The organism is Stenotrophomonas sp. STK17_22 (assembly GCF_051983905.1).
GTDB lineage: Bacteria > Pseudomonadota > Gammaproteobacteria > Xanthomonadales > Xanthomonadaceae > Stenotrophomonas > Stenotrophomonas maltophilia_A.
This window is the reverse complement of the sequence record NZ_CP197010.1, coordinates 1,007,341-1,065,011: the sequence shown is the minus strand read 5'-3', so window position 1 is coordinate 1,065,011 and position 57,671 is coordinate 1,007,341. Positions and strand designations below refer to the sequence as shown.

Here is a 57,671-nt window from a genome sequence, read left to right as displayed (position 1 = left end):
CACGTCCAGCCGGTAGGCCAGCTCGGGCGTCAGCGCGCCACCGCTGCCGAAGCCCAGGCGCGCGGTGTCCTCGCTGCCCACGGTTACGCTGATCTCGTTCTCGATCGCACCACGCGTGGGCTTCTTCGGCACGATGTTGATCACGCCGCCGATCGCACCGTCGCCATGGATGACCGAGGCCGGGCCGCGCAGCACTTCGATGCGCTCGATCGACCAGGTATCGAACGGGAAGGTGATACCCACGCCACCGTACTGGCGCAGCCCGTCGTACAGGCGCATCACCGAAGCGCCATCGGTGAAGCCGCGGCTGGACAGCGCACTCAGGCCGTTGCCCGGGTGCGGCATCGCACTGATCGCACCTGCCCGGCTGATCGCATCGTTGAGGTTGCTGTCGCCACGCTGCTCCAGTTGTTCGCGCGAAATCACCGTCAGGCTGGCCGGTGTCTGCAGCACGCTCAGGCCCAGCGCGGAACCGGCGTTGGCGGTGGACGACAGCTCACCGCTGCGGGTATCGACCACCCGCACGGTATCCAGCGTGGTCGGTGGTGCCGCATCGGCGGCAAGCAGGGGCGCGGCGTGCAGGAGCAATGCGCACAGGACAGGCAGCGTCGCCCGGCGCAGGTGCGCGGAGTTGGGGTTCGTTTTCATTTTTTTCACGGCATGCAAGGCCACCCCGCAATGGCAGGGCAGCAATCAGAAAGGGGCAAACACGCGCGTGCGGGCACCGGCCGTGGCCGGCAACCTCATGGAAAAATGTTCAATGCAACGCGCGTGCGGCTCAGGCGGCCATCATGGCTGGCGGCCCACGCGCTCCCAATGTGCCGCTGATCCGTTGCGGCAACGCCCGCACCGCACCGCGCAGCGCGCGGCACACCGGTGCCATCGGCGCCAACAGCAGCACTGCCGCCACCAGCAGCGTGATCAGCCGTGCAGCGATCAGGCAGTAATCGCAGTCCACGCCCATCTCATGATCGGCGTGTGGATCGGCAGGTGGCTTCTTTGCGGCCTCGCCGTGCGGCATCGCCATCGCGTGATGGTCGTGGTGCCCGTCCATCGCGTGCTGCACATGCTCTGCGTGCATCGCGTGGTCCATGGCGGCCACCGGTGCTGCAGCAGCCACGTGACCGTGCGCCAGCCAGCGGCTCACCAGCGGAGCGAGCAGCACCAGCAGCATGGCGAGCCATGCCAGGGCCTGGAACCGGCGGTGGAGGACAGATTGACGCACCCGGCCATTCTACGGACCCGCAGCCAACCTTGGACCCCGTTCAGGGTTTACCCCCTGCGACACGGTGACGCAGGGCTGTGCTGCCGGCCACAGCGATGGGCACGCCCTCCCTGCGCACGCCCACCACGCTGTGGATCCACGCCATGCGTGAATGCGCTTCGCGCATCAACTCACGTACTGCGCCTGCCCGTTCCCGAACGACCAGTTTTCCCGCTTCACTTCCACCAGGTTGATGAACACATCCTCGCGGCGGATACCCACCGCCGCGTGCAGGCCCTCGGCGATGCCGGCGTACAGCGCCTTCTTCTGCTCCAGCGTGCGCCCTTCGTTCCAGGTGATCTGGATGCAGATGAAATCGTCGGTGCGGTCCACGCCCAGGTAGCCGGGGTCATAGATCAACGTGCCCGGCTCATGTTGCTGGAAAATCTGGAAGCGATCGTTCTCCGGCACGCCCACCGCGCGCATGGCCTGGTAGATGGTTTCGCCGACGCGTTGCAGGTAGTCGGCGGATTTACCTTTGCGAAGATCAATGCGGGCGAGCGGCATGGTGGCACTCCAGAGTGGATGGGCACGGCGACGGGCTGAGACTACGCCTGCCCGGGGCGGCGGGACAGCGCAGGGATGGAACCCTCTGCTTCCATTCGTGGCACGGGCCCGCCCACGTGCGTAACGAAGGCGACCCGGACGAACAGTTGGGCGCCTTCCACACCGACGGGCTGATCGTGGCCGCGCGACAGCTGGTACGCGAGGCACATCATTGCCTCTCCGGCGACGACGCCTGACCGGCCCGGATTTGCGCCCGCTACAATCGAGCAGGGAGCGCAGGAGGCCGCAATGGACGTCGAACACCTGGAGTACTTCAAGGCCGCACTGGAAGGCCGCGCAAGCGTGGGCTGGAACGTCTGGTTCACCGCCAACCAGCAGGCGCTGGCACAACACCTGAGCCGTCCTGCACTGCTGCGCTTGAAGTTCAGCAAACTGGATGAAGCCGAACGCCTGCTGGCCGAGGCCGGCATCGTGCCCTGCAGCACAGCGGGCAAGCGCTACGAAATGTACTGCGCGCAGTTCTCGGCGGACGTGGTGGACGCGAACGGTCGCCCGCTACCGGCCATCTGGCGCGCGGCGCACGGCGGTGCCATCGGCCTGCTTGCCGATGGTGAGGAGGAGGCCGGCCAGGCGAAGCTGCTCGCGGAGTTCCGCCGCGTCCGCAAGCGCGGACTGCAGCAGGCCCATGAATGGTTGGCCGATCTGTGCTTTGAAGGCGAGATGGAACTGAGCGGCGGCAATGCCGATGTGGGCCGTAGCCTGCTGGCGGTGGTGGTGCGGGCCGGCAGCGGTCACGACCTGCTGGATGCAACCGCGATGATCGCGCGCGAGCTGCTGGAGGACCTCGGCTGAAACGGTGATCGCTTCGGCGGGCACTACGGAATCACAGGCAACAAAAAAGCCCCCATTGCTGGAGGCTTCTTTCGTTCTGCAACATGGTGGGCGGTACAGGGATCGAACCTGTGACCCTTGCCGTGTGAAGGCAATGCTCTACCGCTGAGCTAACCGCCCGGTGTGTTGCTGAGCCGCTCATTATAGGGGCTTTTCAGAGGCCGTCAACAGTTTTTCACATTCGTGTTCACAGGCGTTTCGGGGCATGCAACCGAGCATGCCCGGCGCTACCGCAATCACATCGTGTGGGTCGGCTTGTCCGAGCCGGTCAGGCCGGCCAGCAGGGTCTCGATCTTGTGGCGCACGCCCTCGCCTTCGGCACCGTCGGCCAGCTGCACGCCGATGCCGGCGGTGCGGTTACCCTGCGCGCCGGCCGGGGTCACCCAGATCACCTTGCCGGCCACCGGCAGGCGCTCGCTGGAATCGGGCAGGGTCAGCAACAGGAACACTTCGTCACCCAGGAAGTAGCGCTTGGGCGTGGGCACGAAGATGCCGCCGTTCTTCACGAATGGCATGTACGCGCTGTACAGCGCGGCTTTGTCCTTCACGGCCAGGGACAGGATGCCCTGGCGGGCGTTGCTGGCACTCATCGATTTCCCCTTGCGGCAGGCCGCTCGTTCACCTTGTTCCAGGCCAGCAGCAACTCGACCACGGCAAGGTCTGCACGCACCGTGGTGCGCAGCAGGTCGCGGGTGCGGTTGGCCGCATCGAACCAGGCTGCAAGCTTGTGCAATCGCTCCGGCGTGGTCAAGGCATCGGTGCTGGCCTGGGCCAGCGCCAGGTCGGCGGCGAAGCGCAGGCGCAGCGCCGCGTTGTCATCACCGCACCACTTCTGCGCCAGCTCCACCGCGCCGGTCTTGCCGGCGGCCAGCTGTTCCAGCTCGCGGCCCACTTCGCGGCGCAGGCTCAGGCCATCTTCGCGCAGCCAGTTGTCAGCCTGGCCGGGATGGCCGCGCGCTGCGTCCAGCGCTTCGCGCGCGGCCGCTTCGCTGTGGCCCTGCTGCTGCAGCCAGGCCAGCGCTTCGTGCTGCGGCGGCAACTTGAATTCCAGACGCTGGCAACGGCTGCGGATGGTCTGCGGCAGGCGCGCCGGGTCGCTGCTGATCAGCCACAGGTAGCGGCCGGGCTGCGGCTCTTCCAGCGTCTTCAGCAGCGCGTTGGCCGCCGAGCGGTTGATCGCATCGGCGGGGTCGACGATCACCACCTGCGCCACGCCGTACTGCGGGGTCAGCGCCAGCTTGTCGGTGATCTCGCGCATCTGCTCGATGACGATCTCGGTACGCAGCTTGTCGCCGCTCTTGTTCGGAATGAAGCTGACCAGCTGCAGGTCAGGATGGGTGCCGGCGGCGATCAGCTGGCGCGTGCGCGTGGCATGCGCGGCATCACCGCGCGCCAGCACGTGGTCGGCCAGCGCCAGTGCCACCTCGCGCTTGCCCAGCCCGGCCGGGCCGCAGATCAGCAGGCCATGACCAAGGCGGTCGGCATCGAGCGCTGCCACGGTCTGGTCGAACGCGCGCTGCTGCCACGGCGAGAACGTGCTCATGCGCCCTCCCCGTCCTGCAGCCAGCGCTCGACCTGCGCGACCACATCGGCCGCTACACGCGCCTGCACCTGGCCGGCGTCGATCAGCGCGAAGCGCTGCGGGTCCTGCTGCGCGCGGCTGCGGAACACTTCGCGCACGCGCTGGAAGAAATCATCCTGTTCGCTTTCGATGCGGTCCGGCCACAGATCGCGCCCGTTGGCGCGTGCGCGGCCTACTGCCACGTCCACGTCCAGCAGCAGGGTCAGGCCCGGCAGCAGGCCCACCGCGCGTCGTTCCAGATCGGCAATCCACTGCGGGTCGAGGCCGCGGCCACCGCCCTGGTAGGCATAGCTGGAATCGGTGAAGCGATCGCTCAGCACATAGGCGCCGCGCTGCAGTGCCGGCTGGATCACCTGGCGCACATGCTGCGCGCGTGCAGCGAACACCAGCAGCAGCTCGGCTTCGGCGCTGAGCGGTTCGGCGGCGATCTCGGCATCGGGTTTCAGCACCAGGCCACGGATGCGCTCGGCCAGCGGCGTACCGCCCGGCTCGCGGGTCAGTACCACCTCATGACCGTGGCTGCGCAGGCAGTCACGGATGGCATTGATGGCGGTGGTCTTGCCTGCGCCCTCGCCGCCTTCCAGGCTGACGAAACGCGGGTGGCGAAGCAGCGCGGGACTCATTGCGCCGGGGTCTCCTTGGTACGTTGCTGGCGCAGCTGCTGCAGGTAGCGGGCCACTGCGGCGTTGTGCTGGTCCAGGCTGGGCGAGAACACGTGCGCGCCACTGCCATCGCCCACGGCGACGAAGTACAGCGCGTCGCCCGCTGCGGGTTGCGCGGCCGCCATCAGCGCATCGCGGCTGGGCATGGCGATCGGGGTCGGGGTCAGGCCGGCGCGGGTATAGGTGTTGTAGGGCGTATCGGTGGTCAGGTCGCGGCGGCGGATGTTGCCGTCATACGCAGCACCGATGCCGTAGATCACGGTCGGGTCGGTCTGCAGGCGCATGCCGATCTTCAGGCGGCGCATGAACACGCCGGCAATCTGCGGACGCTCGCTGGCCAGCGCGGTTTCCTTCTCGATGATCGAGGCCATCGTCAGCAGTTCGTAGGGCGTGTTGATCGGCAGGTCCGGCGCACGGCTTTCCCAGGCTTCATCCAGTGCGTCCTGCATTGCAGCGTGAGCACGCTTGAGCACATCCAGATCGGTGTCGCCACGCTGGTAGACGTAGGTCTCCGGCAGGAAGCGGCCTTCCGGATGCTGGCCACCGAAGCCGAGGCGCTGCATCAACGCGGCGTCATCGAGGTTGTCGGTGGTGTGCAGCAGCGGCTCAGCGCGCTTGAGCGCGGCACGCAACTGGCGGATGTTCCAGCCCTCAATGATCGTGACGCGGTGCTGCAGCACCTTGCCGGCGCGCATGCGCAGCAGCAGATCACGCGGGGTCAGGTCGCTGCTGAGCGCGTACTCACCCACCTTCAGCTTGCCGGCCGCATCGAGCTGGCGCGCCAGCAGCTGCCACTGCGCGTCCTGGCCCTCGTCCACGCCGGCGTCGCGCAGCTTGCGCAGCACCGTGTTCATGCCGTCGCCACTGGCGATGACCACGCTCTCGGCGGACGGGGTGATCGGGGCGTCGGCGAACCGGGTCTGCTGGTAGAAGAACCACGCGCCCGCGCCGGCCACGACGGCGGCCAGCACCACCACCAGCGTTACCACGAACAGACACCCGCGCTTGGCTCCCGCCATGGACTACCTCTGAACTCGATTCCGTCGTGCAGGATACCGTGCCGGTGGATTGGGGTCATGACCGGGGGCATGCGCCTGTGCCGACCGACGGTCGGCACCCACCCGAACAATGGCACCCACCGGTACCGGTAGTGCCGGCCGCTGGCCGGCAATCGCGCGGATCATGGGTGCATGAGGTTGCCGGCCAGCGGCCGGCACTACCGGAATACGCCTATCCCTGCTGGCCGAGCGCGCGCAGCAGGCCGCGGGCCTTGGCGCGGGTCTCGTCCAGTTCCTTGTCCGGGTCCGAGTCGACCACGATGCCGGCGCCGGTGCGGAAGCTCACCTCGTGGCCATCCACTTCGGCGGTGCGGATCAGGATGTTCAGGTCCAGGTCGCCATCGCGGTTCAGCCAGCCGAACGCGCCGGTGTAGGCACCACGCGGCACCTGCTCCAGCTCGCTGATGATCTGCATGCAGCGCACCTTCGGGCAGCCGGTGATGGTGCCGCCGGGGAAGGTGGCGGCGATCACCTCGCCAGGGGTGACCTCCGGGCGCAGATGGCCGCTGACGTTGCTGACGATGTGATGCACGTGCGCGTAGCTCTCCACGGTCATCAGCTCATCGACCACCACGGTACCAGGCAGGCAGATGCGGCCCAGGTCGTTGCGCTCCAGGTCGATCAGCATCACGTGCTCGGCACGCTCCTTCGGGTGACCGACCAGCTCCTGGATGCGCGCAGCATCATCGTCCCCCTCGAAGCGCGGACGCGTGCCGGCAATCGGACGGGTCTGCGCGTGGCCGGCATGCACCGACACCAGCCGCTCCGGCGAGGAACTGACCACATGGCGGCCGTGCGCGCTGAACAGGCCGGCGAACGGTGCCGGGTTGGCACGGCGCAGCTGCGCGTACAGCGCCTGCGGGCTGACCGGTGCGGCAAACTGCGCGCCCCAGCGCCGCGACAGGTTCACCTGGAACACATCGCCGGCACGCAGGTATTCGATCACCCGGCGCACGGCGTCGGTGAAGCGCTGCGGCGCATCCTCGCCCACCGACTGCGGCGGCTGCCAGCCCTGCCCGGCTTCGGGCAGCACGGCCGAGGCCAGTGCCACCAGCGCATCCAGCAACGCCTGCTCACCGGCTTCGGCGATGACGAAGCTGGCCTCGTTGTGGTGGTCGTGCAGCACCGCGGCCGGGCAGCGCAGCGCCAGCGCGGTCGGGCGGCCGTCCTCGCGTGCGCGCGCCGGCAGCACCGGTTCTATCTGGCTGGCCACTTCGTAGTCCAGCATCAACGCCCAACCGCCGCGGAACGGCAGGCTGTGGCTGCCGTCATGCGGCAGGCGTTCGTGCTGCCAGGCGCGGTCCAGCACCTGCAGGAAGCTGCCGGCGTGTACCGCGTCGTGCTGGTCGCGCACCTGGCCATCGGCATCCAGCCGCAGGCTATCGCCCTGCGCGGCCAGCAGCAGGCTCCAGCGGCCCTGGGCGGTGCCCGAAGCGGTGGATTCCATCAGCAGCGGGAAGCGCGACGGGTCGTGCTGCTGCAGGGCCAGCAGATCGATCGGGTGCGGCAGCGGGTGGATCAGCGGTGCGTGGGTCATGGCAGCCAGTTCGGGGATTCAGATGCACGGAAGCCGCCTTGCGGCGGCCTCCTCGTGCGTAACGCACGTTCAGTCGAGCATGGCTCGACTCTACACAAGGGCGGAGTCGAGCAAGCTTGTATGTTCCTCCCGGCTCCTACGCGGTATGTAGGAGCCAGGGTGGAGGGACCGTCAAGCATGCATCTGCGGATACTAGCCGACAGACGAGTCGAGCGATCCCCATCCCGCACACGAACGTCGATAAAGGATCGTACGGCCCCCAAAGGGGATCGTCGATGTAGGCAAGCTAACGTCGGTGCGGTACCACCCCAGCCCCTTAAAGATAGCTGGGAGCCGTACAAATGTCTGATTCTCTCGATATTGGCGTGGACGTGGACTCCAAGGAGTTCGTACCGGCAGTGGCCGACCGCAAGGCCGGCGACAGGATCGCCAACACCCGGGCCGGCATAGCCCAGTGGCTCAACACCTTGCCCCAGCGATGCCGGATTGGCATGGAGGCGACGGGGCGGTACTACGAGTTGTTGGCTCGGATGGCTGGCCAGGCAGGCCACGTTGTCTATGTGATCAATCCACGTCTGATCAAGCACTACGGCCGGGCGACGGGCTCGCGTGGCAAGACGGACGCCATGGACGCCGAAGCGATCGCCCGGTACGTGAAGAAGGAGAACGATCGCCTGCGTGAATACGTACCGCGTACCGATGAGCAGCAGCAGATGCACGATTTGCTGCGCAAGCGGCAGACGCTGGTAAAGACACGCGCGCGGCTGGAGCAATCCTTCGGGGTAAGCAAAAGTGCCCCCGGGGAGCTGTCAGATCTGTTCTGCGCTCTGGCTGGGACGCTGTCCGAGCTGGAAAGCGAACTGCAGCGCTTGGGTCGCGATGGAGAGCATGGCACGCTCTACAAGCGCCTGTTGACCATCCCTGGTATCGGCCCCGCCGTCGCCGCTCACCTGATTTACTACATGACGCGCTGGCCGTTGGCCAACGCCAACGCGTGGATCGCCTGCACCGGCCTGGATCCCCGGCCTAACGAGTCTGGCGGCAGAACGGGACGGCGTCGGCTGTCCAAACAGGGCGCGCCAGTGCTGCGCCAGATGCTCTACATGGCCGCCATGGGGCTCAAGCGGTGTCGTCGGGGGCAACCGCTCTACGACGAGCTGTCAAAACGCGGTCACCCCAGCACCGCCGTCTTCAACATCCTGGCCAGAAAGCTGGCCAGGATCGCCTGGGGTGTCTTCAAAAGCGGCCGGGACTTCGATCCGGCGATGCTGAAGGTGGGTCAAGCCTGCTTCCAGCAGGCTTGACCACGAACATAGGATCTCGACTCTACAACGTCGGTCAGACGCGCTTGAAGATCAGCGTGCCGTTGGTGCCGCCGAAGCCGAAGCCATTGGACATCGCCACGTCGACCTTGGCCTGGCGTGCTTCATTGGGCACGTAGTCCAGGTCGCAGCCTTCGCCCGGCTGCTGCAGGTTGATGGTCGGCGGGATGACGTTGTCCTGCAGCGCCATCACCGAGAAGATCGCTTCCACGCCACCGGCAGCGCCGAGCAGGTGGCCGGTCATCGACTTGGTGGAGCTGACCATCATCTTGTAGGCGTGGTCGCCGAAGGCGGTCTTCATCGCCATGGTCTCGCCCAGGTCGCCCAGCGGCGTGGAGGTGCCGTGCGCGTTGAGGTAGCCCACCTGTTCCGGGGTCACGCCGGCGTCCTTCATGGCCATGACCATGCAGCGCGCGGCGCCTTCGCCGTTCTCGCTCGGTGCGGTCATGTGGTACGCGTCGGAGCTGGCGCCGAAGCCGGCCAGTTCGCAGTAGATCTTCGCGCCACGTGCCTTGGCGTGCTCGTACTCTTCCAGGATCAGGATGCCGGCGCCGTCGCCCAGCACGAAGCCGTCACGGTCCTTGTCCCACGGGCGCGAGGCCTGTTCCGGGGCGTCGTTGCGGGTGCTCATGGCCTTCATCGCGCAGAAGCCGCCCAGTGCGGTCGGCGACGAGCCACGCTCGGCACCACCGACCACCATCACGTCGGCATCGCCGTACTGGATCATGCGCATGGCGGTGCCGATCGAATGGTTCGAGGTCGCGCACGCAGACACCGCCGAGAACGACGGGCCCTTCAGGCCGGTGATGATGCTCAGCTGGCCCGGCAGCATGTTGATGATGGTCTTGGGCACGTAGAAGGGCGAGATCTTCTTGCCCTCATGGAACTCGATGGTCTGCTCTTCGATGCCGAGCAGGCCGCCGATGCCGGCGCCGACGATGGCGCCGATGCGCTCGGCATTGGCGTCGGTGATTTCCAGGCCCGAGTCGTGCAGGGCCATGAACGAGGCACCGAGGCCGTAATGGATGAACGGGTCCATCTTCTTGGCATCCTTGCCGCTGACCCGGAACTTGCCGAACAGTTCATTGTCGGCGGTGATGTCGAATCCCTTGACCTCACCTGCAATCTTGGTGGTGAACCGATCCAGATAGGCATCAGAAACGTTGGTCAGCGGACCGATGCCCGAACGACCCTGGGTGATGCCTTCCCAGCTGCTGGCCAGATCATTGCCCAACGGCGAGACGATACCCAGGCCGGTTACGACGACGCGACGCTTCATTGCTGATTCTCCTGGCCCGGATGGTTTCAACGGGCAACTCGGTTTGCTTCGGTGTGATGCTCAAACACACGGGGCCGCAACAGCGGCCCCATGGGGTGCGGTGCGCGGCGAGCGTGAGCCCGCGCGCGCACTGCCGTCTGACATCAGGCCTTGACGTGGGCCTTGATGTAGTCGATGGCGGCCTGCACGGTGCTGATCTTCTCGGCTTCTTCGTCCGGGATCTCGCACTCGAATTCTTCTTCCAGGGCCATCACCAGCTCGACGGTGTCCAGCGAGTCAGCGCCCAGGTCATCGACGAACGATGCGCTGTTGGTGACTTCTTCTTCCTTGACGCCAAGCTGTTCGACGACGATTTTCTTGACGCGTTCTTCGATGGTGCTCATGGGATCTCGCTCCAGATGGAGTTGTGGTTCAAAAGTGGTCGCCATCAAAGGCGATGGCCGTGGGATAGTGTAGTGGAAACCGGCGCGGCCTTGCATCGCAGCAAAAACCTCCGCAGATCAACCACTTGCGGCGCAATCCCTGCGCCCCTTGCTTACGGCATGTACATGCCACCGTTCACATGGAGGGTTTCGCCGGTGATGTAACCGGCAGCCGGGCCGGCCAGGAAGGCCACCGCATGGGCGATGTCTTCCGGCGAACCCAGGCGTTCGAGGGCGATGTCGTTGATCAGCGCGGTACGCGCTTCTTCCGGCAACGCCTTGGTCATGTCGGTGTCGATGAAGCCGGGTGCGACAACATTGACGGTGACACCGCGCGAACCGATTTCCTTGGCCAGCGACTTGCTGAAGCCGATGATGCCGGCCTTGGCGGCAGCGTAGTTGGCCTGGCCGGCATTGCCGGTCACGCCCACCACCGATGCGATGTTGATGATGCGGCCCTTGCGCGCCTTCATCATGCCGCGCATCACCGCCTTGCTGGTGCGGAACACGCTGGTCAGGTTGGTGTCGATGATCGACGCCCAGTCCTCGTCCTTCATGCGCATCAGCAGGTTGTCGCGGGTGATGCCGGCATTGTTCACCAGGATCGAGATCGGGCCGAATTCCTTGGCGATGCCATCGAGCACACTGTCCAGCGCAGCTGCGTCGGTGACGTTCAGCGCGCGGCCGTGGCCACCGTGGGCGGCCAGGCGCTCACCGATCGCGGCGGCGCCGGATTCAGTGGTGGCGGTGCCGATGACGGTGGCGCCCTGGGCGGCCAGCAGATCGGCGATGGCGGCACCAATGCCACGGCTGGCGCCGGTGACCAGTGCGATTTCACCCTGCAGGGGCTTGCTCATGATGTTTTCCTCAGGCTGGGACGGCCGCCGTACCCGTACCGCTTGCAGCGGCCACCGGTACGGTCGGCAGGAATAAGGGGGATCAGGCCGACCATGCCTCGCGGGCGGCTTCGAAGTCGCCTGGCGTGGCCAGCGAACGGCCGTCGATGGCCCTGTCGATGCGCTTGACCAGACCGGTCAGCACCTTGCCCGGGCCGCACTCGGCGATCCGGGTGACGCCACGGCCACCCAGCGCCTGCACGCACCCGGTCCACTGCACCGGCTGGTACAGCTGCTGGACCAGCGCGGTACGGATCGCGTCAATGCCGTCATGCACCTTGGCGTCGACGTTCTGCACCACCGGCAGCTGCGGCGCCTGCCAGGCCAGGCCGGCCATCACTTCGGCCAGGCGGTTGGCGGCTTCGCGCATCAACGGGGTGTGCGAGGGCACGCTCACGGCCAGCTTGACCGCCTTGCGCACGCCCTTCTCGGCCAGCAGCGCCAGCGCACGGTCGACCGCGTCGGCGTCGCCACCGATCACGATCTGGCCCGGCGAATTGAAGTTGGCCGGCACCACCACCTGGCTGCCTGCGGCTTCGGCGCAGACGTCCAGCACCAGCTGGTCTTCGGCGCCGAGCACGGCGGCCATGGCACCGACGCCGGCCGGTGCGGCTTCCTGCATCAGCTGGCCGCGCAGGCGCACCAGGTGCGCACCGTCATGCAGGCTCAGCGCGCCAGCGGCAACCAGGGCGGTGTACTCGCCCAGGCTGTGACCGGCCAGCACCGACGGGCGCGGACCGCCCGCGGCGTTCCAGGCGCGCCACACGCCGATGCTTGCGGCCAGCAGGGCCGGCTGGGTGTATTCGGTGCGGTTGAGCATTTCCTCCGGGCCACCCTGGGACAGCGCCCACAGGTCGACGCCGGCACCATCGGATGCCTCGGTGAAGGCTTCACGCACCTGCGGGTGCAGTTCAGCCAGCTCGGCCACCATGCCCACAGACTGCGAGCCCTGGCCGGGGAAGACAAAAGCGAGGGTGGATACGGTCACGCGGTCATCCGCTTGTTGCAATCGAAGCGGGCCATGATAAGGGGGAACATGCCGTGTCGTCTGTACGTGCGCGTATGCACGCGTATGGTGGGCCAGCCGCGGAACGCCGCCGGGCATGGCCCGGCGGACGCACAGTCAGCAGAACAGCTGCAGGACGTCCAGATCGCCGTCGGCGAGGAAATCCACGCACAGGCCCACCAGCACCAGCACGCCAGCGGTGCTGGCGCCATGGGCGATGAAGATGGAGTGGGCCAGCGCGCGCGCCGAGCGGCCCAGCTTCATGCAGACCCGGGCCAGGCTGCGCAGGCGGCCAGTGACCGCGTGCACGTGCTCGCGCACCGGCGCCTGCGCATCGCCCATCGCCTCGGCCATCATCGCCTGCAGGTGCTCGGGGCGGTCGGCGTAGTACTTGGCCACGCCATAGCCGAACATCAGCCAGTCGCGGGCCTGCGCTTCGGACAGATCCATCACTTCCAGCGGATCTTCCTCGAAGTCGATGAAACCGACCTTCTCGCCATCCCAGGTGAGATTGCGCGGCAACGGCTGGCCGAAATAGGCGCCGCGCGCATGCGCTGCGGCAATGGCCAGCATGGCCGCCATCACCAGGCGGTCGCGACCGGCCTCGTCGGCTTCGCGCAGGCAGGTATTGAACGAACTGCCGTTGTCGCCGATCACCAGCGCAGCATGGCCGGTACCCAGCACATCGGGCACGTTCACGCCCTGCGCCTGCAGTTCTGCAAGGCGACGGGCTTCGGTTTCGCGCGCGGCGTCACCGCCACGGTGCGGCGGCGGGCGCAGGGCATCCAGATGAAAACGACGGGCAACAAAATTGAGCAGGCCAAGGGCCAGCGCGCGGCTTCCCTTGCCGTACTGCTTCAGCCAGGCACGTTGCCCTTCGATGACGATGGGCTCAACCATGACAGGTCCTCCTTAAACGCGTTACGGCCCCAAAGGGGCCGCAACGACAAAGCTTCACGTTGTCGTAACTTGCACTATCAATAGCGCAGCAGAGCCGAACCCCACGTGAAGCCGCCGCCGAAGGCTTCCAGCAGCAGCAGCTGGCCACGTTCGACCTTGCCCGAGCGCACGGCGGCGTCCAGCGCCAGCGGCACCGAGCCGGACGAGGTATTGCCGTGCTTGTCGACGGTGACCACGACCTGGTCCATCGACATGTCCAGGCGCTTGGCGGTGGCTTCGATGATGCGCAGGTTGGCCTGGTGCGGAATCAGCCAATCCAGGTCGGACTTGTCCAGGCCGTTGGCGGCGAGGGTCTCGTCCACGACCGAGTCCAGCGCCTTGACGGCGTACTTGAACACGTCGTTGCCCTTCATGTTGATGGTGCCACCACCGTTGGCGCCGTCCTTGAAACCACTCGAGACGCCAACCGGGTTCCACAGCAGTTCCTTCTTGCTGCCATCGGCATGCAGGTGGGTGCTGAGGATGCCGGTGTCTTCGTCGGCCTTGAGCACGACAGCACCGGCGCCATCGCCGAACAGCACGCAGGTGGTGCGATCGTTCCAGTCGACCATGCGGGTCAGCGTTTCGGTGCCGATCACCAGCACGTGCTTGCAGTCGCCGGAGCGGATGAATTTGTCGGCCACGCCCAGCGCGAACACGAAGCCGGAACAGGCTGCATTGACGTCGAAGGCGGGGCACCCGGCCACACCGAGCTTGGCCTGGATCAGGCACGCGGTGGACGGGAAAATAAGGTCAGGGGTGGTCGTGCCGACCACGATCATGTCGAGCTGCGAGGCATCGATGCCTGCGGCTTCAAGCGCGCGCAGGGCAGCGTTGTAGCCAAGGTCGCTGGTGGTCTCGCCTTCGGCCGCGATGTGCCGTTCACGAATTCCGGTGCGCGACTGGATCCACTCATCCGAGGTTTCGACCATTTTTTCCAGGTCGGCATTGGTCAGGACTTTCTCCGGCAAATAGCTACCGGTGCCCGCGATCCTCGAATAGATCCGCTTGCTCATCATGTTTCCTGTTGCGCGGGCCGCCGATCACCGGCACGCCCGGGAAAGAAGGCAAAGGCCGCTGCCCGGAGGCAGCGGCCTTCCCGGCACATCAATCTTCTTCGACGGCCGAGGTCTTGGTCTGGATGACCTTCTTGCCGCGGTAGAAACCATCGGCAGTGATGTGGTGACGCAGATGCACTTCGCCGGTGGTCGGGTCGGTCGACAGCTGCTTGGCGCTCAGGGCGTCATGCGAACGGCGCTGGCCGCGGCGGGACGGGGTAACACGGGATTTCTGGACAGCCATGGGATTGCTCCAAACTCGGTTCGTTTTGCTTCGTCGTTTCGTCGCACAGGACGCCAGCGCCCAGCACACTTTTCGCTTTCGCCGCAGCCGCCGACGACAACCGGCTGCTATTGTTTCTTCAATGCCGCCAACGCCGCAAACGGGTTGGCCTGCTTTGTTTCTTCTTCGCTCGGTGCCCAGTCCTGATCGACTGCCTCACCGTCGGGCGACAGCGGCACCACAGGCACCGCCAGCACCAACTCGTCCTCGACCAGGTCCAGCGGACGCAGCTGGCCGTCTTCCGGCACCAGCAACGCCTCGTACTCCTCCGGCAGGGACGATTCCTCGTCCTCGTCGCGGATCAGGCCAAGCCTCTGGGTCACCTTCACCGGCAACAGGAATCGCTGCATGCTGCGCTGGCACGTCAGCGGCAACGCGGTGTCGATGGTCAGTTCCACATAGGATACCCGCAAGACGTCGTCGCGACCGAATTCAAGCGAGTAATTGCACTCACCGTCGGTATCTGCGACCAACCCCTGCAGGCGGGTCAATTCAGCCAGGGACACCTGACCGTCGAAGCGCCTTCGCGCTACAACCATCCGCCAGGCATCCAGCGTTTCGGGCACGTTCGCGGACATAAGCCGCTGAATACTAAGGATCGGGGCGGCGGCTGTCAAATGCCCGCCATACAGGACTTGCCGCTGGCGCTGCGGACACGCCAGACTGCCGCGCCCTGCCCCGGTATTCTCGCATGTCACTGGTCCTGGCCTCCACCTCCCGCTACCGCCGCGAGCTGCTGCAGCGATTGGGCCTTGCCTTCGACTGCGCGCGCCCGGAAGTGGATGAAACCCCGTTGAATGGCGAAGCGCCGCGGGCGCTGGCCACGCGCCTGGCTGCGGCCAAGGCCGCCGAGGTGGCTGCCCGCCATCCGGGCGCCTGGGTAATCGGCTCGGACCAGGTCGCGGACCTGAACGGCCAGCCGCTGGGCAAACCCGGTACGGTCGAGGCCGCCTGTGCGCAGCTGACAGCGATGTCCGGGCAGACCGTGCGCTTCCACACCGCCGTCTGTCTCAGCCGTGATGGAGAATCATTCACGGCCGTCGATCTGACCGAAGTCTGCTTCCGCGCACTGGAACCGGACGAGATCGCCCGCTACGTGACCACCGAGCAGCCACTGGACTGCGCCGGCAGCTTCAAATGCGAGGGTCTGGGCATCAGCCTGTTCGACGCCATCGACAACCGCGACCCGACCGCGCTGGTCGGCCTGCCGTTGATCGCGGTGTGCGGACTGCTGCGCAGGGCCGGTTTCGCGGTGCCCTGAACTGTAGCGTCGAGCCCTGCCCGACTGCTTCTGCTGTAGATGGCAGGCGGCCCGGAAAAAGCAGTCGAGCATGGCTCGACCCTACAAAAGCAGAAGCCTCAACGGACCTCGAACGGCTGCTCCTGCCATTGCTCCACGCTGCCATCGCGGCCATACAGGCGCAGGCCCAGCCAATGCCTGCCCGGCGCCAGCGTGGTGGTATCCAGCGATGCGTCGAAGCCCACCGCCGGGTGCTGCGGATCGGTGCTGTCCGGCCACACGGGGCGCACGTCGAACACACGCCCATAGCGGGCGTCACCGATGGAACGGCCATCGACCAGCACTTCGACGCGTGCCAGGCCGACGCCATCCTTGAACGCCCAGCCCTTGATCGCGAACGTGCCGGACACCTTCTCGCCATTGGACGGCGCATCCAGCCACGCCATCGCCGGCGTCACGCACGGCCCTTCCGCGCGCTGCACCGGCAGGCGGAACAACAGGAATCGCTGGAACCCGTGATCACTGCTGACCACGCGTGGCGCAGGCATCGGCCCCACCTGATCGCAGATGGCGTGATAGCGCTCCAGCAGTTCGCGATAGCGCTGGTCACTGGGTGACAGCACCAGCAGCATCGGCGCCGTGCGCTCGCCCTCATGCAGCAGGCCCCACTGTGCCAGCTGCGCGGTGCGGCCATGCTTGTCATTGAGCGGATGCGGCAGCACCTCGATGTTGCCATTGCCCAGCTGGAAGCCCAGCTCGGCGCCAACCTTGAAGTTGCCGGCCAGCACGCGCGTCCCTTCCGGCATCTGCCGCAGCTCTTCATGGACCGCTACGGCCAGTGGTTGCCAGCCAGCGAAATTGCGCGGGTAGTACTTGCTGCCGGCCATCTGCTCGCGCAGTGCCGGCGTGGATGCCATCAGGTAGTAGCCGAACGCCAGCGCCATGCCCGCGCCTGCCAGCCACCAGCCGGTGCGGCGCAGCCAGCGCGGCCAGCCGTTGAGCACTACCGGCACCGCCACCAGCAGTGCGAGGTAGCCCGGCAGCGGCCAATGGAAACTGATCCGCTCGACGTCAGTGAAGAAGCCAAGCACGAAAATGCCCAACGTGGATACGCCGCCCACCAGGCCGAAATAGCGCCACTGCACGCGCGCACCGCCACCGCTCCGGGTTCCTGCCAGCGCCACCTTCCACATCGCCATGCACAGGATCGGCGTCACCAGCATCGGCTGGATCACCAGGAACCACAGCCCGCCCCATTCAAAGGCCCAGGGATGACGCTCGACCACCTGGAATTTCAGACCGGCATCGTGGTTGTCCGCATTCCACGCCAGCAGTGGCAGCCATGCCAGCACGCCCACCGCCAGTGCGACCCATACGCGCGGATCGGCCAGCATGCGCCGCCCCTGCGGCAATGCCAGCAGCGCGATGAAACCGACGCCGATGACACCGATGAAACGGTAGTGGCTGAGCGCACCGATCAGCAGGCCCAGCGCCAGCTTCATCGCCGAGGAGGCATCCACGTTGTGCAGCAGGCGCGCACCGGCGTGCAGGCAGATCACCGCCGCCAGCGCCATCGGCACGTCGGGTACCGCCAGCAGGCCCAGCGTCGCCGACAACGGCATCAACAGCGTGAGGCTGCCCGCCTGCCAACCCGCCACATTGCCGAACCAGCGCGTGGCCGTGCGCACCACCAGCAGCGGCAACAGGGCACCGATGGCCAGGAACGGCAGGCGCAGCGCAAGCACGTGATGACCGCCGAGCTCCACGCCCAGGCGGGCCAGCCAGGCGGTCAACCCGGGCAGATCCGAATAGGCCGCGGCCAGATGCTGGCCTTCCTGCCAATAGAACGCTTCGTCGACGAACAGCGGCAAGCGCGCGGCAACGATCAGCTTGGCCGCTGTGACCAGCGTCCATAACCAGAGAAATATCGTCCGTGCGCGCTGTTCGCCTTGCATTGCTCTATGGATAATCGAGTGGATTCCAGATCTGAGACGATCATGCCAGCTTCGTCCCCCAATCCCAGCATGCTAACCGATCAATTGCGTCAGGCCCTGCGGGAGGCACAGGATCAGGTGAACGCACTGGTACTGGGCAAGGTGCCGGAAGTCAGGCTGGCGTTCGTCGCATTGCTGTCCGGCGGTCACCTGCTGATCGAAGATCTGCCCGGCCTGGGCAAGACCACGCTGGCGCATGCGCTGGCCAGCAGCCTCGGCCTCAGCTTCCAGCGCGTGCAGTTCACCTCCGATCTGTTGCCCGCCGATGTGCTGGGCGTCTCGGTGTATGAAGCCGGCAGCCGTCAGTTCCAGTTCCACCCCGGCCCGGTGTTCACCCACGTACTGCTGGCCGACGAGATCAACCGCGCACCACCGCGCACGCAGAGCGCGTTGCTGGAAGCGATGGCCGAGCAACAGGTCACCCTGGACGGACAGACGCATCCGCTGCCCGACCCGTTCTTCGTGATCGCTACGCAGAACCCGGTGGATCTGTCCGGCACGTTCCCGCTGCCGGATTCGCAGCTGGACCGCTTCCTGCTGCGACTGGCGATGGGTTACCCCAGCGCGCAGGCCGAGCGCGAGCTGCTGCGCGGCAGCGATCGCCGCGACCTGATCGCGCGTGCCGTACCGAAACTGGATGACACCCAGGTGCGCGCGCTGCGCGACGCAGTGAACCAGGTGCATGCCAGCGACGCGCTGATCGACTATGTGCAGGCGCTGCTGACCCGCAGCCGCCAGCATGCCGGTGTGCGCGTGGGCCTGTCGCCACGTGCGGGCCTGGCGCTGCTGCGCGCGGCCAAGGCACATGCACTGCTGCTGGGCCGCGGCCATGTGGTGCCCGAAGACGTGCAGACCCTGTTCGTGGCGGTGGCCGGTCACCGACTGGTGGCGGAAGCCGAATCCAGTTCGGGTCCGGCACTGGCGCGCGCGATCCTGCAGACCGTCGCGGTGGACTGAGCGTGGCCACACGCTGGGCACGCATGCAGCTGCTGGCTCGGCCACGCAGGCCCGAAGCCTTGCCGAGGCGGCTGGACCGCCATCGCATCTATGTGCTGCCCACCCGCTTCGGCCTGTTCGTTGCCACCCTGCTGACGGCCATGCTGCTGGGCGCACTGAACTACAACAACAACCCGGCGCTGCTGCTGGCCCTGCTGCTCGCGGCAGCAGCAATCGCCAGTGCCATTGCCGCGCATCTCCAGTTGTCCGGCGTGCAGATCGATGCGATCTCCGCCGAGCCGGTAGCGGCCGGGCAACCATTGCGTCTGCGCGTGGACCTCTCACTGCGTGACCCGCGTGCGCGGCACGGCCTTCATCTGCAGCTGGGTGACAGCAACGCCTGGACCTCGCTGCCTGCGCACGGCCGTGGCGAAGTGGAACTGGACGTTCCCAGCGAACGCCGTGGCTGGCTGGAACTGCCGCGCATCCGACTGTCCACCACCCAGCCGCTGGGCCTGGTGCGGGCGTGGTCGTGGGTGTGGCCGGAACAGCCGCTGCTGGTCTACCCGCTGGCCGAAGCCGTGGCGCCTGCACTGCCGGAGAGCCGCAGCGATCCGCTGCACACCCGCGCCCATGCCAGCGGCGAGGAACTGCACCAGCTGCGCCCCTACCGGGCGGGCGATGCGCCGCGCAGCATTTCCTGGAAGCACTCGGCTCGCCGCGACAGCCTGCTGGTGCGCGAGTACGAAAAGCCGGTCGGCATCGAAGTGATCCTCGACTGGCGCGCATTGGCGCCGTTGGGCCATGAAGCACGCATCGCTCGATTGGCGCGCTGGGTGGATGTGGCAGAGCGCGAGGGCCGCCGCTACACCCTGCTGCTGCCTGCACACCCGCCGTTCGGGCCCGGTCAGGGCGCCAGCCACCATCACCTGTGCCTGCGCGCGCTGGCGCTGATGCCGCATGACTGAGACCCCGGCCCTGCTCGACCGCAATGCCCGCAACTGGACCCTGGCCAGCGCGGCGCTGGCCTTGTTGCCGTTGCTGCTGCAGCTGCCGCCACTGCTGGCTGGTGTGATCGCGCTGGCGGCGATCATCACCGCCGCCCTGTCGTGGCGGACAGTGTTGCCGATGCCGGTACGCCTGCTGCTGGTGCTGGGCATGCTCGGCGCCATCGTCTGGCAGATGGGCATGGTGCGCCCCGGGCGCGATACCGGTTGCGCACTGCTGGCCGCGATGCTGGCGATCAAGTCCAGCGAGCTGCGCAGCCTGCGTGATGCCCGCAGCCTGCTCGGCTTCGCGCTGTTCTCGCCCTTTGCAGCATTCCTGCTCGACCAGGGGCCGCTGACAACCGCGCTGGCCGCGCTGGCCGGGGGCAGCGCACTGATCGCGCTGCAACGCCTGGCCCAGGATGAAGGTCATGCCGGCCGCCTGCCACTGCGCGGGCAGCTGCATGGTGTCGGCCGCCTGTTGGCGATCGGCCTGCCGCTGGCATTGGCCTGCTTCTGGCTGTTCCCGCGCCTGGCCACACCACTGTGGGGTGTTCCCGAGCGCGCCGTGGGTACACCGGGGTTGTCCGACAGCATGGAGCCCGGCCAGTGGTTGGACCTGATGGCCGACGACAGCCCGGCGCTGCGCGTGCAGTTCTTCGGCACTCCACCCGAGCCGGCGCAGCGTTACTGGCGCGGCCCTGTACTGACAGCCTTCGATGGACGGCGCTGGACACGCGACCGCGCCAGCGCGCGGCGGCCTGCTGCGGTGGTTGAAGCAAGTACACAGGGCTGGGATTACCAGATCGACTACGAGCCGACCGACCGCCGCCAGCTGGTGGCGCTGGACCTGCCCAGCCGCGCGCCTGCAGGCAGCATGCTGGATGCGGACATGAGCCTGAGCAGCGAACGCCCGCTGGCCTCGCTCAGCCGCTGGCGGTTGCATTCGGCCCCTCCCCTGCGTTTCGACAGCACGCTGTCGCCCTATCTGCGCCGCGCGACGCTGCAGCTGCCGACCGGCTTCAACCCGCGCACCGCCACGTTGGCGCAGCAATGGCGACAGGAGGCTGGCAGCGATGACGAGGCCATCGTGCGCCGCGCGCTGCAGTGGATCACCACCGACTTCTCGTACACGCTGGACACCCCTGCGGCGGGACGCGACCCGATCGACGAGTTCCTGTTCGGCTACAAGGCCGGCTTCTGTGAACACTTCAGCTCGGCCTTCGTGGTGCTGATGCGCAACGCCGGCGTCCCGGCGCGGGTGGTGACCGGTTTCGCCGGCGGCACCCGCAACCGCATCGGCGACTACTGGGTAGTGCGGCGAATGGATGCCCACGCCTGGGCCGAGGTGTGGCTGCCGCAGCGCGGCTGGGTCCGGGTCGACCCGACCGCAGCCGTGGCACCGGAACGCATCCTGGACACACTGGATGACCGCCTGCAGGCCGGCACGGACACGCCACTGCAGCAGCGTTGGCTGCAGCTGGGCCAGATGGGCGACTGGCTGCGCCGCGGCTGGAACGACCTGGTGCTGTCGTTCGATGCGCGCCGCCAGCAACAGCTGCTCAAGCCGTTCGGGCTGGACGATCTGGGCCCCGGGCAGCTGGTCGCTGGCTTCGTGGTGGCCGCACTGCTGGCGCTGGCGTGGATGGCCTGGCTGCTGGCCCGTGGCGAGCGCGAACGCGACCCTCTGCTGCGCGCCTGGCACCGGCTCGGACGGCGCTACGCCCGCCTCGGCCTGGCCCGTGAACCGCACGAAACCGCCCAGGACTGGGCACAGCGCGTACACCGGCAGCGTCCTGACCCGGCCCTGCTCGCGCTCAGCCAGCGTTTCGCTGATGCGCGTTACGCTGGAACTTGCACCGACCTCGCTTCATTATTGCGGGACCTGCGCAGGCATCGCCCGACTTCCGGAGCCTCCCCATGAACACCAAGTTCCTTCTCACCGCCGTGGCCACGCTGGCCCTGTCGGCCTGCGCCACGGCCCCCAAGCCGCTGCAGGGACAGTTCAGCCTGGTCTCCCCTCGCGATTCGGTCGCTACCCAGCAGGTCGGCACGCCGGTCCGTTGGGGCGGTCGCATCATCGAAACCAAGCCCGGCCAGGGCGAGACCTGCTTCCAGATCATCTCGCGCCCGCTCAATGGCAGTGGCCGCCCGAACACCACTTCGTCCGATGCCAGCGACGGTCGTTTCATCGCCTGCCGTGCCGGCTTCTACGACCCGGCGGTGTTCGAAGCCGGTCGTGACGTGACCTTCATCGGCAAGATCGACGGCTACCAGAACACCCGCATCGGCGAATACGACTACCGCCTGCCGAAGCTGTCGGCCGATGTGATCTACCTGTGGCCGGAACAGCGTCAGGTCGACGTGGTGCCCTACCCCTATGGCCCGTGGGGCCCGAGCCCGTATGGCCCGTACTGGGGCGGCTATGGTCGCTGGGGCTGGTGGTGATCGTCACCGCACAGGCATGACGGAAAAGGCCGCCCTCGGGCGGCTTTTTCCATCCTCGTCGGGATACGGTAGATCCACGCCAGGCGTGGATAGGGGCTTCAACGCCCCGGGGTACCGAAGTGCCCCAGCGGCGCACCGGCCAGCAGGTGCATGTGGATATGGAACACGGTCTGCCCGGCGTCCTCGCGGCAGTTCATCACGATGCGGTAGCCGTCCTGAGCAAAGCCCTCGCGGCGCGCGTACTCGGCGGCAGCCAGCGCCAGCTTGCCGATCAGGTGCGCCTGCGACGGCTGCAGGTCATCCAGGGTCGGAATGATCTCGTTCTTCGGAATGAACAGCACGTGCACCGGTGCCTGCGGTGCGATGTCCTTGAAGCCCAGCACCTCGTCATCCTCGTAGACGATGGTGGCCGGGATCTCGCGACGGATGATCTTGCTGAAGAGGGTTTCGTTGCTCATGGTCGGCCTCGGCGGGGATGTCATCCGCATTGTAGGCCGGCCGCGCCGGGGGATGCCCGGCCGGCATTCAATCGCGGAATTCGCTGCGCGTTCCGAACGCGTGCGAGAGCGTGCCGCGATCGACGTATTCCAGTTCGCCGCCCAGCGGCAGGCCCTGCGCCAGGCGGCTGGGCTGCACCTTGCGTGCGCGCGCCAGCTGCGCCAGGTAATGCGCGGTGGCCTCCCCCTCCACAGTGGCGCTGGTGGCGATGATCAGCTCCTGCACCTCGCCTTCGGCCAACCGTCGCTCCAATTGCTCCAGGCCCAGCTCGCGCGGGCCGATGCCATCGAGCGGCGACAGCCGCCCCTGCAGCACGAAGTAGACACCGCGGAAGCCGGTGGCGTTCTCGATGGCCAGGCGGTCGGCCGGCGATTCGACCACGCACAGCTGGCTGCGCTCGCGGCTGCCGTTGGCACAGGTCGGGCACAGCTCGGTTTCGCTGAAATCGCGGCACTGCACGCAGTGGCCGATTCGCTCCACCGCCAATGCCAGTGTCTCGGCCAGACGCTGGCCACCTTCGCGCTCGCGCTCGAGCAGGTGATAGGCCATGCGCTGCGCAGTCTTCTGGCCGACGCCAGGCAGCACCCGCAATGCGTCGATCAATTGTTCAAGCAGGGGTGCGGACACGGCGGCATGCTTTCATGGCGTCGAGCACGCTCGACAGCTGTCTGTAGAGTCGAGCCATGCTCGGCTGAAGGTTGGAGCAGTCGAGCAAGCTCGACTCTACGGGATCCGTGGCACCCGGTTACACGGGTGCCACGCCACGCTGAAAATCAGAACGGCAGCTTCATGCCCGGCGGCAGCTGCATGCCGGCGGTGGCCGACCCCATCTTCGACTTCGACTCGGCATCGATCTTGTTCGACGCATCATTGAAGGCGGCGGCGATCAGGTCTTCCAGCATCTCCGGGTCGCTGGTCAGCGACGGGTCGATGCGCACCTTGCGGCATTCCTTGGCACCGGTCAAGGTCACGCTGACCATGCCGCCGCCGGCGCTGCCGGTCACTTCGATCTTGGCGATTTCTTCCTGGGCCTTCTGCAGGTTTTCCTGCATCTTCTGGGCCTGCTGCATCAGTTGGGCGATGTTTCCGCGCATGGTGTCTTACTCGTCAAAAGAACGGATGGAATCGGAAACAACCCGGGCACCGTGCTGTTGGATCAGCACCTGCACTTCCGGGTCGTCCATGAAAACGGCCTCTGCCACCTGCTGCCGCTCACTACGCTGGCGGTCGGCGCGCTGGTGCAGGGTCTCGGCCGGAACGTGTTCGGTTTCCACGGTCTCGACCACGATCTTCGGCGCCTGGCCGAGGGCCTTCTCCAGCATCTCGCCCAGGGCGGCCAGCGCGCGCTCCGAGCGCAGGTATTCAAATCCGGGCGAAAGGCCCAGTTTCAAGGTCCCGTGCTGGCAACTGATGAAGGCAGCGTTGGCGGCCAGCTGCCGCGACGGGCCGCTCAGGCCACTGTTGGCGACCAGATCGAGCCAGTCCTCGGCGCTGGCCAGGTCGCTCACACCTTCCTGCGGCACGGCATCACGTGCCGGGGCCGGCTCGGCCGGCGGGATGGCAATGCCTTCAGTGCGGAACGGGCGCTCGGGCGGCGCAGGCTCGCTGGGAGCCGCGACGGGAGCTGGCGGTTCATGCCAGGGCGCCACCATGGCAGCGTCCGGCCCAGCCATCTCGGCCGCCAGCGCCTCGTCACGCGCCTCGGCTTCGTCGGTGGCCCACGGCGGCGGGTCGTCGCCCGCTTCGGCTTCAACGGATGCCGGTGCCGCTGCTTCGGCCTTCACCGGCGGCGGTGACACCGGCTCTTCCACCGGAACCGGCTCGGGCTCCGGGGTCGGGTCCGGTTCGGGTCGTGGGGCCGGCTCAGGTTCGGGTTCAGGTTCGCGCGGCGCGGCCTGCACCGGAGCGGCCACCTGCGCCACCACGGCCGGGCTTGCCGAAGCGGCGGCAGTCGCCGGCGTCGCTTCGTGGGTACCCGTACCGCTGCCACCACCGGCAGTATTGCCACCCGGCGCATTGCCTGCACCATCCACCGACTTCGGCACCGGCGGGACCGCCGCGGCCGGGCGGAACGCCAGCATGCGCAGCACAGCCATTTCAAAGCCCGCGCGCGGGCTAGGTGCCAGCGGCAGGTCGCGACGGCCGTTCAAGGCCATCTGATACCAGAGCTGCACCACTTCCGGACGCAGGCGTTCGGCGAACACCGTCGCATCCAGGCCTTCGGCAGCCGCTGCGGCACCCGGTACCAGCTGCTGCACCTGGATGCGATGCAGGCCTTCGGCCAGCGCTTCCAGTACGCCGCTCCAGTCCGGCGAGAACTCCGCCAGCGCAGCCACCACCTGCAATAGGCGCGGACCATCGCCTTCGGCCAGCGCATCGAGCATCGCTGCCACCTGGGTGCGGTCGACCGTGCCCAGCATGGTGCGCACCACGTCCTCGCGCAGCGCGCCGCCGGCGTAGGCGATCGCCTGGTCCAGCAGCGACAGGCCGTCACGCAGGCTGCCGTCGGCGGCCTTGGCCAGCTGCACGATGGCGCTGCCGTCGGCCTCGATTTCCTCAGCCGCCAGGATGCGGGTCATCTGGCCCTGGATCTGATCCTCGTCCAGGCGCTTGAGGTTGAACTGCAGGCAGCGGCTGAGCACGGTGACCGGCAGCTTCTGCGGGTCGGTGGTGGCCAGCAGGAACTTCACGTGCTCCGGCGGCTCTTCCAGCGTCTTCAGCAGCGCGTTGAACGCCGCCTTGGACAGCATGTGCACTTCGTCGATCAGGTAGACCTTGTACTTGCCACGCGAGGGCATGTACTGCGCGTTCTCGATCACCTCGCGCACGTCATCCACACCGGTGTTGGACGCGGCGTCGATTTCCAGCAGGTCGATGTAGCGGCCAGCGTCGATGTCCAGGCAGGCCGCGCACTGGCCGCATGGGTCTGCGCTGGTGCCCTGCTCGCAGTTCAGCGACTTGGCGAAGATGCGCGCGATGGTGGTCTTGCCCACGCCGCGGGTACCGGTGAACAGGAACGCATGGTGGACCCGGCCGCTGTCCAGCGCGTTGCTGAGCGCACGGACCACGTGTTCCTGGCCCACCAGCTCGGCAAAACGCTTCGGACGCCACTTGCGGGCAAGGACGAGATAGGACATCAGGCCACCGTTTTCCATCGGATGTTCCATTGTGCCATGCCTGTCCAGCCCCCTCGCCTCCGGCACGTCCTTCGCAGGTTCCTGACCGGGGTGCTTGTGAAGTGCCGCGCGGCCCGCTAGAATCTGCGCCCCTGCTGAGGCGTTTGCCGATGGCAGGGATCCGGAGAGGTGTCCGAGTGGTTGAAGGAGCACGCCTGGAAAGTGTGTAAGCGTCTAAACCGCGCTTCGGGGGTTCGAATCCCCCTCTCTCCGCCAGATATTCGAACTAAGCCCCTGATTTTAAGGGGCTTTTTTCTTTTCTGCCCGACCTGGTATGCCATCCAGTATGCCACAGCAAGTTGACTGTGGTTGGGGCTCTTTGCGCCGCGCTGTGCATCGGGAAGCCGCGGAAACCCATGACGGCTGCACTACCCACTGCCTTCATGCGAAACGTGCGCGACTCCAGCCTAATGCACTTGGCCTACCGGACTCTGCCGCGGCCGCCTTACCGACCTTTTGCTGACAATGGCCAGCCCCGCTCGCCAGGAATTTCCGGAGTGGTTTCTGGATCACTTGCCGAAATCCGCTCCTTATTCAATTTCCTCGTACCTGCCCAGCATGTCCCCTGAGGACGGCCACCCCGGCTGTCCCGATCGAGGACAAGCACATGCCACCCGGCACGGTTAACGAAATGGCCGCGCAGTTCACCGCGGCGTACCAGGCACTCAAAGACAAGAAAGACGCCGAACGGCTCCTCACGCTCATCAAGCCGATGATCCTGTCAGCAAAGACCGACGGCATCAGCGACAAGGAATTGATTGACCTGATCAATTCCCTGGGGCTCCGGGAGAAGTTCTATCCGGCGAAACTCAAGGAGCTGCGCGGGCGGCTCGCAAAGGCCGAGCCGGAGCCGCCCACCAATGACGGGGAGGACCCGGCATCGATCGAAGGATCCCCCCACCCGCTCGCAGCCGCGCCCAGCGCCCGTCTCGATGGGGCCGCGGCGTGAACATGCCTGCCCCGCTCACGACCTTTCAGGCACCCGACTACAACTTCGGCATGCTCCCGCCGCTGGCCGCAGCTGCTGCAAAGGCAGTGTGCGCCAAGACCCCAGAAGCCTGCCCCGCCATGGTCCGAACGCACATGCTGTCGGTGTTGTCCTCCGCGGTTGCTCCTCTCTACGTAATGTCACCGCCCAACTGGACACCCATTCCCATCGGCGTCAACACGCTGTGTATCGCCGATGTTGGTGGAAGTAAGAGCCCGGTACACGAGTGCATGATCCAGCCGCTCAAGGACCACGCTCGAGACAGCTTCGCTCGGTATGAGGTCGCGCGGACCGAAGCGAGCGCCGCGTCGGCCGAGCAAAAGTTCCATATCAAGCTCCTGAAGGCCGAGATCGCGCGCTGCCTGCGCAAGCAGGAGACCGCGCAGGATCTTCTTGCGACGCTGGCCGAGCTGCACCGCACGACCACGGCGGCCCCCAAACACCGGCCGCGTCTCGCGAGCAACCTTGACCTGGAAAGCCTGCTTCACCAGCTGGATGGCGAGTACGAAGCAGTCGATTTCCTTACCGACGAAGGTGACAAGCTGCTGAGCTCCAGCTTGATGCGCCACGTGTCGGAACTGGTTGATCTGATCGACGGCAAGCCGCTGGAATTTCGGCGAGAGAAGAAGAAGCATCTCTATGCCAGCCAACCACGTGGCACATTCGGCTTGCTGGCGCAGTCCGCTGCGATCGAGCCGTTCCGCCCCCGGTTCAAGCGCAATGAGTACACCGAGCACAAGGCCGTCAGGCTCGGCTTCTTCGCGCGTTTCCTCGTCTGCGTCGCCCAGCCGTCGCCCATGGGCAATCGATACGCACCCGCGGGTGACGATGACGAGGCTCTTTCGAATCTCCACGAGGTGCTCGAGGAGCTTTACGACCTGCACCAGGACAACCAGGAGGCCGGCGGCATTGCCCCCATCGAACTGGCCTTCGCACCTGACGCGCTGGGCTACTGGGACGAGCTGTGCCGCATCACTCACAATCTCAAGTTCGGACAGCTCGCGCATATCGCCGACTTCGTCTCGAAGATGCTCAACCTGACCGCTCGCCTGGCTGCAGTCTTCCACGTCTGGGAAAGCCAGACCCACTACGTATCGATCTCATGTCTCGAGCGTGCCTGGGATCTTGTTTTCTGGCACGCCACCCAGTATGAGCTGGTGTTCGTCCCACCACCACCTCTGCCCCAACAAGAGGACGACGTGGAGGCCGTCATCGAACACCTGGCGGCCCACCGCTTCTCTATCGACTACAAGGAGGTTCCCACGGAGCACATAGGGCTGTTGCTAGGCCTTCCAAGCAATCGCTTGCGTGCTGCCCTTCTGCGGATGGAGCAACGTGGCCTGATCGAGCTATGCGGCGGCAAGACCACGTTCATCAATTGCATGAAGATGTTCTCTCGATCGCGCAACATTACCTGGCGATGATCGTTACACATCGAACACAAAAAATGCCCGGCAGCCGCCGGGCATTCTTCTTACTAGGCTGTACACCTCACCTTAGCCAATATCTGCATAAGCATTTCCGGCACTACCCCATCCGACCGAAGCGTTGCCGATCGATAAGCTAGCTGGTTCTTAGAGAGACTTATCCCGGCAGCATCCTCAACACTTCTGCAAGCGACCATCCACTCCCTCCAGTTTTCCGAAAGGAATGATTCGAGGTGGTCATCAAATATGGCCGCGACGTCAGAAATGGTGGCGGATGGAAAATCTTCTTCAGGCAAGCCGAAGTACCGCATTAACCTGCGGTTCTCTACCGCGTGATTGTTGAGCTCACGATCTATGTCATCTTGCTTTTTGTTCTTGGCTTTGGCCCGCGCTTCGAATCCACCGTCTGCATCAAACAGTGCGTAGACTGGCACACCAATAGATTTCAAAATCGCATGCGCGAGTGGTATCGATGCCTTGCTGCCCACAGAAACGATCGAAATTCCTGCTGCTTCAAGGGCACCGGGGGAAGTTCTATCCCCAATGCCGTAGAACACAGCAGATTCGGTTGTCCCCTCCACAAGAAATGCCCGATTCGCGAAGAGCGCTATCGCAAGCTGGTCAGCCACGTTGTGGTCGAGCCTGCGATCGACCACATCACCATCTACTGTTCTATTCAGCCTGGCCTTCACATCCTCAACCGTGGCAAAGTGGACCGTCACCACCGGGACTTCGTCAGCGGATCTCGTCAGCCGTCTGATTTGATGGAAATGTCGAGCCTCCAGGAAGTAGGGGCTATGCGTCGCATAGGTCACCTGGATGCGCTTGCCAGCGTCTTCGGCGAGCGACCTGAGCACCTTCGCAAAAGTCTGCGCCTGGATCGGGTGCTGGAAAAGTTCTGGCTCCTCGATCGCCAGGCAGATGACTCCCTCGGCCGAGGCTGCGCCCGACTGCGCCAAGAGTTGCAGAGCCGAAATCAGCAGCGTGCGCTGAAAGCCGTGTCCCTGCCGCTCCACCGCAGTCTCGGTGGTGCCGTCGAGCACGGCCACGTCGAACGTCGTGCGAGGTGCCTTGAGTTCCACTTCAGCCGGAGAAACCATGATTGCCCGGCCTGGCGCATAGGTTGTGACAACCTCGTTGAGCTGCGTCGTGATGGTTCCAAGCTGCCCCTTGAACTTCTCCTCATAGACCAGTTGCTGCTTTGCCCGTGACTCCGCAACGATTTCCGCGATCGCCTCATCAGCAGCAGTTCGGTCAATCGAGCGCTCCAGGATTCGGCCGATGATGCTTGCCTTGCCATCGATCGACTCCTCACTTGCCCGAAGGTCAGCCGTCACCAACACGAAGTCAAATAGCCCGCTCATCTTGCCGCCACTATTGAAACCGAAGAAATTGGTTTGCAAAGCCTCGAGCGCATCGAGCAATTGATCAGTGTGAGCCGCCTCCCAAGTTGTCATTGCCTGATCAACGGCTGGACCAGTATTCGCCGCAGGAAGATCAAGCTCCGGTCGCTCGCGCCGGAGAGTGGCATACAGCTCTTTCTTCGCAGTCGCACCGCCTGCCGCCTTGATGGCATTGAAAGCCGGGAATCCCTTTGCATTGGCGGAGAGCACATCGGCGCCATCAGGGGATCGGCGCTTCCATGCGGTGAACGTGGCGACTCCTTCCGGTGCGTACTTGCCAAGTGCCTCGCGATCCTTCTCGGTGAGATCTGCAAAGGTGACCTGAACCTCAATGTCTTCGTCAGTCGCCCCAAAAGAGCAATCCTTCTCCGTCAGCGCCCCAGGTTTGCCGTTGAAGAACCAGTCGAGCGCACGAAGCACCGTCGACTTGCCGGCACCGTTCGGCCCAATGAAGGTCGTGACGGAATCGAACGGAATCGTCACGTCTTTCAACGTGCGAAAGTTTCGGATGCGAACGGATTGGATCTTCATTTCGGACTTCTGCTCCTTGTGTTTTGTGTCGTCTCTCTCCGTGACAGCGACAGAACCTATCCTTTTGCCGCCTCGGTCAAAAGATCGTCAACCGAGCGCGCCACTACATACCGGGCTGGGTTCTCACCAACCCCCAGCGCAGTGAAATGCGCCTTGCCGCATTCGATCTTGGCGCTTTCCTTGTCGCGCAGGTCATCGGTGAACAGGCTGCTCTTGGTTTCCACTACAAAGTACAGGTGCTGGGTGCCGTCTTCTTCCACCAACACGGCCCAGTCGGGGTTGTAGGTACCCAGCGGCGTGGGCACTTTGAACCAGCCTGGAAGCTTGGCGTAGAGCTTGATGGCGTCGTTCTTCTCCAGCCCATCGGCGAAGTCCCGCTCGGTGGTCGAGTCGTACACCACGTGCTCATAGATTGACTTCTGGGTATCCAGCAGCATGTTCTTGAGATAGCCGGTGAGCTCTTCCTTCTCGAACAGCTCCTGCGCATAGATATGCTGGTCGCCGAGCTTCTGGTACTTGATGCCATCGACCAGGGCCAAGCGCTTGCAACGGTTGATGGTTTCGGCGGTCAATTCGATGAACTGCTGCGGATTGCGCTTGAAGTCGTCAAGGCGGCCGCTTCCCGTCAGGATGCTGACGATGGTGCGCCGGGTGAGCTGGGTGCGGTCCTGCAGGTCGGTCAGCAAATCCGGCAGCTCGATATCCGCCTCGTCCAGCACCACGGTCGCCGCGCCCGCTTTCTCCGTCGCGGCGACACCGGCCTTGCCGATAGAGATGTCGGCCTTGCGCCATTGCAGCCGCGCTTTGGCAATCACCGGAGCCTTCTGCAACGCTGCGATGCAATCCCTCACCAGCTTGGCGTTATCGAACTGCACGCGGTACGTTGTTTGGTGCTTGATGCGGTCCCACAGTGTCTTGAACTCGTCACTCAGATAAACGGCCTTGCCATCTTTGCCCTTGCGCAGCGGCACTTGCCTGCGTTCATCGGCATTCTTGATGTCGAGCCGGCCCGACACCTTGCGCAGCACTTCGAAAATCTGGGCTTTCTGTGCATCAAACTCGGCTGGCAGCTCCAAGGTGCCGTTCTTCAGCGCCGTTTTCAGTGAATCCTGCACCTTGCCCTTGACATCGATATGGCCGGCGGCTTTCAGGTGCTCCCACAGTGCCTTCGATTGCTCCATGCCTAGCGGTGCGGCATGCCCATCAGCGCCGGTCACGGCAATGGCGGCAAATTGGTGCGGCTCCACGATGCCAAAGCGGATGCCCGTGTCTTTCTCGATTTCCTTTTGCAGGTTTTCGGCAAACTGTTCGTAGTTTTCCGTGGCCACCACTGTCAGGGTGTTGACCTCGAAGCCGCGCACCCGCTCGCCATCCTGGTTGACGCACAGGCGCAGGCCGCGACCAATGGTCTGGCGACGCTCGCGCTCGGTCTGAATGTCGCGTAAGGTGCAAATCTGGAACACGTTGGGGTTGTCCCAGCCTTCCTTGAGCGCGGAGTGGGAGAAGATAAACTTCAGCGGCGTGCTGAAGGACAGCAGCTTCTCCTTCTCCTTCATGATCAGGTTGTAGGCGCGCTCGGCGTTCTCCCGGTTACCCGCATTGTTCTCGGCGGTGTCGGTCCAGCCGCCCTTCTTGTCGATGGAGAAATAGCCGTTGTGCACCTCTTCGGCGGCGGACGCCAGATCGATCTCGGCAAACAAGCTCTGGTAGGCCGGTAACTTGGCGGCACGGCGATATTCCTCCTCGAACATCTGCGCATACACGCCCTTGACCGGCTGGCCGTCCGCATCGTACTGACGGTACTTGTCCACCGCGTCGATGAAGAACAGGCTGAGCACCTTGATCCCCAATGGGCGCAGGTGCTTTTCCTTGTCCAGGTGCTCCTTGATCGTGCGGCGGATCATCTCGCGTTGCACGGCCAGCGCATCCACATCACCGTGGGCTTGGCCAGGCTGCAAGAACACTTCGCCGCCGGGGTAGCGCAGTTCCATGAACTCTTCGCCCTTGGCCGTATTGATCTCGCCCACCCGAAAATCGGCATAGATCGCGCGGCCATCGGCGCTCTGCTGAAGGTCGTCGCCATCGCTGACCGTCACCTCCACCCGCTGCACGCCAGTGGCGGCTTGTTTATCCAGCTCGATCTTGGCGCTGATGCGGCCGCGCTTGTTTTCCACCTTCACCAGGCGCACGAAAGGCTTGTTGTGCGCATCCTCAACCGTGGCCGATGCCACCTCGATCTGCTTGACCAGCTTGCGCTCGTACGCATCCACGGCATCCAGGCGGAACACCATGTGGTGCTTGTCCACATGGGTGGCGGAGTAGCGCAGCGTGCAGAGCGGGCTCATGGCGTCCAGTGCTTCCTTGCCACGACCTTCCAGGCCGCCGTCCACGCTTTGCGGTTCATCCACGATGATGATCGGCCGGGTTGCCTTGATCAGGTCGATGGGCTTCTCGCCGCCGGTTTTCTCGCTCTCTTTGTAGAGGTTGTTCACATCCTTCTTGTTGATAGCACCCACCGTCACCACCATGATCTGGATGTTGGCGCTGGTGGCGAAGTTGCGCACCGGCCCGGGCTTGGCCGAGTCGTACAGGAAGTAATCGAAGGGCACACCCGCGTAGATCCCCTTGAAGTGCTCCTCGGTGATTTGCAGGGTTTTGTAAACGCCTTCCTTGATCGCTACCGACGGCACCACGATCACGAACTTGGTAAAGCCATAGCGCTTGTTCAGCTCGAAGATTGAGCGCAGGTACACATAGGTCTTGCCGGTGCCGGTCTCCATCTCCACCGTGAAGTCGCCGGACGTCAGCGCGCCGGAAGGCGGCAGGCCACCACGCAACTGAATGTCCGCGAGGTTCTTGAGCAGTTCGTCGTCCAGCAGCGTCAAGCGGTTGCCAACGCCAAGGTCGGACTGCGCCACGCCCAGTGACATCTGCGCTCCATCGGGCAGTTTCATGGTCACCGTGAATTCGGTGCGGCAAATCTCCTGACCGCGGAAAAGATCGCACACGGCCTCTATGGCCTGCATCTGGTAGTCGAGGTTGGGCTCGAAGTGCAGTTTCATGGCGAGCCCCCTTATAAGCTGCGCACGTTCTGGATGCCGTGCTGCTCCAGAATGGCGGCGAGGTTGGTTTTGGCCACGTCGTCGGCAAAGGCGCTGTCGCGGAACACGCAAGTGGTATCGCCGGCGGGTGCCAGTTCCTTGTGCCAGGTGATGATGCCTTGGGCCAGTGGCTCCACCTGCTCACGGGTGATCTTTTCGGCCAGGCAAGCCAGCAGCACGCCGCCGCCCACGGCATGCACATCAAGCCTTTCGATGCTTCGCTTTTCGATGGGTACGATCAGGTCAAGGCCGAGCTTGAGCAGCAGCTCATAGAGCACATCAGCCTCGCTGCGGCCTTCGAGCAGGTGGTCCTGATGGTCGAACAGCGAGGCTTCCAGATCATCCGGTTTCGGGTTCCAGGCACGAATATTCGACGTGTCGAGCTTGAACACGCGGAAGCCAGTATCGCCAGCAGACATCGGGTTGTCGGCTTTGACCTTGGCGGCAGCCCGACGCAGGCGCTCTTTGGTTAGCTCAGCGATGGTGCGGGGTTTTCCGAGCTTATCGCAGAAGTCCGAAGCCACCTTTTGATCTGCGGTCGTCGGGTCCAATGGCTCCGGAAGTTGTACCAATACGAATCGCCTATTGCTTGAGTCAGCAGCATTTCGAAGCAACGTTGCATGCCCCAAGGTTCCTGAACCTGCAAAAAAATCTAAGATGATTTCTTCCGCTTCCGTAGCTTGTTCAATAATGCTAGCTACCAGCCCGGTTGGCTTGGGGAAGGAAAACACTCCTGAGCCCAGAAGACCATTCACGTCTCTCGTTCCATCTGCCGTGCTGAATTCCGTGATTACGGAACTCATGTTCTTGTAAAGACTTCGCATCTCATTCAAGAACAGCTTGTGACGAGGACGCCCGTCACCATTCGAAGGAAACAATATCCGTCCTTCGTCTATCTTCTGAGACATTGTCGATCTTTCGTAGCGCCACCCTTTTTGGGGACAGCCGTAATTGATTCCCGTTTTGGGGTCAATTAGATCGTAATGAAGGTTAGGCCGAGACTCTTTCGTGGCCAGCCCGGTAAGGTCAGCGCTTCGCCATGGCCCCCTAGGATCGTTGTCTGGATTCGAAAATTTATCTATATCTTTTTCAGATCCACGAAGAGCCACCTGATCGCCCCGTGAGTAGCAAACGATGTACTCATGGTCGGTAGAAACGCCCGTTTTAGCGCGCGTGTCTTCACTTACCCGAGACTTCCACACGAGCTGCGCAACGAAGTTCTCCTCGCCAAAAATTTCATCGCACGCTCTACGTAGATTTTCCACCTCACCGTCATCAATGCTGATGAAAATGAACCCATTGTCCTTCAAAAGGTTTCGGGCCAATTTCAACCTCGGATACATCATGTTCAGCCAATCAGTGTGAAACCGCCCACTGGCTTCGGTATTGCTGCTAATCTTCTGTCCGCCTTCAATTTGCCCGGTCAATTCCAGATAGTTTTTGATGTTGTCCTGAAAATTATCCGGATACACAAAATCCTTGCCGGTGTTGTACGGCGGGTCGATGTAGATCAGCTTGACCTTGCCGGCATAGCTCTTCTGCAGCAGCTTCAGCACTTCGAGGTTGTCGCCCTCGATCATCAAGTTCTGGGTAGTATCCCAGTCCACGCTGTCTTGCGGGCAGGGGCGCAGCGTGCCCGTGCTGGGCGTGAGCGCCAGTTGGCGGGCGCGGCGTTTGCCATGCCAGTTGAGGCCGTACTTCTCGTCGGCATCGGTGACGGTGGCATCGCCCACCAGCGCCTTGAGCACGTCCACATTCACGGCCACGCCGTCTTTGCCTTCCGTGAGCAGTTCCGGGAACAGCGCCTTGAGCTGTTCGATATTGCCCGCCACCAGGTCGGCGGATTGGGCTTCTGGGCTGGCTGCCGTGAGTTTTTCCATGGTCTTCTCCGTCATTCGTTCAATCTTCAAAGCTGTTGTTGTGCAGCGGCCAGTTCGGACTGGATGCGCTTGAGCGTCAGATTCAGTTCCACCTGGCGCGCCAGTTGTTTTTCTTTGGCCGCCTCGGCCCGCAGGCGACTGATTTCGCCTTCCAGCCGCTGGCAATCGATCAATGCCTGTCGTCGCGCCGCGGTCTGTTCGGGTGTTGCAGCGGTTTGATAGATTCCCGTCCTTCGCGCTGCGTGCAGGGCCTGCATGCATTCGATCCAACCTTCATAGAGGGCATGTAGCGAAGCCTGGGGCTGACGCGCAATCGCAAGCGACTGCATGAAATTCCGCTCGATGTGGAAAGCAGCCTTCGCATCAACTCCAGGTGTGCCATCGGCTGCTTGAAACAGCGAGGCCGACACCACGTCACCGTCGAGCACGATCTTGCCCGCCTCGTTCTGCGCCCAGCGCTTATGCGCCAGCGAGAGGGTCAGTGTTGGCCCGTCAGCCCGTTTTTCATCCAGCAGCAACAGCACCGGGTAAGGCACGGCCCGATGCACCAGTTCTGCAAGGCGTGAAAGGCTGGCTGGCTTGATGGCTCCGCGCAAGGTGGCGGCCAGCACCGCGACCTCCAGGTATTCGCGCTGCGTATCGCGGTATTCGGGCACGCCGATGGTGTTGGGCTTCAGGGCGGCCAGCCACTGGATGTCTTCAATCGCATCGGAGATCAAGCGCTTGTCAGACGCGGTGGGCGCAGCGTTCTCCAGCAACAGCTTCTTGGGCACGCGCTGATCCACCCGCGCGCTATCGGGAAGACACAGGGCACTGACGACATCCGACCTGCTCATGGCGACAGTGCCGCTCCGAATGCTTTGACCGTTTCTTCGCTGTCGCGCCCGGCAATGGCTTTGCCCATGGCCTGCTCGATCAGCTTCAACAGTGCAGTGGCGCGTTGGCGGACAAACGCATCGAAGTCATCCGAGCGCAGCGCAGGCACCGGAATCACGTGTGAGAGCAGAAACTCGTCCAGGCTATCGGGGGCCACCTGCTTGGCTTTCTGGATGCGGGCGAGGTACACGCTGGGCGCATCCCCGCTGATGAAACGATTGGTGCCAGCAGCCAGTGGGGCCTTGTTGACCACGCTGTTCCATTTCTCCTTGGGCAATTTCTGCTTTTCGCACCAGGCACGGGGGAACACATGGTGGATGTCGATGGCGTTGTTGAAGTAGGTATTGAGGTCGATCGGCGTACCGCTGACGAAATCCCGACCGCCGTGCTTCATGAGCAAGGCGGCCAGCCCCTTGTAGGCGGCTGCGAGGCGGCTTTGCAGAGACAGCAGGCGCGTTGGCGCAAAGTTGGCGTCGCGCACCGTACGCGGTTCGCTACCGCCTTCGACCCAGGCGACCACATCCTGAATGTCCATGCCGAAACGGGTTTCGTTGGCACCGCCGTACAGCTCGCCCAGAACACCGCTCCAGTACCAGCGCAGCAGCTTTTGCTTGACGCCATGTTGCGTCGTGCGGTCTGCCAGATGCGCACAGATGGCCGACAACGGAACGAGCTGCGTGGCATACGGCAGGCTTCGGTCGTCGAAGATTTTTTCCTCTGCCAGCAACTCGGCTGCCCGCTTAAAGCCTTTCTCCAAATTGGATTCCAGTGCCTTGAAGTCCGCCAGCGGCAACTTCAGCACGTCGGCACGCTTGCAACTGACGGATGTGCCAAGCGCTTTGTGCCTTTGATAACTGGCCAGCAGCGTGACTGCGGTGAGAAAGCTGGTGCCATCTACTGCCGTAAGCACATCGTGCTTGGCGGTCAGCCGCTCCCGCCGGGCCTCCCAGTCGTCACGCAGATTGAATTCATCGGCTGCGAAGGTGGCCGTCATCAGCTCGAAAACGGTGAGCGTGACACCGCCGGTATTGACCTTCTCGAACACCTGGCACACGGCTTCGCGTGGCGTATCCTGGGTCAGTTCGATGGCGGGCACCTTGAACTGTTGGAAGCGCAGCCAGATTTCGTTGCGGAACCTCTGCATGAACTGCATGGCTTCCGCTGCGAACTGATGGTGCGCGCTGAAGCCGCTTTCCCAGGCCATGAACCCTTGGATGTCGAACAACAATGCCACGGGAAAGAGCCGCTGGCTGTACTGCTGGTCTGGCGTACTGACGTCCAGATCGACCTTTCGGCCGAAATCCGACGTGACTTGCAGCGTCTCTGGCACCGAGAGTACGGCATCTTCACGGTCCGCCGATTCATCCAGGCATTTGCTCATGTCGAGGAAATAAAGACGACGAATATCCGCGCCTTTCTCCGTGCGTGTCGGCACCGGCTGGCCGCTGCGCAGCGCCAGGTACATGGAGGTCAGGCGTTGCTGACCATCAAGCACCAGGGTCTTTGGAGCAGGCGCAGGCTGCAGGTTCACACCGGCAAACAGTCGGGGTTTGAATGGCACCCCGCCTGCTTCCAGAAACATGACAGCACCAATTGGGTAAGAGAGCGAGAGGCTCGCGATCAACGACCGAATATGGTTGTCGTCCCACACCCAGCTGCGTTGGAAGTCAGGAAGCTGGATTTGCCCCGATGCAATTCCATCGAGGACATCTTTCAATGCAGGTTCGGCGGTGCGAAAGCTCATGCTGGTCCTTGTAATCAAATACTTGGCTGATCGGGCAACACAACGAGGAATGCCACCACCTCAAAGTCGCCGCTGCCGGCGAACTCGCCTTTCATGGCGTGCGTGCCACCGGGCGTGAAAAGGCTGGCCACGGCCCGTTCCTCTTGCTTCCCGGCGATGGAGGCCACCGCCGCAGCGAGCAGCTTCTGGGCGTGGCGCATGTCTTCGCTGCCTTTGGTTGCCTTGTCGAAACGTGCGCAGGCACTGTCATCTGGCCGTTCGCGCCCGAGCGCCAGGCGCTTGAGGCGATCCAGGATGCGCTTGGCCTGCGGGTACGGCAGCAACACGGTGCTGTCATCGCCGACATGCACCAGGTAGTGCGGCGCCAGCGGGTAGTCGGACGTTGTTGCGGACTTTGCTGCCGGGCCGCAGGCTTGCAGGCAGAAGATCACGCCGGGCGGAATGTCGGCATCCAGCGTGGTGGTGACCGCATAAGCACCCAGCGGCTGGGTGTCCAGCTTGCCAGGGTGTGCTTTCAGGAACTGCGCCAGGTCGATGCGGAAGTCGGTCAGGGTGAGGTCGGTGATCGCCACGCCAGTCGACAGGTCTTCCATGTCGATCACCGTGTCCTGCAACTTGAGCAGTTGCTTGCGCCGGTACTCCAGGTCGTTCATGGCGTTGCCGGACTGTTGCTCGATCAGGTTCTCTTCGCCGGTGGCCGAGACATCGAGCAGCACCATGCGGCCGCTGACGCGCTGTTCCAGGTTGATGTATTCCTCCAGCTCCATGTTGGGCCAGAAGTTCACCAACTGGATGCGCTGGTTGGGCGAGCCGATGCGATCGATACGCCCGAAGCGTTGGATGATGCGCACCGGGTTCCAGTGAATGTCGTAGTTGATCAGCCAGTCGCAGTCTTGCAGATTCTGCCCTTCGGAGATGCAATCGGTGGCGATCAGCAAGTCGATCTCGCCTTCACCCGCCATGTCTTGCGGGCGCTCCTTGGCGCGCGGCGCGAAGGCCGAAAGCACATTGCCCATGCTTTTGCGCAGGCCCGGCAACGTGACCTGGATGCCGGCGCTGCCGGTGACGACCGCCGCATGCATGCCCAGCGTATCCCTGGCCCAGGGGGCGAGCTGGGCGTAGAGGTAGTGCGCCGTGTCCGAGAAGGCGGTGAACACGATGATCTTGCGGTTGGCTTTGCCATCGTGGCTGTTGATGGGCTGGGCGCATTTGCGGGCAATCATGTCGCGCAAGGCTGCCAGCTTGGCATCGCGAGCGGCATCCACTTGGCGCGCTGCCGCCAGCAGGGTCGCCAGGCGGTTGCGGTCTTCCAGCAGGTCCTGCTTCCAGCGAATCAGATCCACATCGCCCAGCAGCACCTTGACCTTGCGCCCGACCAACAAGGTCTCGAATGCCGGGTCGTCGATATCGGCGTCGGCAATGTCGATTTCCTCCAGCGCTTCGGCATGGGATTCGATGCGTGTCAGGGTGTTCTCTACATCCTTGAGTTGGCGCTGTACGGTCAGGGTGAAGGACGAAACACAGCTTTCCATGCGTTTTAGCACGTTCACACGCAGCAGGTGGATCAGGCTTTCTTCACGATCCGCCTGGCGGAAGAAACCTTCGCCGCCACGCACCTGGGTGCTGTACTTGGCGTCGTAGGCCGCCTGTTTGTGGGGCAGCACATAGCGCAGCGGCGCGTAGCTGGCAAGGGTGAGCCGACGGATCTCCTGGTTGATGTCGCGGATGGCACGGAACTCGCCCGCAAGGTCTACGTCGGCCTTGATGTTGATGGGCGGCAGTCGGTCGGGGAAGCGGCCGGTCTCGCTGGTGCCGTAGTACTTCTCCACATGCCGCCTGGAGCGGGCAATGGTGAGATGGTCCAGCAGGGTGAAGTAGTCAAAGCCCAGCATCTCCACCAACTGACTGGGAGTCTTTTCAGCTTCGTCCAGCGCCAGCCAGCGGTTGAACTGCGCCTGCGCCTTGCGGGTCGTGGCCTCGATGCTGGCGATGCCGTGTTCCAACAGGGCGGTGTCGTCGCCTTCGGTGGCAAAGGCAATCTGGTTGCGCAGGTCGGCCAAGCGGTTGTTGACCGGCGTGGCCGAGAGCATCAGTACGCGGGTCTTGACGCCTTCACGGATGATGCGTCGCATCAGGCGGTCGTAGCGCGATTCCTTGCCCTTGTGCGTGGCCTTGTTGCGGAAGTTGTGCGACTCGTCGATCACTACCAAGTCGTAGTTGCCCCAGTTCACATGAGACAGGTCGATGTCGCCCGACAGGCCGCCATCACGCGACAGGTCGGTGTGGTTGAGCACGTCGTAGTTGAACCGATCAGCGGCAAGGATGTTGCGCTTGTCATTGGCCTTATAAAGTGTCCAGTTGTCGCGCAGGCGTTTGGGCGCCAGCACCAGCACGCGGTCGTTGCGCAGTTCGTGATACTTGATGATGGCCAGGGCTTCGAAGGTTTTGCCCAGACCCACGCTGTCGGCGATGATGCAGCCGCCAAAGCGGTTCAGCTTGTCGATGGCACCCACCACACCATCGCGCTGGAACTTGAAGAGCTTCTTCCACACCACGGTATTGCGAATGCCGGTGGCGGACTTGACGATGCGCTCCTCGTCCATCTCGTCGCCGCTGCCCTGAAACAGGCGATGCAGCATCAAGGTGTAGATGGTGAAGGGATCGCGGTGCTCACCCAGGGCCTGCAGTGCTTCAAGGATGGACTCGCTCTCGTTGCGCGGGCCTTTGGAGTCGGTGGCATCAGCACCATGCAAGCCTGACCACTGGTGATCAAACCATTGGGCGAGCTGCGCGGCTTCGTCGGCCGTTTCTGATGCCTGGATCAGGTTCAGCGGGTTGCCCGGCGTCAGGCCAAGGCCAGACGTGTTGAAGGCAAAAGAACCCAGAATCACTTGCGCAGGAGCCCCGTCCGGCCCACGCATAACGGCAGCTCCCTGCGGCACCCCTTTTGATGCCCGCCGAAGCTCCACTTTCTCAATGATCCATTTCGCGCATTGATTGGCCAACCAGCGTGCCTGCAAACGATTACGCGCAGCGCGGTCGCCCTCCGTACCCAAGAGTTCAAGTGCCTCGTTATCAGGAGGCACGATCAATTGAACTCGATCCAGAGCGGACAACGCCTCCCGGATTTCTGAAAAGGCGTAGAGCGAAAAAGAAGGCGTTACACAGTCGAGTCGGTTGCCGTGCTTGAGGTGAGGCCTCATCAAGTCGATGACGCGCTGTGTTCCGGTGTTTTGGATCAGCTTCATGGTCGTTTCCGCTCAGCCAGCAATCGACGTTTCTGCACTCGGTGATGCATACCCCGGCGCCAGCACTGCATTGCGCACGCCGTAGATGGCGAGATGGTCCTTCAACCAAAGCCGGTACTCCGGGCCGCGCAAACTATGGTCAGGGGAACAGTCCACACTCCACTTGCGCAGGATGTAGCCGGCCGTGGCGGCCCGCAGCTTCATGTGCAGCGCGCCACCCTGCATGCCGTAGTCCATTTCCGTGATTTCGGGCCGGGGCTGATCTGGATGGGGCACCAGCTCCAGTTCGACGATCCGGGTCCACTGAATGTCTTGATCGCTCATCTCATGGGGAGCCACTGACTGGTCCTTGAGGATGACGGGACGTTTGATCCGGGTGATGACGAAGTCCCGGAAGTCCTGGGACTTGCGATCGAAGGCGCGAACGTGCCAGCGCAGGCCGTTGTCGATCAGCGCAAACGGAACGATCTCGCGCTCCGTGCGACCGCTTGAGATGGAGTGGTACTCGATGCTCAGCGGGCCTTCCTGATGGATTGCCCGGGTCACATGCGCCAGGATGTCCAAGTCAGGATGGGTGAGCCGGGACGGACTTTCACTGGCGACCCATGCCTTGAGCCGCATTGGCTCGCCATCACCGAAGCCCTGAGTCAGCCATGAGAGCACCCGCTCTGGCGGGAAGTCGAAGACGGGCTGAAAGCTAGGCCCCAGCACGTAGGACTTGCCCTTGGCGTCGTAGTCGATGTTGCCGGGAGCCAGCTCTTTGTACAGAGCCAAGTCCCTGGATGCCGCCGCGGACTGAATGCCAAATCGCGTGACCAAGTCCTGGCGACGCATCTCCCCAATGAAGCGCACGCGCAGCTCCACGAACGCGAGCCGGTCGCGCTGTGGCTGGGTGAGATCTGCAAGCTTTTCGTTTGACATCCTGGCTAGCTCGTTCGGTTAGCGAATGCTTGTAGGAGCTATTTATGACAGTCTATGGTCTGCGATAGCGGTATGTACATGAATCCATTATAACTCACTCATATGTCGCATTTTGACAACCATAAGCCGAGGCGGCTCCGATATGCCTGAGACCCGACTGGGCTAGGGCCGGATCACTGAGGAGGCCCTGGCGATCTACGCGTCAAGGACTGGGAGATCGGCGAATACAGCGACAACGAAGATCTTAACCAACGGATCTGGCGCAAGCACCCAGGGTTATGAGAGGAAGCGAACTGGCATGGGCGAAATCGACGGCATCGCCCGCTGTGCCGAGCGGAGCCAAAAAAAATGTGCCCCCCGGATGGACGCCGTGGCGTCCATCTGGGGTTCTCAGCACGGGCACCTTCCGACGCCTACCTAACATCGCTTGCTGGCCGGCCGGCCGGCTGTTTGTAGAAGGCAGCTGAAACAAGCTCTACAGCCACCCCCTCTCTGCCAAGCTCACCGTCTGACGCCCACCCACGATGACGTGGTCAAGAACTCGCACATTCACCAATGTCAATGCGTGCTTAAGCCTCGCCGTAACGGCCCGGTCGGTGGCAGACGGTTCCGGGTCGCCTGACGGATGGTTGTGAGCCAGGATGACCGCGGCTGCGTTTAGGCGCAGGGCCTGTTTCACGACTTCCCGGGGATGCACCTCGGCACCGTCTATAGAGCCGTAGAACAGCTCCGTGTAGCTGATCAGGCGATGCCGGGAATCCAGCATCACTGCAGCGAACACTTCGCGTTCTGCCCCGCCCAACTTGGCCATGAAGAACTCAGCGGCGATCTTGGGGTCGCTGAAGCAGGTGCCCCGTTGCATCCTGCCGTCGACAATCCGCTTGGCCGCGGCCAAGACGGCCTCGGCATCCGCGGGGGCATAGTGTTTGGTACTGCTGCGCACGTAGAGGCCCAGCACCGGTTCGTCTGTCATTTCGTGATCTCCAGTATGCCGAAAGGGCGTTCGCGCGCCCTTCGGTGGTGGTCAAGGGTTGGCGCCTGTGGTCGCAGCACCTGGTGTGCCAAGCCGTGTCAGCCGGTCCCGAGTCGGGCGACCTTCTCCTGCAGGCGCGCGCGCAGGGCTGGCGGCGGGGCCGGCTGCCCCCGACCAGGCTCGCCCTGCTCGGCATCGGGATAGAACTCCTCCACGAGGGCCGGCACGTCCTCCTCCAGCTCTTCGAACGCCCCATTGGCGAATCCACGTCGGGCCGCCTCGTCCAACGCGCCCTGGTCGACCCCGGCGGCGCGTCGCCGCGCGTCCAGCTCGCGGGCGTCAGCAATCGCCTGTTCCAGCGTCATGCCAGAGCGCACCACCAGATCCACGTAGTAGATCGGGGCGCGGTGGCTCATCGTCGTTGACTTGCCACGCAGCTTCAGCTCCAGCGGCATGCACGCCAACAGCCCACCGGAGACGGCGCTGTAGTACTGCATCCGTGCCGCCAGCGTCCGGATCGTGTTGAAGGAGGTCGTCCGCAGCACGAAGCTCCCCAGCGCGTCCTCGTCGGCATCGCCCACCAGGACGTTGAGGCGCGCATAGGCCTTGCAGTCGCCGGCCGCGTAAGGGCAGCTGGTCGGCCCCGGACACGGCAGCGAGGCGATCCCCTCCTGGGTGGTCCGACGACAGGTCTCGCCATTACCGACGCACAACGGGCGCCCCGTGGCGCGATCGAACAACGAGTAGTCGGCCCGGAGGTTCAGGCTCGGGTCGTTGAACATCAACCGGACGGGAATCGAGCGTAGCTTGCCCCCTGCGGCCTGGCGCAGCACCTCGTCCAGGGGGTGCAGGATCCAGCCGTCCCGGTTCTGGATCTGGCTGGTCAGGGTGAACTGATCATCCTTCTCCGGCAGGCGCTTGCCGTTGCGCTCGACCACGCGCCCGATGGAAATCCGCCCGACTACGGGCGGGGTAATCACAAGTCCCTTCAACATGGTGTCGCCCTCTAAGGTTGGTTGGGGGTGTCGGTGTGGACGGCCAGAACGAACCGGCGCGCGCCGGGACGCACAACCGAGTACTGGGCCGCGATCTCAGGGCGCTCGGCGGTCAGCCGCTTGGCGTCGAGCGACGTGCCGTCCTTGGCCCGTCGGTAGGTGACCGAGCCATTGGCGAAGATCGCCTTGGACGCATCGCCCATGGCCTGCTGGATTGCCTGCTTGAGCGTTTCGGCCCGTTGCTGCTGGGCGTCGAGCTCGGAGCGCAGCCCGGCCAGCTCGTCGTAGACCTGGCAGAGCGCCACATCGCCCGTGAAATCCAGATTGGTGTCATTACCGGGATACAGGTGACGCAGGGCCCGGGCGGCCGACTCGCTACCGTCCGCGGCCGGAGGTGTGCCGGTCTTGACGCACTCCCAGAAGCGGGCCTCCAGCACCACCAGCCGGGCGATGATGTCCTCGTCCCGGACGATCCGGTGGACCTGCAGGTCCTGGCCGCAGAGCAGAACTGCCACGTCCGCGGCATGCTTGCCTGTAACTGCCAACTGGTGCTGGACCTGCAGCTGGACGTACTCGGGCACCCCGTCCTTCCACAAGCGCGACCCGAATTCCCCCGCGGTCTTGCACTCCAGGATCTGGACGTCCGGATCGCCCACGACCTCGCGGTCGATGTTGGCGAGCATGAACGGAAGGGTCGGATGCTGGAGGACGGCGTTGAGTTTGCGAACTTTGCGGCCCGTCCTCTGCTGGTAGGCCACGGCCACATACGGCTCCAGCAAGGTGCCCCAGTAGCGCGGATCGTCCATGCCAGGCTGTTCGTCGCTGGCCGGCTGCCGCCCGGTCTTCTCCAGCCACAGCTCCAGCTGGCTCTTGTAAGGGTTCAGACCAACGGCCGCGGCCGCATCGGAGCTGCCGATGCCGCCACGGCGCACCTCAAGCCACTGCCCGCGGTCCAGCGTGCGCGTATCGACCAGGCGCAGCGCGTTCTCCTTCTTCATGTGCAATCTCCCAAATGAAAACGCCCGGCCAGATGGCCGGGCGTTATGACGTGTTGGTCAAGGACTGCAACCTCAGGACACCAGTTCCAAGACGCTTTCCCAGGCCTTCTGCTTGATTTGCGCACCTTGCCCGAACCATGCAGCGTCGCGGCGGTGGTCGTCGCTGCGTGCGCGGCGGTGGTGGTCCACGAACTCCGTGACGCTGTTAAGCAGGCCCCAGGCGGTGCCTCGGCTGGAAGCCAGCATCGCCCCGCGCCCGCAGCCCTCGTACAAAGCCCGAGCGTTCGCCAATGCCTGCTCGTTGACCACGGTCGCCTTGCCCTCTGCAACCGGGTAGGTCAGCACGCGACGCAACAGGCCCTCCACCGAGTCTGGATCCACCGGGCATTCGGCGAGCGCCTTCATCCGGGCGACAAAACCATCCCAGGCCGAGACGGTGATGCCCAGCTGCCGTTTCACCGTGTCCGCGTCGAAATGGCTGCGATGCGGCACCTTGATCGCACCGCTGGCGCCACCCAGCGCAATCCGCAACGTGTTGTTGCAGACCACGCGCACCGATGTGAACTGTGCGGTGGTAGCTAGCGTTCCGTCACACGCCGTGGCCAGCAACAGGTACCCGTCCACGCGGTCGCGCCCCTTGAGAACGGTGCTTTGCCCGGTCTTAGCCAGTGCCCAGAACTTGCGGCCTTCCCGGAGCACGCCGGCAGTCTCAAGCTCGAAGCCACTGTGTGCTGTCAGGTCACGGTAGAACTCCAGAACCTCTCCCGGCTGCACCACCTTGAAACGCTTACTGACAACCGCCAAAGGCGCTTTGGTGTCCGAGCGGTAAAGCACCTTCTGCTCGGGGAAGGCATTGATGAGGCCAACGTTGTTGCTGCCGGTGATGTAGCGCACCTCGGACTCTTCGACCGCCCAGTCCATCCCGGCCTGCTCCCTCCAAACGTCGATCGGCTGGCGGGGTGCCAGCTTGTTGCCTAGGCCATGCCACGGCTTCTCGCCGGCGTAGGCCATCGATTGAACTAGATGCATGGGAACTCCATTCGGTTGACGGCACAAAAAGCAGAAGGCCCGCCGGTAAAGGCGGGCCTTCTGCTGCCAGGACACTGGCTCAGGGAAAACGAATGTCGCGCTTGGCCAGCAGGCTCACAAGAACTACCGCAACCAGCGTCACAAGCTGAACAATCGTCTCCTTGGTGTCATCGCGCATGGCTCTGACCTTGCCGTAAGCGCTTGGAACGTAGCGCTCGGACGTGAAGCGAGGATCTCCCGCTTCAAGTGGGTATTAAGGGTCTAAGAAATTTTTGAATCGCGACAACGCTGACGCGTACAAGTACCTCAGACAGGCCAACGGAACCGAAGGCCTCGCCCCTTCGCCGCAGCAACTCTTCTGCAATTCTCACGCTGACCACGCGTGCCGGTTGAATCCGCCCCCCCCTGACCGAGGAGCCGCATGGCCTGCAAGTACGGACGCCGATGTAATAGCAATCCTGCTGACCAGCATGGCCATCGATGCTCCGACCGAAAACTGCCTAAAACTCGTTGGGGGACCCCGCCATGGGTATCTCCTTCGGAAAAGCCGCTTTTAGTCGAAACCACCCGGGGCAGAGCGAGGCTGTGCGGGCAAGCTACGGCCCAGAAGGCCCCGACGTTGCGCCGTTCTGTCATCCGGCCGGCCAGGACCGGCGAGGTCGAGAACCCGAACCTAGTGTTGGCTCGGCTACGACTGTCCAGCGCCGTCAGCGCGGAACCACAGTCACTTGGGTCGGATTGGGTCGTCACGTTGGTTCCTCCCCAGGTTTTGGCCCCCTCATCCCGCGCTCGGCAACAAGCGTCGGTCGGAGATGCCCGCGCGGCGATCAATTTTCCCCAACTTTTTTCCTTCCGATCCCAGTTTTCCGCTCCTTATTAATCGCCCCAGCAAACGCGCATCGTGGTCGCAGGCAGGCAAAGGGCCTGTCGCTGCACCGAGATCGCGTTATGAGCCTCAACTACGACTGTTCAACCCACACGACCCATTCGCCGAATACCGATACGGGGGGCATCGCGCCCCGGTCAACCCGCTCCAAGCGAGTCCTCCGCAAGAAAGACCTGGCGAAGAAGCTCTCGTGCTCCGAGAGCACCATCGATAACCGCCTGAACCCGTCGAGCCGCTGGCACGACGAAACGTTCCCTCGGCCCGTTCCGTTGGGTGCAGGCGGCTCGCGCAGTTCTGCCAAGGGCTGGATCGAATACGTCATCGACGAGTGGCTGGAAAGCCGCATGGAGGGTGCCCGTCGCATGTAACGAGCTCACTAAGTCGACGTAGCGAGTCAGCACACAAAAACCCCAAGGAGCTTGGGGTTTTTATTTTCAAAGCCGGGAGAAGCGGGGCCATCGATCCCGCTCGAATTACGGTTTCTATCCTATTAATTAATCAATCAGCACATAGCAGAGAAGCATTCACATGAATGAGATCAATCAGTCCACCTCGTACACCCAGGCAATCGCCTTCGACTGTGACCTGCTCAAGGAGCAGATGTCCAAGCTTTCCATTGACCCCGAGTCCAAGGCTACCCTCATGCCCTCGGCAGAGCAGGACCACCACCTCTTCGTACGTAAGACCAGTCAACGCTACGGGCACACCTATGTCGGGCAGGAGCACGACTTCATCTACTGGCTGCTCCGAGCAGAGAAACTCGTCGATGCCATCGCCCGGAGCGATGATCAGCCGGTTGAAGTTACGCACGATCGAAGGGGGCAGCCGCGCTATCAGCTGACCAAGATCGGCAAGGCATTCTTCAACGCATGCAAGGGCTACAACCCAGACAGTGCGGAGTACTACAAGCACCACCGCTTCAATCCTCCCCTGACCATTGTCCTGCGGATCGTCGACCAGTGGTCGCCTGAGCTCTTGGCTCACACGAACCGTAACGGCGATCCGGTGCTAAGTGATTCACGGACGCGTGAGATTCTCGAGAACGCGGTCGCTTCCATCCGCGCGTCATGCCGGAGCCAGGCCTACAAGGACGAAGTCGACAATTACAAGCGCAACGAAGAGAAGAACATCACCAGCTGCTGCGAGTATCTGGCAGCCCAGTTCCAGCGTCGTTCGCAGCTGCTGATCCTACGGGTTGATCTCTACTTCCGCCCGGCGTTCAAGGGCTGGGGCTACACCCGCGAAGCCGATGGCCATTACGCGCGGTTCCTGCGCGCCCTGCGCGAGAATCGAATCGTTCCCGACGTCCTCGGCTACATCAGCAAGCGCGAGGACGGGATTGATCGTGGCATCCACTTCCACGTCCTCATCGTCCTGGACGGGCACAAGCACCGTGATGCGGCCAATCTGACCCGCATGATCGGGGAGGACTGGGTCCGCCGCTGCGGCGATGGAGAGTATGAGGATGGGGTGGATGTCGGCGAGACGGGCAAGAAGGCCAAGGCGAGCTATTTCAACTGCTACACCCGGATGGATCAGTACCGTTTCAACTGCCTGGGCCTGATCCATCCGACCGATGCAGACAAGCTGCGCGGCTTGCGCCTGGCGATCGAATACCTGTGCAAGGAAACCACGCAGCTCAAGCCCAGCCCGCCGAAGTCCCAGGAGGGTGAGCAGGACGCCGGCATTTCGAGCAGAAAGGGGATCCGCAACCTGCGCAAGGGCATCATGCCGAAGGGCCACAGCGGCCGTGGCGCGCCCAGGAGCAGCGGCCTGGACACCTCAGCCATTGATCGAGAGTTGCTGAAAAAGTGACCTCAAATCTTGCTTCCAGACGAAGGGCCGGCTTGCCGGCCCTTTCTCTTGACACGCCCCGGGGAGCACGCAGGAGCCGTGGTTACGCTGCTAGGAATCTAGCGAACCTCAGCGGAGGCGCCCCGAAACAAGCACAACGTACCCCCAGCCACGATCACGAACACAGTCTGCCAGCGTCTCGTCGATTGAGTCCGGCCGGAACCGCAGGACCGCGCTGACTTTCAGCGAAGCATTCGGTCCGCCGACCACATGTTGCTTCGCAAGAAAGCCGACCTGTGTCAATTGTCCTGAACTCCCTCGATGCATGAAGGACTTGAACGCACCGCCCCCCCTCCCGCCAAGCACGATTGGATCACCTATCGCGACCTCAGTCTCGATATAGCGCTGACACTCATCCGGAGTTGGGTTGAATGCGCTGCGTTGCATGGCCCAACCGAGCGAGACATCCTCCATTGAACCGATCAACACCTGGCCGTCTGTGCGCAGGCCGTCATAGGGCACAGGATCCTTCCTTCCCCAGCTCCTCTCGCGATCACCGCGGTAGTACGTCAGATTCCTCTTCGCCCGGGTCATCCCCACATACAGCAGCCGCGCCTCTTCCGCGGCATCCCCAAGGAGATCCGGTCCCAGTCGGTCCCGCCCTGCCACGCCAAACTGAATCATTGAAGGCAGAATTACTACGTTGTCGAACTCAAGCCCCTTCACCTTGTGCAGTGTCGAAACTACTGCCGTTGACGCTTCATCAACCGTCCCCAACAACCGCACGAGCTCATCGATTCTCAATTCATCAACAAACTTGACGAGCGAGGAAAGATGGGGAAATGATTGCTCGCGGCAGCACAGCTCCCACAGATCGTCCAGCGTGACGTGGGACGTAGGCCTGGAGTATTCCGGAACTCCTCCCGCTTGCACCGTCCTGTTGAATATCTCGCGTCGCACATCCTCCGAAAGTGCGGCATCGCCTTGGGCAGCCGCCTCCCGAAGATGGTCCAACCAGACCGCCACGTGCCGCAGGTCGGCTACGCGCAGATTGGCGCCCCCCTGCACCCTCAGTTTCGGAAGCCCCTGGCTCAACAGCCTGTACGCTTCAGCGACCTCAGCATTCGAACGACAGAGCACGGCGGTCGACTCGCCTTCGCGACCGGCCAGCTCCGTCAGCAGCGATGCGGCGCCTTCTATCGCCTCGCCCCACGTACGACCGCTCCACTCGATCGCCTGGCACGTCCCTTCCGGGGCTCCCCTACGCGATCTCAACCGGGATGTCTTCAGACGCCGGGAACGGTTCGTGCGCTCGAAGAACCCGGCGATCATTAGCTGGCTGCGTTCAACAATGCTCTCGCCAGATCTGAAGTTCACGCCCAGCAGGAACTCCTGAAAGCCTTCCCCCGCGAAATCCCGCGCGAACTGATCAAAGTACTTCTCGGAGAACTGGTGAGCACTGCCATCATTCTTCCGCTGCCACCGCAGGATGTCCTGGTCATCATCACCGATCACCATGACGCCTGCCCGAGACCCACTGCCGGAGTGGAGATGCTTGATGACCTGATACACGTCATCCGTCACGTCCTGGAATTCGTCCACCAGGACACAACGTGCGCCGCCGGCCACCCTCTGGGCGAACGAAGGATCCTTTGACAGCCGATTGGCAAAGTCAGAGAGCAGGGTTTGCACACTGTCTCTCGTAATCTCAATCCCCTCTCTGGCCAGGCTCCGCAGGGCCAGAGAGTGGAAAGTCGAGACCCGCAGGCGCCCCGCGTAGGCTGCATAGCCCAGCGACTTGAACAACTCGCGAATCCGTCGCCGGATCTCAAAGACGACTGCGCGGTTGAACGCAAGCACGATGATCTGCGAGGGATCGACGTTCTGCTCTCGGATCAGGTGCGCGATTCTTCCTACAAGGACGAAAGTCTTGCCTGCCCCCGGACCCGCATTGACCATGATGTGCTGGTCAAACGGCGCCCTGGCCACCTCCCATTGGGCTGATTCTTCCGAGACTCTGAATCTTTCGAAGAACTCAACCGCTTTCGTGGCACGTAGTTTCTCCTGCATCTCCAGGAGCAAGGTGGAGGGGCCGTCTGGATCCTCGCTAACGATTTCACCCAGTTGCGAATCGAGAAACTGCCTGATCGCAGGGCCATCCACGGTATCGAAATACCCTTCGATGAAGGCCGGGTGGGCATTCGTGTTTACGTTTGCGAACACCTCCATTGCCAGATTTCGTGCCTCCGCAAGTTCATTGACCTGCCTGAGCTCGTCCCAGATATCCGCCTGATCCTCAAGCCTGCCGTCGGCATCGGACACCGCTACGACATGTGATAGCGGAACCAGTTCCGGCGAGATGCTGACAAGGCTCATTGCTGACAACAACCCGGCCACCTTGTTCAAGTCGGATTCGCGGAAACGGCCGTCACGGCTTCCGGCTCGTAGCTGGTCTACAAGTCTCGAGATGGGGATCGATCTCTGGTTTGCGACGGCCGCGAACAAGGACTTCGCCCCCTGCAGGAAACGTTGCCGCCTGGAATCTGCTTTTGACCATGCAGATCGCGGAAGCACTGCTTCCCAGATGACTTTATCGTCGGCCCGAACCAGTTGGCGAAGCTTGACTCCGGATGTGCGCGCCAAGCTTCTGAACCCGTTAATGAACGATCTTTCGTACATCCGGCGCTTGTCATCGCCGACCCGCGGCCCCTCTACGTCCTCGACCATCTCGAACGGGTTGAACTCGATTCGCCCCTTCTTGGCGAGCCGGCGTATGAGCTCGGCAACGCCACCATCGACGTACTGGAACAACTCGCTGATCTTGGTAGATGGCTCAGATGCGAGCTTACGCGGGACAACGTCGATCTCACGACGAAGCAATACAGCCCCACGCTTTTCGAGGTCGCCCAAGACTGCCAGCACATCATCCACCGACCTGAGCGCACTGCTGCGCAGCTTGATCTGGGAGAGATTGAGAATCACCGTCTTTGCAGCGGCGGCATCACCGCTCGACAACCCCGCGTGTGCGGGGCGTGGGCTTGGAAGCGACCGCAGCGAAGGTTCTGCCAAGCCATGGAACTGCATTCCCACCGTATCGGATAAGCCGGAGAACAGCCGTCCGAGCGCGCCAATCATGCCGCCGAGAGTCCCTCCTCCCGGGACTGGAGAAGCACCGAAAGCGGAGTTGCCTGCAACGGATGCACCAGAGATCGACGGGTCCGCGGGCCCCGTTTGAAGAATCAAGTCGGCCACTTCAGCAGCCAAGCCATCCTCCCGGGATATCCGCTCGAGCGAGGACGGGTAGGCAATCACCTCAATGAGATCCGGCAAGGAACCGCACAGGCGTACCCGTTCGGCACGTTCGAGCCAGTACAGCCCCATTCGGACCCGCGTAGCGGCCGCGCGCCTGGCAGCCGGGCTCTGCCTCGCTGGATTCTGTGGCGTGCTGTAGCCTTCGGCGGGAACGATCGCCAGTTGCTGGCCATCCACCCGATATGCGTGCTCGCAGACCTTCTCGTAGAGGTCCCTGATGATGGGAAGCGACAGCGCACCGCGCGCCCGCAAACCACGGATCGACTCGAAGTCCTGGTCCGAGAACAGCAGCGTGGCGGAAAGCTTCTCAAGCCGCGCGTTCTTGCGCTCCCGTTCGCCTCGTCCGATCCGGCCAACCTCCTGCAGGTAGTCCTCGAGGTATCCCGGCGGTGCAAGGTGCACTACCCAATGGATATCCGGAATATCCATCCCCATGCCAAACGCCTTCGTAGCCACCAGGACATCAAGGTCACCGTCCAGAAAGCGCGTGTAGATCTCTTCCCGCGAGCCTGCATCTAAGCCCGCATGGTAGTAGTCGACCTGACCACTAGTGGCCCGGGCAAGCCGCTGCGCCACAACCTCCGCATGGTAACGGCTGGAGACAAAAACTATGACGGCACTACGTTGGCCCGTCGCCGCGCGGTTGCGCCGTGCCGCCGACACGGCTTCTTCGATGTGAGGCAGACGCTCCGCTAGCGCCTTGTCGAAGTTTCGCCGGTCGTTGAGCATGCCGCGCACACGGCGAGGCTCAACTGCAATATGCGTTCGCAATGGATTGGAGAACGAGTCCGGCCTTGTCAAGAGCGGCAGTGGAGATCCCGCATCTCCGGACGTGACGGCCTGCAAACGGGCCCTGTCGGATGCGGTGATGGTTGCTGACAGCAACAGGAACGGCGTCGGCTCACCCAAGTCCAATGCACGACACATGCGCAGCAAAAGCTTCAGCGCGTGAAAGTAGTCCGGCCTGAACTCGTACCCCCACTGATTTACGCAATGGGTTTCATCCACCACCACATGCTCCAAGCCTTTGTCAGCCTGCATGCGTTTGTGAAGCACATCTAGGAAAACACCACTGCGGGTTCGCTCTGGCGCGACATACAGCAGCACGATCCGATGATCGAGCACGCCCTGGATCACCTCGGCGATCTCGCCGGGTGGCCGATCACCGCTGAGATAGTCGACTGACTCGGAGAAACCCTGCTCCCGCAGGCGCTCCACCTGATCCCGCATCAATGCCTTCAACGGCGAGATGACCAACGTCAGCCGTCTATTGCGTAGGCCACGGCAGAGCGCTGGAACTTGAAACAGCACCGACTTGCCCTCGCCCGTCGGCAAGGAGACGAGAACGTTAGCGGAGCGTTCGCAGATGGCCTCCATCGCCATCTTCTGCGACGGCTTGAACCCCGTGACTCGATTTCCAGCCTCTCCGCTGCGAGGCTGCCAGTTCGCGACCAGAAAGCGCTCCATGGCCTCGAAGCCTGAAGGAGCCTCCTCGCGCACCAGCTTGAATCGCGATAACACAAGCTCCAGTCGTTGCGCATGGTCAACCAGCAAGGGGGTCTCGACCAGCTGGAAGGCGTCCACAAGGTTCGATAGCCCCTTCCCCATGTCGCTTACGCGCGGATCGATGAGGATGACGGGAAGCTGCGACGCTGACAGCCCCACCTCGCCCATCCATCCATGCAATCGCGCCCGCACCAGGGCTGCCGCAGCTTCGAGCAGAGCCGCGGCACTGACGACCGTGGCTCCGCCTTCCTTCTTGGCCGCCTGGTCAGAATCACAACTTACCTGCGTGGCAGTGCGCGCCTCCGCACAGGCATACCAATCCTCGATCGGCAGCGCCTCAATCACAGGTTGCAGCACCACGCCCGCCGTCTGGGCAAGCGTTTGCCAGACGGGCCACTGGTCGAGCACGTCGACCAGCGCGAGGCCACCACTCGAGGCGCGCAACATGTGTTCTCGTTGGCTGCGATGCTCGGGTTTCACCTCGCCAAGCCCGACCTCGGCCAAGCCAGTCGCCAACAGGTCACGCAGCACACTGCTTCGGGAACTCGAAATCAGCAAAATCGGAACAATTCCCGTTCCAACTGTCGCGACTTCCTTGAATGTGCGAATCACCTCGGCCCAATAGCTGCCCTGGTCCTCGGCCCGGGGATGCAACACATGAAGGCGCCGCCTCGCAATCTGCGGACGGTGTGTTGGAGCCGGCGCGCACCCGGCTTGAACAATCGCCGCATCCCTGACAGGGAACGTCGTAAATGTAGCCAGACCTCCTCGGCAGTCGAGCACGTGTGCGGCACGGTCAATGAGCAACCATCGCAGTGCAGATCCGGTTTCACCGATGCGCATGAATGGCGCCGCGGGCATTTCACCCAGCGTCTGCGCAACATCGTTGTGCGCAACCTGCCGTCGATCGAGCACAAGGACATCATCGCTGAGCCCGGTCACCACGCAGGATGATGGATCCCTGCTGGCCCACCACTCAACGCTGGCGGGCAACGACGCGACACGCCAGCCCGAATCGGCCTTCGGCACTACGCACGCCATGTCGACCGCCGACCGCAGACGGGCGTCACGTTCAAGCAGCCAGACCGGAATCATGTTCCGTCGCAGCGCAATGCCCTGCGCGGCAGCCAGCTCCGCAACAGCCGTCAGGACCCGGGCAGCCGGGTCGGATGCGGTGTCGGCCGGCAGGGCCTTCTTAAGCAAGGCAACGTCAATTTCCCGCCACTCGACCGCCACCGCCTCGCAGGGGTCCGCCGAAACCACTGATACACCCGGAACCCAGTCGACCTCTCGGAGCCTACTCATGGGCACGACGACCAGCTTCGCAGGCAAGGCTCCCTCCGCGGACATGAAGCTCGGGGAGTCGCGGGCAAAATCGGATACGTCCCGCAGAGCCTCAATGACCACATCCAGCAGCCGGGCAGAATCCGTGAACTCGCCAATCAACACTCTGCGTGCAACATCGGCAGGCAGGCGCTCTAGCTGTCGCTTAAGCACCTGCAATGTGTCAAGCGCATCCTGGTTCGCATGATGCCGTCCACCCAGCGCGTGCGACGCCGCTTGAGGCTCCAGCAGGTACCCGATGAGTAACGTGTCCCAGATCAATGGCACCGACGCCGGCGCGATGTGACGGGCAACAATCGGCCAGTCCCATGCCAGGACATTGTGACCTACCACCAAGGGCGCAGCGTTGACTCGCTGTCCTAGGTCGGCCATGGCCATAACCAAGTCGGTCCCGCTACGCTCGTCGTGAAGAAGGCTGGCCTGTCCGTTGCGTGCGCAGCCGATTTCCCAGATGCGCTCACCGTCGGTTTCCAGGTCGAATGCCAGTGACGAAGCAGTCAGCAGCGACCTTGCACGTGATGGTTCCTGCTGGAGTTGCTTGCCCAGCCCTGCAGGACTCTTCCGCCACCCTGACAGCAGTGAATCTTGGCGCGCGGCTGGGAGTCGATGAAACAGCGAAACCGCCAGATCGGGATTACGCTCTGTCCACGCTTCAGCCTGTACTTCGGACAGCAACCCGTTACGTACGATCCTGTCCAGCCAAGCATCGATGAACGCATCCCGCGGGATGCCGTAGTCCAGGAAACGCGTTGCCAGCTCGACCTCAGAGGCCTCCGCTCCGGGGAAGCAGGTCTCCCAGTTTCCACGCGGTTCCGACAAGACCCGGCTGAGCAGGTGCCACTCAAGAAGGCGGGAACGGGCATCCGGAGGTAGCCTTCCGCTTTGGAACCAGGAGACATCTGGCGCACCCAGCACGGCTAGCTGCGTGGGCTCAAGCACTTCCAGCAGCCTCGGGAACGCGCAAGCGGGGCTACCGGGCGACAGGCTGGCAGCAAACTGGTAGTGCGACTTCACCAGCCGGCGACTGACCTGATGTGCTTCCAGATCTGTCGGCGACATCTCGGCCAGCCGTTCGCAGACGACCTGTCCCAGCACCTCGTCCTCCAAGTCGGTGGGGGCCGGCACATTTCCATCCCATCGCTTCGCGTACCACCCTGTCTCGAACAGGCCCCACAACGCTTCCCGCGGCAGCTCACCCAAGCGCTTGCGCCGCAAAGCGTCCGTAGATGCCTGGCTTGTGGGCGCATTCCCTAGCGAAGCTGAGGCGATTTCAACGGGCGCCCACGAGACCGCACCCTTCTTGGGCTCATGTGGACGCCGCGGGTCGCTGCCCGTGAGGAAGAGCACCTGAGATCCCACAGGGGGAGCTTCTGTCCATCAGGTAGCCGGCCCGGATATCCCCGGAAGTGGAAGAACACGTCCTCGCGCGCGCCACCAGAGATGAAGCCGAAGCCCCGTTCTTCGTCGAGCCTGGCCACAGTTCCGAAGCGTGGCAGCTTCAAGAAGAGCATTCCCTCATCAGATTGTGGCTTCTTACCAGATCCTAGCGGCCGACCACCGGTCTTGGAATTGGTCTTCCTAGTGTCCACAACCTCTCGCTCGGTCGGCTGTAAGCCCAATGTCTTCAGCTGGTCGGCCAGCGTGCTCATGATTGTTCATCCCCTTGCTGGCACACACGCGTCTCCCAAAGTCTTGGCGAAATGGAAAATGACCGGGTGTGCGCGTTACCCATCCCCGGCTTGGCGTCACCCTCGATCGCTGCGGATGTGCCTAAAGTCGCTCTTGTGCTTGTTGCGCCGGTACTTTTCACCGGTGATGAAGTAAACCAACGACTGCACCTGATCACTGTCTTCCCGGTCAAAGAAGCCAAGACCAACCAAGAGATCCACCAATTTTTCCCGATCGCCGCCGAGTCCTGGTTCCTTAGCACCACTCCAACGGCAGGCGGCATATAGGAGTTTTCTGAGCTTGTGATTGATGAAATCCTGATCGAGGAATGTATCCGCCGGAACCTCTACGGCCTCTTCGGGAAGATCAATCTCCCCAAGGCCCTCGGACGAATAGTTGTAGCCGGGGTTGGCGAGCGTCGCCGCGAACTCATGCCGACCGTCGTTGAAAGGCTTGGGATTCTTCTTGTAGCCGGCATTCAACTCTCGAAATTCTGCCGCAAGCGATGGCGCATCGATCTCACTGCGCGCCCTCCCTCGATTTCGATAGGCTTTGCGGAGGATCTCGTATACCAATGACGACGAATCTTTCAGCCCATAGGGGTCATCCGGCGCATCTCCACAGGCTGGCACAAGCACATCCTTAGCAGTCGGCGTGCTTTCCAAGGCGTCACTAAGTGCGGGCACCTCAACGAAAACATCCTTGAAACTGACCCCGTGAAGAATGTACGAATACTGGCTTCTGATGCGATTCAACGTCTTCACGACCACAGGAGCACCCGAGCTGGCATCAAACTCGGTTGGCACCTTGTCGGCGATGGCCCGCTCGGTGGGCAAGAGGAAACCCAGCAAACCCTTTCGATACTTGAAATCGATTGAAGGAATGCCATCGTGCGTCAACGCGGATTCCAGACCTCCCGCACTGAATTGGTGCAATGCGATGGGGGGATATTCGAGAACGTCACGCAACTGCGATGTATCGAGCTGCAAATACCGTATCTGGGCCTGATTGCCATCAGCCCGCACGGGACCTTGGGTTGACTTCTGGGGCCACAGAAGCTGGT

General features: G+C 63.4%; 45 protein-coding genes and 2 tRNA genes (1 of these 47 running past the window's edge). 12 read left to right on the top strand and 35 right to left on the bottom strand.

The window, feature by feature from the left end:
- From ACSYS9_RS04795 to ACSYS9_RS04785, 3 genes are all read right to left on the bottom strand, one after another.
- On the bottom strand, positions 1-648 hold the start of the coding sequence (locus ACSYS9_RS04795) for a TonB-dependent receptor (protein ID WP_071228031.1). Its footprint begins 1,491 nt before the window's first position; the window shows 648 of its 2,139 coding nt (coding positions 1-648); the start codon lies at positions 646-648; its stop codon lies beyond the left edge, outside the window.
- Between the two features lie 130 nt (positions 649-778).
- Positions 779-1,174 carry a DUF2946 family protein gene (locus ACSYS9_RS04790; RefSeq protein WP_071228030.1) on the bottom strand — a complete coding sequence of 132 codons (396 nt, stop codon included), beginning with the start codon at positions 1,172-1,174 and terminating at the stop codon, positions 779-781.
- A 216-nt stretch (positions 1,175-1,390) separates the two neighbouring features.
- A complete protein-coding gene (locus ACSYS9_RS04785) occupies positions 1,391-1,771 on the bottom strand; it encodes a tautomerase family protein (protein ID WP_049400651.1) in 381 nt (126 codons plus the stop codon).
- Positions 1,772-2,059: 288 nt separating this feature from the next.
- Between ACSYS9_RS04785 and ACSYS9_RS04780 the strand changes: the two genes are divergently transcribed.
- Positions 2,060-2,623, top strand: a complete 564-nt coding sequence (locus tag ACSYS9_RS04780) for a hypothetical protein (RefSeq protein ID WP_071228029.1) — start codon at positions 2,060-2,062, stop codon at positions 2,621-2,623.
- A gap of 84 nt (positions 2,624-2,707) precedes the next feature.
- Here ACSYS9_RS04780 and ACSYS9_RS04775 read toward each other — a convergent pair.
- The 6 genes from ACSYS9_RS04775 to ACSYS9_RS04750 form a co-directional block, all read right to left on the bottom strand.
- Positions 2,708-2,782, bottom strand: a tRNA-Val gene (locus ACSYS9_RS04775).
- A 116-nt stretch (positions 2,783-2,898) separates the two neighbouring features.
- Complete coding sequence (locus ACSYS9_RS04770) at positions 2,899-3,252, bottom strand: PilZ domain-containing protein (protein ID WP_005412452.1); 354 nt, start codon at positions 3,250-3,252, stop codon at positions 2,899-2,901.
- Complete coding sequence (locus ACSYS9_RS04765) at positions 3,249-4,205, bottom strand: DNA polymerase III subunit delta' (protein WP_049463477.1); 957 nt, start codon at positions 4,203-4,205, stop codon at positions 3,249-3,251. Before ACSYS9_RS04765 ends, ACSYS9_RS04770 begins: the two co-directional genes overlap by 4 nt.
- On the bottom strand, positions 4,202-4,867 hold the full coding sequence (tmk, locus tag ACSYS9_RS04760; RefSeq protein ID WP_049400648.1) for a dTMP kinase: 666 nt from the start codon (positions 4,865-4,867) through the stop codon (positions 4,202-4,204). Before tmk ends, ACSYS9_RS04765 begins: the two co-directional genes overlap by 4 nt.
- Positions 4,864-5,925 carry an endolytic transglycosylase MltG gene (gene mltG, locus ACSYS9_RS04755; RefSeq protein ID WP_071228028.1) on the bottom strand — a complete coding sequence of 354 codons (1,062 nt, stop codon included), beginning with the start codon at positions 5,923-5,925 and terminating at the stop codon, positions 4,864-4,866. Before mltG ends, tmk begins: the two co-directional genes overlap by 4 nt.
- A gap of 211 nt (positions 5,926-6,136) precedes the next feature.
- Positions 6,137-7,501 (bottom strand): aminodeoxychorismate synthase component I, encoded by a 1,365-nt coding sequence (locus ACSYS9_RS04750; protein WP_071228027.1) that lies wholly within the window; start codon positions 7,499-7,501, stop codon positions 6,137-6,139.
- A 341-nt stretch (positions 7,502-7,842) separates the two neighbouring features.
- Between ACSYS9_RS04750 and ACSYS9_RS04745 the strand changes: the two genes are divergently transcribed.
- Complete coding sequence (locus ACSYS9_RS04745; protein ID WP_132808894.1) at positions 7,843-8,805, top strand: IS110 family transposase; 963 nt, start codon at positions 7,843-7,845, stop codon at positions 8,803-8,805.
- Between the two features lie 34 nt (positions 8,806-8,839).
- Here ACSYS9_RS04745 and fabF read toward each other — a convergent pair whose 3' ends face one another.
- The 8 genes from fabF to ACSYS9_RS04705 all read right to left on the bottom strand — a co-directional run bounded on the left by fabF (position 8,840) and on the right by ACSYS9_RS04705 (position 15,284).
- Positions 8,840-10,102 carry a beta-ketoacyl-ACP synthase II gene (gene fabF, locus ACSYS9_RS04740; RefSeq protein ID WP_071228026.1) on the bottom strand — a complete coding sequence of 421 codons (1,263 nt, stop codon included), beginning with the start codon at positions 10,100-10,102 and terminating at the stop codon, positions 8,840-8,842.
- 143 nt (positions 10,103-10,245) lie between these two features.
- Positions 10,246-10,485, bottom strand: coding sequence for an acyl carrier protein (gene acpP / locus ACSYS9_RS04735; protein ID WP_005415509.1), 240 nt, complete (start codon positions 10,483-10,485; stop codon positions 10,246-10,248).
- Between the two features lie 152 nt (positions 10,486-10,637).
- A complete protein-coding gene (gene fabG / locus ACSYS9_RS04730; protein ID WP_004146899.1) occupies positions 10,638-11,381 on the bottom strand; it encodes a 3-oxoacyl-ACP reductase FabG in 744 nt (247 codons plus the stop codon).
- 82 nt (positions 11,382-11,463) lie between these two features.
- Positions 11,464-12,408 (bottom strand): ACP S-malonyltransferase, encoded by a 945-nt coding sequence (gene fabD / locus ACSYS9_RS04725; RefSeq protein ID WP_071228025.1) that lies wholly within the window; start codon positions 12,406-12,408, stop codon positions 11,464-11,466.
- Between the two features lie 135 nt (positions 12,409-12,543).
- Positions 12,544-13,326, bottom strand: coding sequence for a serine/threonine protein phosphatase (locus tag ACSYS9_RS04720; RefSeq protein ID WP_071228024.1), 783 nt, complete (start codon positions 13,324-13,326; stop codon positions 12,544-12,546).
- A gap of 77 nt (positions 13,327-13,403) precedes the next feature.
- Complete coding sequence (locus tag ACSYS9_RS04715; RefSeq protein ID WP_071228023.1) at positions 13,404-14,381, bottom strand: beta-ketoacyl-ACP synthase III; 978 nt, start codon at positions 14,379-14,381, stop codon at positions 13,404-13,406.
- A gap of 91 nt (positions 14,382-14,472) precedes the next feature.
- The gene (gene rpmF, locus ACSYS9_RS04710; RefSeq protein WP_005408308.1) at positions 14,473-14,667 is read right to left on the bottom strand and encodes a 50S ribosomal protein L32; all 195 of its coding nucleotides are present in this window, start codon (positions 14,665-14,667) and stop codon (positions 14,473-14,475) included.
- A 107-nt stretch (positions 14,668-14,774) separates the two neighbouring features.
- Positions 14,775-15,284: a YceD family protein gene (locus ACSYS9_RS04705; protein ID WP_071228022.1), complete on the bottom strand. Its 510-nt coding sequence runs from the start codon at positions 15,282-15,284 to the stop codon at positions 14,775-14,777.
- 113 nt (positions 15,285-15,397) lie between these two features.
- Between ACSYS9_RS04705 and ACSYS9_RS04700 the strand changes: the two genes are divergently transcribed.
- Entirely contained in the window at positions 15,398-15,967 is a 570-nt protein-coding gene (locus ACSYS9_RS04700) for a Maf family protein (RefSeq protein WP_071228021.1), read from the top strand.
- Positions 15,968-16,065: 98 nt separating this feature from the next.
- Here the strand turns inward: ACSYS9_RS04700 and ACSYS9_RS04695 are convergent, their stop codons facing one another.
- A complete protein-coding gene (locus tag ACSYS9_RS04695; RefSeq protein ID WP_071228020.1) occupies positions 16,066-17,901 on the bottom strand; it encodes a glycosyltransferase family 39 protein in 1,836 nt (611 codons plus the stop codon).
- A gap of 42 nt (positions 17,902-17,943) precedes the next feature.
- On the opposite strand from ACSYS9_RS04695, the gene ACSYS9_RS04690 reads away from it, so the two are divergent.
- The 4 genes from ACSYS9_RS04690 to ACSYS9_RS04675 are packed head-to-tail and all read left to right on the top strand — an operon-like array spanning position 17,944 to position 22,310.
- Positions 17,944-18,897 (top strand): AAA family ATPase, encoded by a 954-nt coding sequence (locus ACSYS9_RS04690; RefSeq protein WP_049400642.1) that lies wholly within the window; start codon positions 17,944-17,946, stop codon positions 18,895-18,897.
- Between the two features lie 23 nt (positions 18,898-18,920).
- Positions 18,921-19,844 (top strand): DUF58 domain-containing protein, encoded by a 924-nt coding sequence (locus tag ACSYS9_RS04685; RefSeq protein WP_071228019.1) that lies wholly within the window; start codon positions 18,921-18,923, stop codon positions 19,842-19,844.
- A complete protein-coding gene (locus ACSYS9_RS04680; protein ID WP_071228018.1) occupies positions 19,837-21,786 on the top strand; it encodes a transglutaminase TgpA family protein in 1,950 nt (649 codons plus the stop codon). The genes ACSYS9_RS04685 and ACSYS9_RS04680 overlap by 8 nt, the downstream gene beginning before the upstream one ends.
- Positions 21,783-22,310, top strand: a complete 528-nt coding sequence (locus ACSYS9_RS04675; protein ID WP_032127773.1) for a Slp family lipoprotein — start codon at positions 21,783-21,785, stop codon at positions 22,308-22,310. Before ACSYS9_RS04680 ends, ACSYS9_RS04675 begins: the two co-directional genes overlap by 4 nt.
- Positions 22,311-22,408: 98 nt before the next feature.
- On the opposite strand, the gene ACSYS9_RS04670 is transcribed toward ACSYS9_RS04675, so the two are convergent.
- From ACSYS9_RS04670 to dnaX, 4 genes are all read right to left on the bottom strand, one after another.
- Positions 22,409-22,768 (bottom strand): histidine triad nucleotide-binding protein, encoded by a 360-nt coding sequence (locus ACSYS9_RS04670; RefSeq protein WP_014646179.1) that lies wholly within the window; start codon positions 22,766-22,768, stop codon positions 22,409-22,411.
- Between the two features lie 67 nt (positions 22,769-22,835).
- The gene (recR, locus tag ACSYS9_RS04665) at positions 22,836-23,435 is read right to left on the bottom strand and encodes a recombination mediator RecR (protein ID WP_005408299.1); all 600 of its coding nucleotides are present in this window, start codon (positions 23,433-23,435) and stop codon (positions 22,836-22,838) included.
- 146 nt (positions 23,436-23,581) lie between these two features.
- Positions 23,582-23,902 carry a YbaB/EbfC family nucleoid-associated protein gene (locus ACSYS9_RS04660; protein ID WP_005408298.1) on the bottom strand — a complete coding sequence of 107 codons (321 nt, stop codon included), beginning with the start codon at positions 23,900-23,902 and terminating at the stop codon, positions 23,582-23,584.
- Between the two features lie 6 nt (positions 23,903-23,908).
- Positions 23,909-25,945: a DNA polymerase III subunit gamma/tau gene (gene dnaX, locus ACSYS9_RS04655; RefSeq protein WP_071228087.1), complete on the bottom strand. Its 2,037-nt coding sequence runs from the start codon at positions 25,943-25,945 to the stop codon at positions 23,909-23,911.
- Between the two features lie 162 nt (positions 25,946-26,107).
- On the opposite strand from dnaX, the gene ACSYS9_RS04650 reads away from it, so the two are divergent.
- The 3 genes from ACSYS9_RS04650 to ACSYS9_RS04640 all read left to right on the top strand — a co-directional run bounded on the left by ACSYS9_RS04650 (position 26,108) and on the right by ACSYS9_RS04640 (position 28,396).
- Positions 26,108-26,200 (top strand) — tRNA-Ser (locus tag ACSYS9_RS04650).
- Positions 26,201-26,615: 415 nt separating this feature from the next.
- On the top strand, positions 26,616-26,933 hold the full coding sequence (locus tag ACSYS9_RS04645) for a hypothetical protein (RefSeq protein WP_233489850.1): 318 nt from the start codon (positions 26,616-26,618) through the stop codon (positions 26,931-26,933).
- A 2-nt stretch (positions 26,934-26,935) separates the two neighbouring features.
- Positions 26,936-28,396: a YfjI family protein gene (locus ACSYS9_RS04640; protein ID WP_233489858.1), complete on the top strand. Its 1,461-nt coding sequence runs from the start codon at positions 26,936-26,938 to the stop codon at positions 28,394-28,396.
- 53 nt (positions 28,397-28,449) lie between these two features.
- On the opposite strand, the gene ACSYS9_RS04635 is transcribed toward ACSYS9_RS04640, so the two are convergent.
- The 11 genes from ACSYS9_RS04635 to ACSYS9_RS04585 all read right to left on the bottom strand — a co-directional run bounded on the left by ACSYS9_RS04635 (position 28,450) and on the right by ACSYS9_RS04585 (position 46,098).
- Complete coding sequence (locus ACSYS9_RS04635; RefSeq protein WP_043033687.1) at positions 28,450-30,333, bottom strand: ATP-dependent nuclease; 1,884 nt, start codon at positions 30,331-30,333, stop codon at positions 28,450-28,452.
- A gap of 56 nt (positions 30,334-30,389) precedes the next feature.
- Entirely contained in the window at positions 30,390-33,395 is a 3,006-nt protein-coding gene (locus ACSYS9_RS04630) for a type III restriction-modification system endonuclease (RefSeq protein ID WP_043033688.1), read from the bottom strand.
- Positions 33,396-33,406: 11 nt separating this feature from the next.
- Complete coding sequence (locus ACSYS9_RS04625; RefSeq protein ID WP_043033791.1) at positions 33,407-35,314, bottom strand: site-specific DNA-methyltransferase; 1,908 nt, start codon at positions 35,312-35,314, stop codon at positions 33,407-33,409.
- A 26-nt stretch (positions 35,315-35,340) separates the two neighbouring features.
- Positions 35,341-36,087, bottom strand: a complete 747-nt coding sequence (locus tag ACSYS9_RS04620; protein ID WP_440568837.1) for a DUF4391 domain-containing protein — start codon at positions 36,085-36,087, stop codon at positions 35,341-35,343.
- A 59-nt stretch (positions 36,088-36,146) separates the two neighbouring features.
- Positions 36,147-37,934, bottom strand: coding sequence for a DUF262 domain-containing protein (locus ACSYS9_RS04615; protein ID WP_043033690.1), 1,788 nt, complete (start codon positions 37,932-37,934; stop codon positions 36,147-36,149).
- Positions 37,935-37,948: 14 nt separating this feature from the next.
- The gene (locus ACSYS9_RS04610) at positions 37,949-41,182 is read right to left on the bottom strand and encodes a helicase-related protein (RefSeq protein WP_440568835.1); all 3,234 of its coding nucleotides are present in this window, start codon (positions 41,180-41,182) and stop codon (positions 37,949-37,951) included.
- A 12-nt stretch (positions 41,183-41,194) separates the two neighbouring features.
- Positions 41,195-42,103 (bottom strand): transcriptional regulator, encoded by a 909-nt coding sequence (locus tag ACSYS9_RS04605; protein WP_043033692.1) that lies wholly within the window; start codon positions 42,101-42,103, stop codon positions 41,195-41,197.
- A 475-nt stretch (positions 42,104-42,578) separates the two neighbouring features.
- On the bottom strand, positions 42,579-43,076 hold the full coding sequence (gene radC, locus ACSYS9_RS04600; RefSeq protein ID WP_242899362.1) for a RadC family protein: 498 nt from the start codon (positions 43,074-43,076) through the stop codon (positions 42,579-42,581).
- Positions 43,077-43,174: 98 nt separating this feature from the next.
- Positions 43,175-44,071, bottom strand: coding sequence for a recombination directionality factor (locus ACSYS9_RS04595; protein WP_043033694.1), 897 nt, complete (start codon positions 44,069-44,071; stop codon positions 43,175-43,177).
- An 11-nt stretch (positions 44,072-44,082) separates the two neighbouring features.
- The gene (locus ACSYS9_RS04590) at positions 44,083-45,069 is read right to left on the bottom strand and encodes a YqaJ viral recombinase family nuclease (RefSeq protein ID WP_043033696.1); all 987 of its coding nucleotides are present in this window, start codon (positions 45,067-45,069) and stop codon (positions 44,083-44,085) included.
- Between the two features lie 72 nt (positions 45,070-45,141).
- A complete protein-coding gene (locus ACSYS9_RS04585) occupies positions 45,142-46,098 on the bottom strand; it encodes a DUF932 domain-containing protein (RefSeq protein WP_053462304.1) in 957 nt (318 codons plus the stop codon).
- Between the two features lie 948 nt (positions 46,099-47,046).
- Here ACSYS9_RS04585 and ACSYS9_RS04580 point away from each other — a divergent pair.
- Together ACSYS9_RS04580 and ACSYS9_RS04575 are read left to right on the top strand one after the other, a co-directional pair.
- A complete protein-coding gene (locus tag ACSYS9_RS04580) occupies positions 47,047-47,352 on the top strand; it encodes a helix-turn-helix transcriptional regulator (protein WP_043033698.1) in 306 nt (101 codons plus the stop codon).
- 160 nt (positions 47,353-47,512) lie between these two features.
- A complete protein-coding gene (locus tag ACSYS9_RS04575) occupies positions 47,513-48,799 on the top strand; it encodes an inovirus-type Gp2 protein (RefSeq protein WP_043033700.1) in 1,287 nt (428 codons plus the stop codon).
- Positions 48,800-48,907: 108 nt separating this feature from the next.
- On the opposite strand, the gene ACSYS9_RS04570 is transcribed toward ACSYS9_RS04575, so the two are convergent.
- Together ACSYS9_RS04570 and ACSYS9_RS04565 are read right to left on the bottom strand one after the other, a co-directional pair.
- Positions 48,908-56,140, bottom strand: coding sequence for a UvrD-helicase domain-containing protein (locus tag ACSYS9_RS04570; protein ID WP_440568830.1), 7,233 nt, complete (start codon positions 56,138-56,140; stop codon positions 48,908-48,910).
- Positions 56,141-56,685: 545 nt separating this feature from the next.
- On the bottom strand, positions 56,686-57,576 hold the full coding sequence (locus ACSYS9_RS04565) for a hypothetical protein (RefSeq protein WP_440568828.1): 891 nt from the start codon (positions 57,574-57,576) through the stop codon (positions 56,686-56,688).
- Positions 57,577-57,671: the final 95 nt, after the last annotated feature.

Coding starts and splice junctions, on each gene's coding strand:
- ACSYS9_RS04790 (WP_071228030.1), bottom strand. CDS start 1,174: ATGCTGCTGGTGCTGCTCGCTCCGCTGGTGAGCCGCTGGCTGGCGCAC.
- ACSYS9_RS04785 (WP_049400651.1), bottom strand. CDS start 1,771: ATGCCGCTCGCCCGCATTGATCTTCGCAAAGGTAAATCCGCCGACTAC.
- ACSYS9_RS04780 (WP_071228029.1), top strand. CDS start 2,060: ATGGACGTCGAACACCTGGAGTACTTCAAGGCCGCACTGGAAGGCCGC.
- ACSYS9_RS04770 (WP_005412452.1), bottom strand. CDS start 3,252: ATGAGTGCCAGCAACGCCCGCCAGGGCATCCTGTCCCTGGCCGTGAAG.
- ACSYS9_RS04765 (WP_049463477.1), bottom strand. CDS start 4,205: ATGAGCACGTTCTCGCCGTGGCAGCAGCGCGCGTTCGACCAGACCGTG.
- tmk (WP_049400648.1), bottom strand. CDS start 4,867: ATGAGTCCCGCGCTGCTTCGCCACCCGCGTTTCGTCAGCCTGGAAGGC.
- mltG (WP_071228028.1), bottom strand. CDS start 5,925: ATGGCGGGAGCCAAGCGCGGGTGTCTGTTCGTGGTAACGCTGGTGGTG.
- ACSYS9_RS04750 (WP_071228027.1), bottom strand. CDS start 7,501: ATGACCCACGCACCGCTGATCCACCCGCTGCCGCACCCGATCGATCTG.
- ACSYS9_RS04745 (WP_132808894.1), top strand. CDS start 7,843: ATGTCTGATTCTCTCGATATTGGCGTGGACGTGGACTCCAAGGAGTTC.
- fabF (WP_071228026.1), bottom strand. CDS start 10,102: ATGAAGCGTCGCGTCGTCGTAACCGGCCTGGGTATCGTCTCGCCGTTG.
- acpP (WP_005415509.1), bottom strand. CDS start 10,485: ATGAGCACCATCGAAGAACGCGTCAAGAAAATCGTCGTCGAACAGCTT.
- fabG (WP_004146899.1), bottom strand. CDS start 11,381: ATGAGCAAGCCCCTGCAGGGTGAAATCGCACTGGTCACCGGCGCCAGC.
- ACSYS9_RS04720 (WP_071228024.1), bottom strand. CDS start 13,326: ATGGTTGAGCCCATCGTCATCGAAGGGCAACGTGCCTGGCTGAAGCAG.
- ACSYS9_RS04715 (WP_071228023.1), bottom strand. CDS start 14,381: ATGAGCAAGCGGATCTATTCGAGGATCGCGGGCACCGGTAGCTATTTG.
- rpmF (WP_005408308.1), bottom strand. CDS start 14,667: ATGGCTGTCCAGAAATCCCGTGTTACCCCGTCCCGCCGCGGCCAGCGC.
- ACSYS9_RS04705 (WP_071228022.1), bottom strand. CDS start 15,284: ATGTCCGCGAACGTGCCCGAAACGCTGGATGCCTGGCGGATGGTTGTA.
- ACSYS9_RS04700 (WP_071228021.1), top strand. CDS start 15,398: ATGTCACTGGTCCTGGCCTCCACCTCCCGCTACCGCCGCGAGCTGCTG.
- ACSYS9_RS04695 (WP_071228020.1), bottom strand. CDS start 17,901: ATGCAAGGCGAACAGCGCGCACGGACGATATTTCTCTGGTTATGGACG.
- ACSYS9_RS04690 (WP_049400642.1), top strand. CDS start 17,944: ATGCCAGCTTCGTCCCCCAATCCCAGCATGCTAACCGATCAATTGCGT.
- ACSYS9_RS04685 (WP_071228019.1), top strand. CDS start 18,921: ATGCAGCTGCTGGCTCGGCCACGCAGGCCCGAAGCCTTGCCGAGGCGG.
- ACSYS9_RS04680 (WP_071228018.1), top strand. CDS start 19,837: ATGACTGAGACCCCGGCCCTGCTCGACCGCAATGCCCGCAACTGGACC.
- ACSYS9_RS04675 (WP_032127773.1), top strand. CDS start 21,783: ATGAACACCAAGTTCCTTCTCACCGCCGTGGCCACGCTGGCCCTGTCG.
- ACSYS9_RS04670 (WP_014646179.1), bottom strand. CDS start 22,768: ATGAGCAACGAAACCCTCTTCAGCAAGATCATCCGTCGCGAGATCCCG.
- ACSYS9_RS04660 (WP_005408298.1), bottom strand. CDS start 23,902: ATGCGCGGAAACATCGCCCAACTGATGCAGCAGGCCCAGAAGATGCAG.
- dnaX (WP_071228087.1), bottom strand. CDS start 25,945: ATGTCCTATCTCGTCCTTGCCCGCAAGTGGCGTCCGAAGCGTTTTGCC.
- ACSYS9_RS04645 (WP_233489850.1), top strand. CDS start 26,616: ATGGCCGCGCAGTTCACCGCGGCGTACCAGGCACTCAAAGACAAGAAA.
- ACSYS9_RS04640 (WP_233489858.1), top strand. CDS start 26,936: ATGCCTGCCCCGCTCACGACCTTTCAGGCACCCGACTACAACTTCGGC.
- ACSYS9_RS04635 (WP_043033687.1), bottom strand. CDS start 30,333: ATGAAGATCCAATCCGTTCGCATCCGAAACTTTCGCACGTTGAAAGAC.
- ACSYS9_RS04630 (WP_043033688.1), bottom strand. CDS start 33,395: ATGAAACTGCACTTCGAGCCCAACCTCGACTACCAGATGCAGGCCATA.
- ACSYS9_RS04625 (WP_043033791.1), bottom strand. CDS start 35,314: ATGGAAAAACTCACGGCAGCCAGCCCAGAAGCCCAATCCGCCGACCTG.
- ACSYS9_RS04615 (WP_043033690.1), bottom strand. CDS start 37,934: ATGAGCTTTCGCACCGCCGAACCTGCATTGAAAGATGTCCTCGATGGA.
- ACSYS9_RS04610 (WP_440568835.1), bottom strand. CDS start 41,182: ATGAAGCTGATCCAAAACACCGGAACACAGCGCGTCATCGACTTGATG.
- ACSYS9_RS04605 (WP_043033692.1), bottom strand. CDS start 42,103: ATGTCAAACGAAAAGCTTGCAGATCTCACCCAGCCACAGCGCGACCGG.
- radC (WP_242899362.1), bottom strand. CDS start 43,076: ATGACAGACGAACCGGTGCTGGGCCTCTACGTGCGCAGCAGTACCAAA.
- ACSYS9_RS04595 (WP_043033694.1), bottom strand. CDS start 44,071: ATGTTGAAGGGACTTGTGATTACCCCGCCCGTAGTCGGGCGGATTTCC.
- ACSYS9_RS04590 (WP_043033696.1), bottom strand. CDS start 45,069: ATGAAGAAGGAGAACGCGCTGCGCCTGGTCGATACGCGCACGCTGGAC.
- ACSYS9_RS04585 (WP_053462304.1), bottom strand. CDS start 46,098: ATGCATCTAGTTCAATCGATGGCCTACGCCGGCGAGAAGCCGTGGCAT.
- ACSYS9_RS04580 (WP_043033698.1), top strand. CDS start 47,047: ATGAGCCTCAACTACGACTGTTCAACCCACACGACCCATTCGCCGAAT.
- ACSYS9_RS04575 (WP_043033700.1), top strand. CDS start 47,513: ATGAATGAGATCAATCAGTCCACCTCGTACACCCAGGCAATCGCCTTC.